Annotated in this window: 49 protein-coding genes and 2 pseudogenes (2 of these 51 cut by a window edge); 11 read left to right on the top strand and 40 right to left on the bottom strand. The window is 40.6% G+C overall.

The genetic code is table 11. The features are described from left to right. The 15 genes and pseudogenes from C2M25_RS04180 to gyrA all read right to left on the bottom strand — a co-directional run. On the bottom strand, positions 1-445 hold the 5' portion of the coding sequence (locus C2M25_RS04180; RefSeq protein ID WP_105180474.1) for a hypothetical protein. 5 nt of this gene lie to the left of the window's left edge; the window shows 445 of its 450 coding nt (coding positions 1-445); the start codon lies at positions 443-445; the stop codon falls past the left edge of the window. 41 nt (positions 446-486) lie between these two features. Next, positions 487-831, bottom strand: a complete 345-nt coding sequence (locus C2M25_RS04175) for a hypothetical protein (RefSeq protein ID WP_062564451.1) — start codon at positions 829-831, stop codon at positions 487-489. A gap of 63 nt (positions 832-894) precedes the next feature. After that, positions 895-1,890 carry a hypothetical protein gene (locus C2M25_RS04170; RefSeq protein WP_105180473.1) on the bottom strand — a complete coding sequence of 332 codons (996 nt, stop codon included), beginning with the start codon at positions 1,888-1,890 and terminating at the stop codon, positions 895-897. A gap of 376 nt (positions 1,891-2,266) precedes the next feature. After that, positions 2,267-2,707: a hypothetical protein gene (locus C2M25_RS04165; protein ID WP_158679672.1), complete on the bottom strand. Its 441-nt coding sequence runs from the start codon at positions 2,705-2,707 to the stop codon at positions 2,267-2,269. Positions 2,708-3,121: 414 nt separating this feature from the next. Continuing rightward, positions 3,122-3,253 (bottom strand): hypothetical protein, encoded by a 132-nt coding sequence (locus C2M25_RS22165; RefSeq protein WP_267894684.1) that lies wholly within the window; start codon positions 3,251-3,253, stop codon positions 3,122-3,124. Between the two features lie 233 nt (positions 3,254-3,486). Further along, positions 3,487-3,735, bottom strand: coding sequence for a serine kinase (locus tag C2M25_RS04160; protein WP_105180471.1), 249 nt, complete (start codon positions 3,733-3,735; stop codon positions 3,487-3,489). 373 nt (positions 3,736-4,108) lie between these two features. Beyond that, positions 4,109-4,813: an orotidine-5'-phosphate decarboxylase gene (pyrF, locus tag C2M25_RS04155; protein WP_105180470.1), complete on the bottom strand. Its 705-nt coding sequence runs from the start codon at positions 4,811-4,813 to the stop codon at positions 4,109-4,111. Positions 4,814-4,845: 32 nt separating this feature from the next. Beyond that, positions 4,846-5,982 carry a lipopolysaccharide assembly protein LapB gene (gene lapB / locus C2M25_RS04150; protein ID WP_058585078.1) on the bottom strand — a complete coding sequence of 379 codons (1,137 nt, stop codon included), beginning with the start codon at positions 5,980-5,982 and terminating at the stop codon, positions 4,846-4,848. 2 nt (positions 5,983-5,984) lie between these two features. After that, positions 5,985-6,266: a lipopolysaccharide assembly protein LapA domain-containing protein gene (locus C2M25_RS04145; protein ID WP_105180469.1), complete on the bottom strand. Its 282-nt coding sequence runs from the start codon at positions 6,264-6,266 to the stop codon at positions 5,985-5,987. A 20-nt stretch (positions 6,267-6,286) separates the two neighbouring features. Beyond that, complete coding sequence (gene ihfB, locus C2M25_RS04140; protein ID WP_036968575.1) at positions 6,287-6,574, bottom strand: integration host factor subunit beta; 288 nt, start codon at positions 6,572-6,574, stop codon at positions 6,287-6,289. A gap of 65 nt (positions 6,575-6,639) precedes the next feature. Next, the gene (rpsA, locus tag C2M25_RS04135) at positions 6,640-8,307 is read right to left on the bottom strand and encodes a 30S ribosomal protein S1 (protein WP_063705479.1); all 1,668 of its coding nucleotides are present in this window, start codon (positions 8,305-8,307) and stop codon (positions 6,640-6,642) included. Between the two features lie 103 nt (positions 8,308-8,410). Beyond that, a pseudogene (gene cmk / locus C2M25_RS04130) lies at positions 8,411-9,112 on the bottom strand ((d)CMP kinase); the annotation flags it as partial. Between the two features lie 104 nt (positions 9,113-9,216). Next, positions 9,217-10,497 carry a 3-phosphoshikimate 1-carboxyvinyltransferase gene (aroA, locus tag C2M25_RS04125; RefSeq protein ID WP_105180467.1) on the bottom strand — a complete coding sequence of 427 codons (1,281 nt, stop codon included), beginning with the start codon at positions 10,495-10,497 and terminating at the stop codon, positions 9,217-9,219. 2 nt (positions 10,498-10,499) lie between these two features. Continuing rightward, a complete protein-coding gene (serC, locus tag C2M25_RS04120) occupies positions 10,500-11,588 on the bottom strand; it encodes a 3-phosphoserine/phosphohydroxythreonine transaminase (protein ID WP_105180466.1) in 1,089 nt (362 codons plus the stop codon). Between the two features lie 69 nt (positions 11,589-11,657). Then, a complete protein-coding gene (gene gyrA / locus C2M25_RS04115; protein WP_063705490.1) occupies positions 11,658-14,354 on the bottom strand; it encodes a DNA topoisomerase (ATP-hydrolyzing) subunit A in 2,697 nt (898 codons plus the stop codon). Between the two features lie 176 nt (positions 14,355-14,530). On the opposite strand from gyrA, the gene ubiG reads away from it, so the two are divergent. The 5 genes from ubiG (at position 14,531) to yfaE (ending at position 20,064) form a co-directional block, all read left to right on the top strand. Then, complete coding sequence (gene ubiG, locus C2M25_RS04110; RefSeq protein ID WP_105174078.1) at positions 14,531-15,241, top strand: bifunctional 2-polyprenyl-6-hydroxyphenol methylase/3-demethylubiquinol 3-O-methyltransferase UbiG; 711 nt, start codon at positions 14,531-14,533, stop codon at positions 15,239-15,241. Then, positions 15,241-15,915, top strand: a complete 675-nt coding sequence (locus tag C2M25_RS04105; RefSeq protein WP_105180465.1) for an HAD family hydrolase — start codon at positions 15,241-15,243, stop codon at positions 15,913-15,915. The genes ubiG and C2M25_RS04105 overlap by 1 nt, the downstream gene beginning before the upstream one ends. Positions 15,916-16,305: 390 nt before the next feature. Further along, positions 16,306-18,591 (top strand): class 1a ribonucleoside-diphosphate reductase subunit alpha, encoded by a 2,286-nt coding sequence (nrdA, locus tag C2M25_RS04100; protein WP_063705499.1) that lies wholly within the window; start codon positions 16,306-16,308, stop codon positions 18,589-18,591. A gap of 70 nt (positions 18,592-18,661) precedes the next feature. Further along, positions 18,662-19,792 (top strand): class Ia ribonucleoside-diphosphate reductase subunit beta, encoded by a 1,131-nt coding sequence (gene nrdB / locus C2M25_RS04095; protein ID WP_063705502.1) that lies wholly within the window; start codon positions 18,662-18,664, stop codon positions 19,790-19,792. After that, positions 19,792-20,064: a class I ribonucleotide reductase maintenance protein YfaE gene (gene yfaE, locus C2M25_RS04090; RefSeq protein WP_063705504.1), complete on the top strand. Its 273-nt coding sequence runs from the start codon at positions 19,792-19,794 to the stop codon at positions 20,062-20,064. The genes nrdB and yfaE overlap by 1 nt, the downstream gene beginning before the upstream one ends. Here yfaE and C2M25_RS04085 read toward each other — a convergent pair. After that, positions 20,061-20,588: a YaeQ family protein gene (locus C2M25_RS04085; protein ID WP_105180464.1), complete on the bottom strand. Its 528-nt coding sequence runs from the start codon at positions 20,586-20,588 to the stop codon at positions 20,061-20,063. The genes yfaE and C2M25_RS04085 overlap by 4 nt on opposite strands. A gap of 154 nt (positions 20,589-20,742) precedes the next feature. Between C2M25_RS04085 and C2M25_RS04080 the strand changes: the two genes are divergently transcribed. After that, positions 20,743-23,127 carry a TonB-dependent receptor gene (locus tag C2M25_RS04080; RefSeq protein WP_105180536.1) on the top strand — a complete coding sequence of 795 codons (2,385 nt, stop codon included), beginning with the start codon at positions 20,743-20,745 and terminating at the stop codon, positions 23,125-23,127. A gap of 247 nt (positions 23,128-23,374) precedes the next feature. Here C2M25_RS04080 and glnS read toward each other — a convergent pair whose 3' ends face one another. Continuing rightward, positions 23,375-25,042 (bottom strand): glutamine--tRNA ligase, encoded by a 1,668-nt coding sequence (gene glnS, locus C2M25_RS04075; RefSeq protein WP_105180463.1) that lies wholly within the window; start codon positions 25,040-25,042, stop codon positions 23,375-23,377. A gap of 228 nt (positions 25,043-25,270) precedes the next feature. Here glnS and C2M25_RS04070 point away from each other — a divergent pair, with 228 nt between their 5' ends. Continuing rightward, on the top strand, positions 25,271-26,341 hold the full coding sequence (locus tag C2M25_RS04070) for a DUF3083 family protein (protein ID WP_105180462.1): 1,071 nt from the start codon (positions 25,271-25,273) through the stop codon (positions 26,339-26,341). 41 nt (positions 26,342-26,382) lie between these two features. Here C2M25_RS04070 and argA read toward each other — a convergent pair whose 3' ends face one another. From argA to sdhC, 9 genes are all read right to left on the bottom strand, one after another. Further along, positions 26,383-27,723, bottom strand: a complete 1,341-nt coding sequence (gene argA / locus C2M25_RS04065) for an amino-acid N-acetyltransferase (protein WP_105174075.1) — start codon at positions 27,721-27,723, stop codon at positions 26,383-26,385. 194 nt (positions 27,724-27,917) lie between these two features. Continuing rightward, complete coding sequence (gene sucD / locus C2M25_RS04060) at positions 27,918-28,790, bottom strand: succinate--CoA ligase subunit alpha (RefSeq protein ID WP_063705515.1); 873 nt, start codon at positions 28,788-28,790, stop codon at positions 27,918-27,920. After that, on the bottom strand, positions 28,790-29,956 hold the full coding sequence (gene sucC, locus C2M25_RS04055) for an ADP-forming succinate--CoA ligase subunit beta (RefSeq protein ID WP_063705517.1): 1,167 nt from the start codon (positions 29,954-29,956) through the stop codon (positions 28,790-28,792). The genes sucD and sucC overlap by 1 nt, the downstream gene beginning before the upstream one ends. A gap of 176 nt (positions 29,957-30,132) precedes the next feature. Then, complete coding sequence (gene odhB, locus C2M25_RS04050; RefSeq protein WP_063705521.1) at positions 30,133-31,629, bottom strand: 2-oxoglutarate dehydrogenase complex dihydrolipoyllysine-residue succinyltransferase; 1,497 nt, start codon at positions 31,627-31,629, stop codon at positions 30,133-30,135. A gap of 3 nt (positions 31,630-31,632) precedes the next feature. After that, positions 31,633-34,452 carry a 2-oxoglutarate dehydrogenase E1 component gene (locus C2M25_RS04045; RefSeq protein WP_063705523.1) on the bottom strand — a complete coding sequence of 940 codons (2,820 nt, stop codon included), beginning with the start codon at positions 34,450-34,452 and terminating at the stop codon, positions 31,633-31,635. An 84-nt stretch (positions 34,453-34,536) separates the two neighbouring features. Continuing rightward, positions 34,537-35,253 carry a succinate dehydrogenase iron-sulfur subunit gene (locus tag C2M25_RS04040; protein WP_054551369.1) on the bottom strand — a complete coding sequence of 239 codons (717 nt, stop codon included), beginning with the start codon at positions 35,251-35,253 and terminating at the stop codon, positions 34,537-34,539. Between the two features lie 10 nt (positions 35,254-35,263). After that, positions 35,264-37,036, bottom strand: coding sequence for a succinate dehydrogenase flavoprotein subunit (sdhA, locus tag C2M25_RS04035; RefSeq protein WP_063705526.1), 1,773 nt, complete (start codon positions 37,034-37,036; stop codon positions 35,264-35,266). Beyond that, on the bottom strand, positions 37,037-37,384 hold the full coding sequence (gene sdhD, locus C2M25_RS04030) for a succinate dehydrogenase, hydrophobic membrane anchor protein (RefSeq protein ID WP_063705528.1): 348 nt from the start codon (positions 37,382-37,384) through the stop codon (positions 37,037-37,039). Further along, positions 37,375-37,752: a succinate dehydrogenase, cytochrome b556 subunit gene (gene sdhC, locus C2M25_RS04025; protein ID WP_082401567.1), complete on the bottom strand. Its 378-nt coding sequence runs from the start codon at positions 37,750-37,752 to the stop codon at positions 37,375-37,377. Before sdhC ends, sdhD begins: the two co-directional genes overlap by 10 nt. 409 nt (positions 37,753-38,161) lie before the next feature. Between sdhC and C2M25_RS04020 the strand changes: the two genes are divergently transcribed. The 3 genes and pseudogenes from C2M25_RS04020 (at position 38,162) to C2M25_RS21925 (ending at position 41,200) form a co-directional block, all read left to right on the top strand. Continuing rightward, positions 38,162-39,448: a citrate synthase gene (locus tag C2M25_RS04020; RefSeq protein ID WP_063705530.1), complete on the top strand. Its 1,287-nt coding sequence runs from the start codon at positions 38,162-38,164 to the stop codon at positions 39,446-39,448. A gap of 111 nt (positions 39,449-39,559) precedes the next feature. Beyond that, on the top strand, positions 39,560-40,774 hold the full coding sequence (locus C2M25_RS04015; protein ID WP_105180461.1) for an aminotransferase class V-fold PLP-dependent enzyme: 1,215 nt from the start codon (positions 39,560-39,562) through the stop codon (positions 40,772-40,774). 13 nt (positions 40,775-40,787) lie between these two features. Beyond that, positions 40,788-41,200 (top strand): annotated as a pseudogene (locus C2M25_RS21925) (SufE family protein). Between the two features lies 1 nt (position 41,201). Here the strand turns inward: C2M25_RS21925 and tcdA are convergent. The 7 genes from tcdA to C2M25_RS03975 are packed head-to-tail and all read right to left on the bottom strand — an operon-like array spanning position 41,202 to position 48,654. Continuing rightward, the gene (gene tcdA / locus C2M25_RS04005; RefSeq protein ID WP_105180460.1) at positions 41,202-41,996 is read right to left on the bottom strand and encodes a tRNA cyclic N6-threonylcarbamoyladenosine(37) synthase TcdA; all 795 of its coding nucleotides are present in this window, start codon (positions 41,994-41,996) and stop codon (positions 41,202-41,204) included. Next, on the bottom strand, positions 41,997-42,671 hold the full coding sequence (locus C2M25_RS04000; RefSeq protein ID WP_105180459.1) for a TIGR01621 family pseudouridine synthase: 675 nt from the start codon (positions 42,669-42,671) through the stop codon (positions 41,997-41,999). A 3-nt stretch (positions 42,672-42,674) separates the two neighbouring features. Continuing rightward, positions 42,675-43,430 carry a 3-deoxy-manno-octulosonate cytidylyltransferase gene (gene kdsB, locus C2M25_RS03995; RefSeq protein WP_105180458.1) on the bottom strand — a complete coding sequence of 252 codons (756 nt, stop codon included), beginning with the start codon at positions 43,428-43,430 and terminating at the stop codon, positions 42,675-42,677. Next, positions 43,418-43,615 (bottom strand): Trm112 family protein, encoded by a 198-nt coding sequence (locus C2M25_RS03990; RefSeq protein WP_036968654.1) that lies wholly within the window; start codon positions 43,613-43,615, stop codon positions 43,418-43,420. The genes kdsB and C2M25_RS03990 overlap by 13 nt, the downstream gene beginning before the upstream one ends. Next, positions 43,605-44,582: a tetraacyldisaccharide 4'-kinase gene (gene lpxK, locus C2M25_RS03985; RefSeq protein ID WP_105180457.1), complete on the bottom strand. Its 978-nt coding sequence runs from the start codon at positions 44,580-44,582 to the stop codon at positions 43,605-43,607. Before lpxK ends, C2M25_RS03990 begins: the two co-directional genes overlap by 11 nt. Beyond that, on the bottom strand, positions 44,582-46,324 hold the full coding sequence (msbA, locus tag C2M25_RS03980; RefSeq protein ID WP_105180456.1) for a lipid A export permease/ATP-binding protein MsbA: 1,743 nt from the start codon (positions 46,322-46,324) through the stop codon (positions 44,582-44,584). The genes lpxK and msbA overlap by 1 nt, the downstream gene beginning before the upstream one ends. A 59-nt stretch (positions 46,325-46,383) precedes the next feature. Beyond that, complete coding sequence (locus tag C2M25_RS03975; RefSeq protein WP_158679670.1) at positions 46,384-48,654, bottom strand: DNA internalization-related competence protein ComEC/Rec2; 2,271 nt, start codon at positions 48,652-48,654, stop codon at positions 46,384-46,386. Here C2M25_RS03975 and C2M25_RS03970 point away from each other — a divergent pair. After that, positions 48,634-49,143 carry a DUF2062 domain-containing protein gene (locus C2M25_RS03970; RefSeq protein WP_063706174.1) on the top strand — a complete coding sequence of 170 codons (510 nt, stop codon included), beginning with the start codon at positions 48,634-48,636 and terminating at the stop codon, positions 49,141-49,143. The genes C2M25_RS03975 and C2M25_RS03970 overlap by 21 nt on opposite strands. 91 nt (positions 49,144-49,234) lie before the next feature. Here C2M25_RS03970 and C2M25_RS03965 read toward each other — a convergent pair whose 3' ends face one another. From C2M25_RS03965 to C2M25_RS03935, 7 genes are all read right to left on the bottom strand, one after another. Continuing rightward, positions 49,235-50,980: a DUF3466 family protein gene (locus C2M25_RS03965; protein WP_105180454.1), complete on the bottom strand. Its 1,746-nt coding sequence runs from the start codon at positions 50,978-50,980 to the stop codon at positions 49,235-49,237. A gap of 11 nt (positions 50,981-50,991) precedes the next feature. Continuing rightward, positions 50,992-52,902: an ATP-binding cassette ATPase Uup gene (gene uup, locus C2M25_RS03960; RefSeq protein WP_105180453.1), complete on the bottom strand. Its 1,911-nt coding sequence runs from the start codon at positions 52,900-52,902 to the stop codon at positions 50,992-50,994. Positions 52,903-52,916: 14 nt separating this feature from the next. Continuing rightward, on the bottom strand, positions 52,917-53,150 hold the full coding sequence (locus tag C2M25_RS03955; protein ID WP_105180452.1) for a glutaredoxin family protein: 234 nt from the start codon (positions 53,148-53,150) through the stop codon (positions 52,917-52,919). Beyond that, a complete protein-coding gene (gene rlmKL / locus C2M25_RS03950; RefSeq protein ID WP_105174068.1) occupies positions 53,143-55,260 on the bottom strand; it encodes a bifunctional 23S rRNA (guanine(2069)-N(7))-methyltransferase RlmK/23S rRNA (guanine(2445)-N(2))-methyltransferase RlmL in 2,118 nt (705 codons plus the stop codon). Before rlmKL ends, C2M25_RS03955 begins: the two co-directional genes overlap by 8 nt. A 344-nt stretch (positions 55,261-55,604) precedes the next feature. Beyond that, positions 55,605-56,135, bottom strand: coding sequence for a cell division protein ZapC domain-containing protein (locus C2M25_RS03945; protein ID WP_063705553.1), 531 nt, complete (start codon positions 56,133-56,135; stop codon positions 55,605-55,607). Between the two features lie 120 nt (positions 56,136-56,255). Next, a complete protein-coding gene (gene pyrD, locus C2M25_RS03940) occupies positions 56,256-57,266 on the bottom strand; it encodes a quinone-dependent dihydroorotate dehydrogenase (protein WP_105180451.1) in 1,011 nt (336 codons plus the stop codon). A gap of 115 nt (positions 57,267-57,381) precedes the next feature. Beyond that, positions 57,382-57,671 carry the 3' end of an NAD-glutamate dehydrogenase gene (locus C2M25_RS03935; RefSeq protein ID WP_105180450.1) on the bottom strand. Its footprint extends 4,549 nt past the window's final position, so 290 of the gene's 4,839 nt are visible here — the last part of the coding sequence; its start codon lies off the right edge, out of view — the gene reads right to left on this strand; its stop codon occupies positions 57,382-57,384.

Genomic DNA, 57,671 nt, shown 5'->3' with positions numbered 1-57,671 from the left:
TGCATTCTAGTGATGTTGTAGGCCATATAGGCTCATTGTTATCGCAATACAAAACACCAAAATTAATGTTTGTGAGGTTATTAAATTTAAATTGAAGTTCTAGCCATTCTTTTTCAAACGTTACAGATATAAACGAGCCATAATCATCAACAGAAGGTTCAGAGTCTAGTTCGGTCTTAATAATTGATAAAACTTCGGCCATTGGCTTACCTATAAGTTGATAACCAAACAAAGCTGCACTTTTATTGTAAACTTCGATCCAGCCAAGACGATTATCATTGTCAATTTCAAAAGTCAGCTCCATTAAAAGCTGGTTAAACTGCAATCGCTTATTTTCTGAATCGGTGAAAAATACTTTATCAGGTACACCTAACGCAGAAACAGCTTGCGTCTCTGTAAGACCAAATTGAATTGTGTCGATTCCATGACCTAGTTTGATTTCCATTAATTGAATCCTTTTAAGCGAAAACAGGGTTTTATATGCAATTAGATATTCGGCTCAACATATCTAAGCCTTGGTTTTGGTTCAAAATAAACCAAGAAGTTATTATCGTCGTTCGCTAAATAGACTCTTAAAACCAACTCACCGCCCCACGCTTGAAAGGCAATTCTTGTAATTTCTTCTTTATAAATATGAAAGACTAACTCCGTTCCGTAAAATAACTTTACACTCACTGAGTTATTCATAAATGGTGAATGAGTAAATATTAATTTTTCGTTGTTCTCATAGGTCTTAATGAATGAGAATAGCCCTTCATCATGATCATATTCGCAAGAATAACCAAATCCTTTTTCAAAAAACTCTACTTCATCAGGAAACTCGTATGTCAATTTTACACCTTGCTACAACTGCAATTAATGTACAGTAAAGAGTTTTTGATTACGGGTAATTCTCTAGCTTTCATTAGCAAACAACCTAGCGTCTTCAAGTTGCCCTTCTGTACAAACCCACCGCCAATGAATGTCTTCAATCTTATTGCCTAGTATTGATAACTCTTTTTTTAAGCGGCTTCTATCTCTGGTAAGCCAAAACCAACCACTTATATTATATCTCACAAAAATAGTTACTTTCGTTTCTTTAAAACTCTCATGATTTAACGAGTCGTTATATAAATCAACTATGTCTTTCTGAATATTTTTGTCCATAAGGAAGTCATTTGCTTCATCAATTTTATTCTCAAACAAATCTAAATACTTCCAATATTCGATATAAGCTTTAACTAAAATAAGCTTAAGATCACTACCTGTCGGGGCATTCCTAGAAGCTTTTCTTGCAAACTCAAGCATTTCTTCGTTATCACCGCCCCACTTTTCAGATAAAGCAATGATCATGTGCATGTGTGCAGCCCAGTTATAAGGATCTCTAGCTATTGCTTCCTCATAATATTTAAATTTAAGTTCATCGCTATCTGAGTACCATGTAGCTACCATAATCAAGTATGCCCATGGTGTAGGATCCTCTGGTGTTTTATCTGCACATTCTAATAATACTTGCCTAGTTTTATCCAATCGCCTGAAAAACTCTTTCCATTGAGCTTCTGATATTTCAGCTCCACGACCATAGCCCCTTGCAGACCAAGACCATTGTAGTAAACGAGCACCATAACAAAGTAGAGCATCCCCGGAGTCTGGATGCGAATTTGTCCACTTATCTAAAGCTTGAGGAAACATTATTCGAGACATACTTACAGAATAAAAATAACGCTCCTCATGGCTATCTAATGTTTCAAATAACTTTTTAAGGTCACTGTATTGGTCAGGTTTATCTAAAACGTTGTAAGCTTTTATACATCCGTAAGCACATTGTCTACGTTTATTATTCTTATGTTTTCTATGGAAATACATCAACATAGATAAAATTGATAAAGCACACAAAATCAAAAAAATCATTCAAAATCCAAATTTAATAAATAAAGTTTAATGTAGTTTGTAAGTATTCAATGCCTACCAACAAACGCTAAAATCCAACTATGTTCTTCATCAGTTGATGTTTCTTTATTAACGAACTCTGATATTTCAGCTTTCATTGCTTCAAATTCACTAATACCCTCTTTTATGTTTGATAAGTGAGTTGTATGAAAGAAGCATCCGTAAATCCCACTCGTTAGGGTGTAAGGTGCATTAACACTATCTTTTTCTAAAGTTAGGCGAGCACCTTTTAAGTGCTCCTCGTCTTTAATTATTTCACCACTTTAAGAGCCTATCGTTCCTATGGTTTCTCCGTTATCGATTCCACTCCACATATCATACCTTGTAGTTTAGAAAATCAGCTTCGGGTAATAACAATATCGCATTTATACCCACCCATTTCGCTTTCTAAATTATCACTATTATATAAAGTATATTTACCGGGAACTGTGAAAAGAATCTCATTAAAACCATTAGCTTCCCAGCGAAAACCCATGGTTTCGGGGGTTAAGCTGACTAAACTTGTAGCTTTAAGCTGAGAAGTAGACATTAAACTTTTCATTTCTTTTGGAGCACTATCAACAACCAAAAATAACCATGTGCTATCAGGTTCACGATAAATAGCTAACTCTTTAAATGAGTTCTCTCCAAACATAATAGAGACGCTACCGTTTACGCTAATTTCATTAGGGCTACAGTCAAAATGCTTTGGTGAATAAGCCCAAACAGTTTCAGGCGATTCATTTTCTTGTATAGCAAAACAAGTAAATGAAACTAATAAAAATAGATACTTACTCAAAATCATCCTTAGCATCTGTTAACTACCTTTAGCCAGAAATAAAATAGATAGCTCAAGGTAAAGCTAATACTTTGCACCAATCACAATCCTTATAATGTTTGTAGATTGAACCATAGCTTATTGCGAAAGAAAAAGTCGGTCTCCTTCTATACATAGCTCGTTCTACGATACTACGCTAACACCTCACATTCGTCTTTGTAAAATTAACCTGCTATCTAGCTTTTAAATACCTCTAAAAAATACAGATTGTAAGAAGCTTTCAAGATCAGTTTGATTTGAATAATAGTCATCAATCTCACCCCAAACTTCGAAATTACTTAAGTTGAACCCGTCTTCTATATCATTGTAATAAAGACATCGCTTACCAATTATTGCAACTACCCAAAAGCCATTGCCCGCTTCACCAAATGGATACTAATTCCATTTTTCAAGCTCGTTTAGTTTAATTTGATTCCACAGGTTTCTTTCAACCAAAGACATGTTGAACTCAGCAATTTCTATAATGCCTTCTAAATGAGGTTTTGTGATAGGTTTCCAGTTACTCATAAGTTTCTATTTTAGGCGATTTAATACATTCCTAACGAATCACATAACCTTTTGATATTTAGTAATGATGAACTCAAAAAAGAGACCCTCAATTTGTGTTTGCCGAAAATATTTTAACGGCTAACAGACATATCGAAATTAAACAGACTTCAAAGATTATAAAAGACAAATTAGCTGCTTAAAGTAGCTAAAAGAATCGTTAAGGTGACTTGATCCGAGAAAGTGGATATGTGTTAGGTGTCGATTATTACGAAACCTTCGGCCCAATAATCTTTACCAAGTGGGTAACACGATATATAGAAACCACTTTCGTCACAAGCAGCGGGGTTAATCTTTGGAAAATCAATAAACCCAGGTTGCTCTTTTAGCCTTCCAACAGCAGCAATTGCCTCTTGCTCAGAAGCATAAATTCCGATTGTCTTTACACATTCATTGTTTTCAGAAATTATGTGTAAATGCTCGAGCAGGTATACTTTATCCATAGACACCTAACATTTAAATGGTGCGTTCATCGCGCATACTTTGCAGACTTAACGCCAATTATCTGGTTTCTATATTTTTAACAAATTCCCTAAATGATTACTACCACGAAGTTTTTTAAGACATCAAAATAAAATTATAAAAGTAATCAGATCGCAACGTTCACTTTCATTGATATATATGAAAAGAGCAGTTTAGCAATTGATTAAATATGATATTTTACCAATCCTAACAAACACTTTTTGCTCGCTAGAGTTCTAGGGAATTCACCTGATTAAGTATTGTGAACTTGCCAAAAAAACAAAAAGAGCATTGTATATAGCGATATAAATCACGCTTACAATGCTCTTTAAGACTATTTAAAAATAACGAGGGTTATTTTAGTGAGTCGTTGATTTCTTTTAGTGTTGCAACTGGGTTTGCAGATTGGGTGATTGGGCGGCCTACAACTAAATAGTCGCTGCCATCTTCAACGGCTTGTTTTGGTGTCATGATGCGCTTTTGATCGCCTGCATCGCTGCCCGCTGGGCGAATACCAGGGGTAACTAGTTTAAAGTCTGCGCCAAGTTCTGCTTTTAGCTTTTTCGCTTCTTGTGCTGAGCACACTACCCCATCAAGGCCTGATTCTTTAGCAAGCTTTGCTAGGTAAATTACTTGCTCTTCTGGTGTTTTATCTACACCCAAACGAGTAAGCTCTGCGGCATCCATACTGGTTAGTACAGTTACTGCAATCAGTAACGGTGCGTCATCACCAAACTGCGCTAAAGCTTGTTTTGCTTTGGTCATCATTTCAACGCCGCCAGAGGCGTGTACGTTAACCATCCATACACCCATTTTTGCAGCTGCTGTTACAGCTTTAGCCACTGTGTTTGGAATATCGTGAAATTTTAGGTCTAAAAATACATCAAAACCTAAGTCGATTAGTTCCTTAACAAAGCTAGGACCAAAATACGTGAACATTTCTTTGCCTACTTTAAGGCGACACGTATCAGGCGATAATTGCTTTACAAACGCAAGAGCTGTTTGTTGATCATCATAATCAAGGGCAATTAATACTTTTTTTGAATCTTCGACAGACATAACTTTCCTAAAAACTAATGGACTAATATGAATTAAAAACCGTCTATGCCACGGCTTGGAACAATTGTTTCCCAGTGCTTACAAGATGGACATACCCAATAAATGGTATGACTGGTAAAGCCACAGTGTTGGCACTGAAAATCAGGTTTGGTTGCGATATAAGACGTAACTAGCTTATCAATTTGATCGAGTACATCTTTAATATCGTTGTTTTGTTTAGCAAGTAGCTGTAATAAAAAGCTAAAGCCACGAATAGTCGGATGACGCTTTAAACTATCCGTTAAAAATTTGATTGCTTGCTCGATATGGCCTTGCTCAAGTAAAGCTTGGCAGTGTTTTATTTTTATTAATACACCACCTTTATCGAGCAGTTCATTCAGTAATTCGTAAAACTGATGCGTTAAATTAAGCTTTTGATAACTGAGCGCTAATTCTTCAATAAATACCGGCGCAAAAAACGTGAATTGGCTAATCAGCTCACGCCAATAGTAAATTGCTTTTACATAATCTTCTTTAGTGAAAGCACTGTGGCCAAGCTCATACAACGGGCGAATAGCTTTGTGGTTTAAGCTAATGGCTTTACGCATAATTTGCGTATCGTTATCTTGTAAGGCTGCTTCACAGTAAAAATTGGCAATCGCTTTTACATGCTGAGGTTTAGTGAACAACTCACTGTGGGCCTCGTACATGTTAATGCCCTTTTCCCATTCACGGGTTTGTGAATAAAGATTAATAATAGGCTCTAACGCTTCTTTATAGCCTGCCTTAACAAGCCATACTAAATGCTCTTCTGCACCATCTAACAAGCCTGCCATAATGTAATCTTCAGCAAGTTCTAAGCGGCTGGTTGCAGCTTGTTGCTCATCAAGACTTGGGTGCTTTAATAGCAGCTCATGAATTTTAATGGCGCGGTCAAGTTCGCCACGGCGGCGGAACATAGTTGCAAGCGTTGAATAGTGTTCAACTGAATCAGCGGCAACTTCGAGTAGATTAATAAGGTGCTCTAAGCCTTGGTCTTCTTCTCTGTCTAAGAGAAATTTAAGGCCTTTAGAATATTCAGAGGTAATTTGGCGATTAAGCTGATGAGCTTGGTTTTTAGCGCTGTTTTTACCCATTATCCAACCGTAACCGGCTGCAACGGGTAAAAGTAAAAACAGAAGCTCAATCATGATTAGGTGTCTTTATTAGCAACAAGCTTTTTATTGTTTTTTTCAGGCGCTAATTTCTTTTTTAAACGATAATTTTGCCACTTTAACTGAGAAAACAGTGTAAAGCTTATAAAACAACCAATTGCGACACCTAAAATAAAGCAGATACTTATTACAACAGCTAGGGGCAATGTATTACTCGCGATTAAATAATTGATTTGCACCAATTGTGGATTCTGTGAACCAAGTACAAACGCAATTAATAAACACAGCGCAATCAATACGATTTTTAATACCCTAAACAAGTAACTACTCCTGTATAAAACTAGGCAATACTCGCATTTACGCGGTCACGTAATTCTTTACCTGGTTTAAAATGTGGTACGTGCTTACCGTCTAACTCAACTGTTTCGCCAGTCTTTGGATTACGACCTGTGCGAGGAGAACGATAATGCAATGAGAAACTTCCAAAGCCACGGATCTCGATGCGATCTGAGCTAGATAATGAGCCGGCCATTTGTTCAAGAATTTCTTTAACGGCATTTTCAACATCTTTCACAGGGATGTGTGCGTGTTGCTCGGCAAGTTGTTCTATCAATTCTGACTTAGTCATAGCGTTTCCTTAAAGAGTGGTAAAGGAAGGGCAAAACTGCCCTTCCAATTTTAAAAGACTAGATATTAGTCTTTTTGAGCATTTTTGAATGCTGCAGCCATAGCGTTTTCGAACGCTGGCTCTTCTTTCTTAAGCTTCTCTAGTACTTCTTTCTCTTCTGCTTCGAAAAGAGCTTTAACAGATAAGCTTAAAGTGCGGTTCTTACGATCAACACCAACGTATTTCGCTTCGATTTCGTCGCCTACAGAAACTACAGTAGTAGCATCTTCAACGCGCTCTTGAGCGATATCAGCTACACGGATGTAACCTTCAACGCCTTCGATTAGCTCAACAGTTGCGCCTTTCGCATCAACTTCAGTCACTTTACCTTTAACAATAGCACCTTTTTTGTTTGCGTCCAGGTAGTTATTGAATGGGTCAGCTTCGATTTGTTTAACGCCTAGAGAGATACGCTCACGCTCTGGGTCAACTTGTAATACGATAGCAGTGATTTCGTCGCCTTTCTTGAATTCACGTACAGCTTCTTCGCCTGGCGTGTTCCAAGAAATGTCTGAAAGGTGAACAAGACCGTCAATACCGCCTTCAAGACCGATGAAGATACCGAAGTCAGTGATTGATTTGATCTTACCAGTAACTTGGTCGCCTTTGTTTTGTAGACGAGCAAATTCTTGCCATGGGTTAGCAATACATTGCTTAAGACCAAGAGAAATACGACGACGCTCTTCGTCGATTTCAAGAACCATAACTTCAACAGTGTCACCTAGTGAAACAACTTTTGAAGGGTGGATGTTCTTGTTAGTCCAATCCATTTCAGAAACGTGTACTAGACCTTCTACGCCTTCTTCGATTTCAACGAAACAACCGTAGTCAGTAAGGTTAGTTACACGACCAGAAAGCTTAGAACCTTCTGGGTAACGACCAGCGATAGCTGCCCATGGATCTTCGCCAAGTTGTTTAAGACCTAGAGATACACGAGTTTTATCTTTGTCGAATTTAAGAACTTTAACTGCGATTTCGTCGCCAACATTAACGATTTCTGAAGGGTGCTTAACACGCTTCCACGCCATGTCTGTGATGTGTAGTAGACCGTCAACACCACCAAGGTCAACGAACGCACCGTAGTCAGTAAGGTTCTTAACGATACCTTTAACTTCTTGACCTTCAACAAGGTTAGCAAGAAGCTCTTCACGCTCTTGTGAGTTTTCTGATTCGATAACTGCACGGCGAGAAACAACAACGTTGTTACGTTTTTGGTCAAGCTTGATTACTTTGAACTCAAGCTCTTTACCTTCAAGGTGAGTTGTGTCACGTACTGGACGAACATCAACAAGTGAACCAGGTAAGAATGCACGGATTGAATCAACTTCAACAGTGAAACCGCCTTTAACTTTACCGTTGATAACACCAGTAACAGTCTCTTGCTCTTCACATGCTTTTTCTAAGCGGATCCACGCTTCATGACGCTTCGCTTTCTCACGAGAAAGGATAGTTTCACCGAAACCGTCTTCGATTGCGTCTAAAGCTACATCTACTTCGTCGCCAACAGCAACTTCTAGTTCACCAGCAGCATTTTTGAATTGCTCAGCAGGGATTGCACTCTCAGATTTAAGACCAGCATCAACAAGTACGATGTTGTTCTCGATTGAGATAACTGTACCTTTAACGATAGAGCCTTGCTCTGCTTCAAAACCCTTTAGGCTTTCTTCAAATAACTGCGCAAAATTTTCTGACATTATACGTCTCTAAATAATTAAATAACCAATTAGCAACCATGCTGCATGGGGTTGTTAAAATAGCACTGGCTTCCTGCCGGCACCTTAATAAATTACTTTTAGCTTTTGGAAGCTTACCTGCAAGTACGGCTTCGTCGATTAAAGTTACAACTTTATCAAACACTTGCAATGCATTGAACTCGCTAGTATCGATTTCAATGGCGTCTTCTGCAGGAACAAGCGGCGCAACTTCACGTGTCATATCACGGTGATCGCGAGCTTTTATGTCCTCTAGTAGACCACTTAGTGTAACATCAAGACCGCGTTCGTTCAACTCAGCAAAGCGACGACGAGCACGCTCTTCAGCCGTTGCGGTTAAATAAATCTTTAATGGTGCATCTGGGAACACAACCGTGCCCATATCACGACCATCGGCAATTAGGCCGCTCTCAGTACGAAACGCACGTTGACGACGTAATAATGCTTCTCTCACCCGTGGTAATGCAGCAATTTTAGATGCCGCAGCACCGACTTCTTCATTACGAATTGTGGTTGTGACGTCTTCGCCTTCCAAGACAATTTTAGATGTGTGTGTTTGGCTATCGACCAAAAACTGTACATCTAAGTTTGCAGCTAGCGGCACTAGCGCATCTTCATTATCTAATTCAATTTGATGATGAAGCGCTGCAAGTGACAGCACACGATAAATCGCACCGCTGTCTAATACATCCCAACCTAATTTCTCGGCTAACAAGCGACAAACAGTTCCTTTACCTGAACCACTTGGGCCATCGATGGTGATTACGGGCATTGATAACGCCTGCATTTATAACCTCCTGCAATGCACACCAAAATAAAACCGCGACATTATACGCCAGTTCTTGAAATAGATCCGCATTTAGAATGTAACTTTTTATATTTTCTTCTGTTTTATTGACTTGAGACAGACTCTAGTACTTTGAAAAACGTTGGAAAAGTTTTGTATGTACACTTAGGATCGTTAATGGTTATTGGCTTTCCGCCAACGGCAACCATTGCAAAACACATGGCAATGCGGTGATCGTTATAGGTGTCAATCGCGACATCGTTGAATGTCTCAGGTGGTGTAATTTCGATGAAATCTTCCCCTTCAACAACCTCTGCACCGACTTTGCGAAGCTCAGTCGCCATGGCATACAAGCGATCTGTTTCTTTTACGCGCCAGTTATAAATGTTACGAATTGCTGTTTTACCTTTTGCGAATAACGCAACAGTGGCCAGCGTCATTGCCGCATCAGGAATTGCATTAGCATCAATATCCACTGCGTTCAGCTCGCCTTTACGAACCACCAGCTTTTCATCGTACCAATCAATTTTAGCGCCAACTTGCTCCATCACTTTGGCAAAACCAATGTCACCTTGAACTGATGCCGCACCTACTCCATTAATTTCTATTTCGCCGCCCGCTATTGCAGCCGCCGCAACAAAATAAGAGGCACTTGAAGCATCGCCTTCAACCATAATACGCTCAAGTGCTTGGTACTGCTGACAGCCTTTAACGTAAAATGTTTGGTAGTTATCATGGCTTACTGTCACACCAAAACGCTGCATTACATCAAGGGTAATATCAATGTAAGGCTTTGATACCAGCGTGCCTTTAATGGTAATTTCTGTGTCACCATTAAATAATGGCGCTGCCATTAATAGTGCAGTTAAGAACTGACTTGAAATACTGCCATCAATTTCAACTTGTCCACCATTGATTTTGCCGCCTTTAATGGCCAGTGGTGGATAGTCTTTATGTTTAAGGTATTCAACATCACCGCCAAGTGCTTGCAGAGCATCAACCAAATGGCCGATTGGGCGCTCTTCCATACGTGGCTCACCCACTAGCTGGTATTCGCCTTCTACCGCCGCTAACACCGCTGTAAGAGGACGATAAGCCGTACCAGCATTACCTAAGAACAGTGGCTCACTTGGCGTTTTGAATTGACCAGCAACACCTTCTACAGTTGCCACTGTTTTGTCTTCATTTAGCGTAACATTCACACCTAGCAGTTTTAACGCACCTAGCATGTGGCGAATATCATCACTGTCTAGTAGGTTTTCAACAACCGTTGTACCCTCTGCCAGTGCGGCTAGTAACAAGATACGGTTTGATAAGCTTTTTGAGCCAGGTAGTGTCACACTGCCATTTACTTTAGAGATAGGTTCAAGACGAAGCTGTTCCATAATTAGCTGTTCTCCTTGGCGAATTTATCCATAAAATCAACCAACGCTTGAACACCTTCAAGCGGCATCGCATTGTAGATACTCGCGCGCATGCCACCCACAATGCGGTGGCCTTCAAGGGCTAATAGGCCAGCTTCTTTTGATTCACTAATGAATTTATCATTCAGTGATTCATCATTTAGCCAAAACGGCACGTTCATACGTGAACGGCAATGTTTAGCAACTTTATTGCTATAAAACGCTGAACTATCAATAAAGTTATAAAGTAGTTCTGCTTTTGCGATGTTTTGCTCTTCCATCGCTTTAACGCCACCGTTTGCTTCAAGCCATTCGAACACTTCAGCAGCTAAGTACCACGCAAATGTCGGTGGTGTGTTATACATGCTGCCTTGTTTTGCTTCTAAGGCGTAATCAAGAATGCCCGGCTTTGCAAGACCTTCACGCTCAAGGAGCGTTTTACGAACAATAACAATCGATAAACCAGACGGGCCGATATTCTTTTGTGCACCCGCGTAAATTAAGTCGAACTGATTTACGTCAAACTCGCGCGATAAAATAGTCGATGACATATCAGCCACAATCGGTGCAGATGGGTGTTTAGGTACTTCAAAAATTTCTATGCCGTCGACAGTTTCATTCGGGCAATAGTGAATGTATGACGCATCCGCAGGTAATTCCCAGCTACTCGCTGGTTTTATAGAAAACTGGCCATTTTGCTGTTCATCATCACGTACATTAATGCTTTGAACAGTCGTGAATTTTGCAGCTTCTTCAGTGGCACCTTTAGACCATACACCGTTTTCACAGTACACAGCAGGCTTACCATCAAGATGAAGGTTCAAAGGAACCGCACTAAATTGACCACGGCCACCACCGTGCATAAATAACACTTCAAACTCATCGCTAATATTCATTAAGCGGCGTAAGCTTGCTTCACATTTGGCGGTTAGTGCTAAAAAGTCACTGCTGCGATGGCTGATTTCCATCACAGAAACACCTAAACCTTGCCAATCAATAAACTCTTTTTGTGCTTTTTGCATAACTGCCGGCGGTAACATTGCCGGTCCTGCACAAAAATTATATTTAGTCATTACTTTGCCTCATTCCAGTAATTATAGTGCGGATAAAAAAAGCGGCCGAAGCCGCTTTTTAAATCAATGTTATTCTGAAGGTGGGTTATCACCCGTTTCTTCAGTATTTGTATCGACTACTTCAACGGCCTCGCCTTCGATGGCTTCTAGCTCATCAACTTCGATTTCTTCGATACGTTGTAAACCAACTACTTGCTCTTCGTCAATAGTTCGTATCAAAATAACGCCCTGAGTATTACGACCAACCGTAGAAACCTCGTTTACACGCGTACGAACAAGTGTACCGCGATTAGAGATGATCATGATTTCGTCGTTTTCGTCAACTTGTACTGCACCAACCACAGCGCCATTACGCTCGCTTACTTTGATTGATACAACACCTTGTGTTGCACGGCTCTTCGATGGGTAATCTTCAAGTGCAGTACGCTTACCATAACCGTTTTCTGTCACAGTTAAGATTGCGCCATCTGACTTAGGTACGATTAACGACACAACGCGTTGGTCGTCAGCCATCTTAATACCACGAACACCTGTTGCTGTACGGCCCATTGGACGTACACCTTTGAAGCGGATTTCTGGGTTACCATTTTCATCTAGAACTGGGTTACCGTTTTCATCAACAACTTCTGATTCTTCTGCTTCTTTAAAGCGAACAACTTTACCAGCATCAGTGAATAGCATGATTTCATTCGTGCCATCAGTGATATCAACACCAATTAGGCTATCGCCTTCATTTAGGTTAACAGCGATGATACCGCTCGCACGTTGACGGCTGTATGCTGTAAGCGGTGTTTTCTTAACTGTACCAAATGCCGTTGCCATGAAGATGTATTTATCTTCTTCGTACTCGCGTACTGGTAAGATAGCAGTGATACGCTCATCAGCTTCAAGTGGTAATAAGTTAACAATTGGCTTACCACGCGCTGCACGGCTTGCTAATGGTAATTGATATACTTTCAACCAATATAAACGACCTGCCGTTGAGAAGCACAGAATTGTATCGTGAGTATTGGCAACTAATAGACGTTCGATGAAGTCTTCATCTTTCATCTTCGTTGCTGATTTACCTTTACCACCACGACGCTGTGCTTCGTAGTCAGTTAATGGTTGATACTTAACGTAACCTTCGTGAGAAAGCGTTACAACAACGTCTTCTTCATTGATTAGGTCTTCAAGGCTAATATCGTGAGCAGCTGCACTGATTTCAGTACGACGTTCGTCACCATATTGCTCTTTGATTTCTACTAGCTCGTCGCGGATAACTTCCATTAGACGCTCTGGGCTTGAAAGAATGTGTAAAAGCTCAGCAATTAGATCTAGAAGTGTTTGGTACTCGTCTAAGATCTTCTCGTGCTCAAGACCCGTTAATTTGTGTAAACGTAGGTCTAGAATAGCTTGTGCTTGTTGCTCAGATAAATAGTACTGACCGTCACGGATACCTAAATCAGCGGCTAACCAATCAGGACGTGCTACGTTATCTTCACCTGCTTTTTCAAGCATTGCTTTAACAGTACCTAGTTCCCAAGAACGTGCTGTTAATGCAGCTTTTGCTTCTGCTGGTGTTGGTGACTTACGAATAAGTTCGATAATTGGGTCGATATTCGCAAGGGCAATTGCTAAACCTTCAAGCGTATGAGCGCGGTCACGGGCTTTACGTAAATCAAATACTGTACGACGTGTTACCACTTCGCGGCGGTGAATGATAAACGCTTCAAGCATTTCTTTTAAGTTGAAACACTTAGGTTGGTTATTATCAAGTGCAACCATGTTCATACCAAACACAGTTTGTAACTGAGTTTGTGCATATAGGTTGTTTAAGATTACTTCACCAACATCACCACGTTTGATTTCGATAACGATACGCATACCGTCTTTATCTGATTCGTCACGTAGTGCGCTAATACCTTCAATCTTCTTATCTTTAACAAGCTCTGCGATCTTTTCGATAAGGCGTGCTTTGTTAACTTGATAAGGGATTTCGTGAACGATGATTGTTTCACGACCGGTTTTTTCGTCAACTTCGATTTCAGCACGAGCACGGATATATACCTTACCACGACCTGTAAGGTACGCTTGCTCAATGCCTTTTTTACCATTGATAATCGCCGCAGTCGGGAAATCCGGACCTGGGATATATTCAATAAGGTCAGCAATTGACATATCAGGGTTTTGAATAAGCGCTAAACAGCCATTGATAACTTCTGTTAAGTTATGAGGCGGAATGTTTGTTGCCATACCAACCGCGATACCTGAAGAACCGTTCACTAATAAGTTAGGTACTTTTGTAGGTAATACGTCAGGAATTTGCTCAGTACCATCGTAGTTAGGTACGTAATCAACCGTTTCTTTTTCTAAGTCAGCTAATAATTCATGTGACATTTTCGCCATACGGACTTCCGTATAACGCATTGCTGCCGCAGAGTCACCGTCAACAGAACCAAAGTTACCTTGGCCGTCAACAAGCATATAGCGTAATGAGAAAGGCTGCGCCATACGAACGATGGTGTCATATACCGCGCTGTCGCCATGTGGGTGGTATTTACCGATTACATCACCAACAACACGTGCTGATTTCTTGTAAGGTTTATTCCAATCATTATTGAGTTCGTTCATTGCGAATAAAACGCGGCGGTGAACTGGCTTTAAGCCGTCACGTACGTCTGGCAATGCACGTCCTACGATTACACTCATTGCATAATCTAAGTAGGAATTTTTTAATTCATCTTCAATATTGACTGGCAGAATTTCATTGGCGAGATCAGTCATTTGATTTCACATTCCTTCAGTATTGACTCATTAAGAGGCAAACCGCCGTCTTAAGAGCTTTAGTTATTATTTCCAGACCATGCTATCACAATTTATTTAGATTTACAGGCGCTAAATCTTTGCGATTTATTAATTTCCCCCTATATAATGGCCTCAGATTAACGAGGAAGTTTTTTATGACCGAGCATCAAAATGTAGATAATGCAGAAATTGCAAAGTTTGAAGCCATCGCTGAACGTTGGTGGGACCGCGACGGAGAGTTCAAACCCCTTCATGAAATAAATCCTCTGCGTTTGGATTTTGTCGCTGATAAAGTGGGCGGCTTATTTGATAAGGAAACTTTAGATGTTGGCTGTGGTGGCGGCATTTTAAGTGAAAGTATGGCGCGTATGGGCGCAAAAGTAACCGGCATCGATATGGGCCAAGAGCCTTTAACCGTTGCTAAATTACATAGTTTAGAAACAGGCGTGCCTGTTGACTATATAAAGGTACCTGCAGAACAGTTTGCTGCTGAGCACCCTGCTCGCTTTGATGTTGTGACCTGTATGGAAATGCTTGAGCATGTTCCAGATCCAGCTTCTATTATCCGCGCTGTCGCTGAGCTTGCTAAACCGGGCGCCGATGTGTTTTTCTCAACACTAAATAAAACACCAAAAGCTTATTTGTTTGCCATCGTAGGTGCTGAAAAGCTATTAAAAATGGTGCCTGAAGGTACCCATGACCACAAAAAGTTTATCAAACCTGCACAACTTATTGCGTGGGCTGAAGAAGCGGGTCTAAAAGTAAGAGCCAGTACTGGCCTTAACTACAACCCATTTTCAAAGCAATACAGCTTAAATGATGATGTAAGTGTTAATTACATCCTCCACTTTGAGAAACTAGCCTGATGAGTGGTGTGCAAGCACCCTCTATCGATTTTGATGCTTTTATCTTTGATTTGGATGGCACACTACTCGATACCGCGGATGACTTAGGTGGTGCATTAAACCGAGTGTTAGCAGACGCCAATGTGGCGCCTGTTGCTGAGCATGTTTATCGCCCTGCTGCTTCTAACGGTGCAAATGCATTATTAGAAGTGGGCTTTGGTGATAAATGGCCTGAACTTGAACAGCTCGCCTTGCGCCAGCAGCTTCTTGACTACTACGCCGAAGATATTGCTGTACACAGTAAATGTTTCAATGGCATAGAACAGCTTTTAATTGCACTTGAGCAAAACAATATTAAGTGGGGCATTATGACCAATAAGCCCGGCTTTTTAACTGAACCTTTAGTGCAAGCAATCCCGTCATTAAGTAATGCCCAGGCTGTTGTCAGTGGTGATACATTAGCTGTGGCAAAACCATCGCCGGATCCACTTCTCCATACCGCTGAAATCTTAGAGGTTGATCCGAGCCGTTGTTTATATATCGGTGATGCTGAGCGTGATATTCAAGCGGCAAAGGCTGCGAATATGTACAGCGCCACGGCGTTATGGGGTTACATACCCAGTGTCGACGCTGCGCTTGGCTGGCAAGCGGATTTTAATTGGCACTCGCCAATTGATGGCTTTAACCATATATAGTGTTATTTAATATCTAAAACACCATATATTGTGATCTGATTTACTTTTGAACATTCTTTGATGATAAAAAAAACAGTCAAAATTTATTTTTAATTACGGTAAATTTTCTGGATCTTTTGTTGATTTCTACAAATTTCGTCGTCTATGAATGTTCAAAGGTTAATGGTTACTAACACAAAGCGTTTATCCAATAGTTATCCACAAAATGGGGCAATTCTATCCCTTGCAAAACAGCGCAGACCACACTATCTTGTGATCTGCAATTTAAACAACACCAGATATTGTGGCTAAATGTTATTCAATTAGTTCTCTGGTGTTTAATAATAATAATTACATAAAGAATACCTTTGTCTTTACAACTATAATTTCCCAAGGAATACAGGCAAAACTATGAACCAACAGCTATCTGTAAGCAAACGTGACGGCCGTAAAGAGTCACTTGATCTAGATAAGATCCATCGCGTGATCGCTTGGGCCGCAGAAGGTCTTGATAATGTGTCTGTCTCACAAGTTGAATTAAAATCTCATATTCAATTTTATGACGGCATTCGCACCGACGACATTCATGAAACTATCATCAAAGCTGCAGCTGATCAGATCTCTAAAGATACGCCTGATTACCAGTACCTTGCTGCTCGCTTAGCTGTATTCCATTTACGTAAAAAAGCATATGGCCAATTTGAGCCACCACGCTTATACGATCACATCACGAAATTAGTTGAAGACAAGCGTTATGATCAACACCTATTAGTTGATTATACCGAGCAAGAAATTGACGAGTTAGATGCTTACATCGATCACAACCGTGACTTAAACTTCAGCTACGCTGCTGTTAAGCAACTTGAAGGTAAGTATTTAGTTCAAAACCGTGTTACTGGCGAAATTTACGAAAGTGCACAGTTTTTATATATCTTAGTGGCTGCAAGCTTATTCTCTGATTATCCAAAAGAGACACGTCTTGATTACATCAAGCGTTTTTACGATGCAGTATCGACATTCAAGATTTCATTACCAACACCAATTATGGCAGGTGTACGTACGCCAACACGTCAGTTCAGTTCATGTGTATTAATTGAATGTGGTGATAGCCTAGATTCTATCAATGCAACATCGTCTGCGATTGTTAAGTATGTTTCACAACGTGCAGGTATTGGTATTAATGCCGGTCGCATTCGTGCGCTAGGTAGCCCAATTCGTAACGGCGAAGCGTACCACACTGGCTGTATCCCGTTTTATAAACACTTCCAAACAGCAGTTAAAAGCTGTTCTCAAGGTGGTGTACGTGGCGGCGCAGCAACCCTATTCTACCCACTATGGCACTTAGAAGTTGAAAACTTACTTGTGCTTAAGAATAACCGTGGTGTTGAAGACAACCGTGTTCGTCACCTTGACTACGGTGTACAGTTCAACAAATTAATGTATAGCCGTTTAATCAAAGACGATTACATCACATTATTTAGCCCGTCAGATGTACCGGGGTTATACGATGCGTTCTTTGAAGATCAAGCCAAATTTGATGAGCTATATGTTAAGTACGAACAAGATGAGTCTATTCGTAAAAAGCGTATTAAAGCGATTGAGTTATTCTCAATGTTCGCACAAGAGCGTGCGAGCACAGGTCGTATCTACTTACAAAACGTTGACCACTGTAATACGCACAGCCCGTTCATCTCGACTGTGGCGCCAATTCGTCAATCTAACTTATGTTTAGAGATTGCATTACCGACTAAGCCGCTAAGCAATGTAATGGATGAAGAAGGTGAAATTGCACTATGTACGCTTTCAGCGTTTAACTTAGGTGCTATTGAGTCATTAGATGAATTAGAAGAGCTTGCTGAACTTGCTGTTCGTGCCCTTGATAACTTACTTGATTTCCAAGATTACCCTGTTCCTGCAGCTAAAAACGCAACAATGGGTCGTCGTACGCTAGGTATCGGTGTAATCAACTTTGCTTACTACTTAGCGAAGAATGGTAAGCGTTACTCAGATGGCAGCGCAAACGCACTAACTCACAAAACATTTGAAGCAATTCAATATTATCTAATGAAAGCATCAAATGAGTTAGCAAAAGAGCGCGGTGCGTGTCCTAAATTTAACGAGACAACGTATTCTCAAGGCATTATGCCAACAGATACTTACAAACGTGACCTAGATCAGTTCTGTAATGAACCACTTCACTTAGATTGGGATTCATTACGTGCAAGCATTCAAGAGCACGGTATGCGTAACTCAACGCTATCTGCCCTTATGCCTTCAGAGACATCATCACAAATCTCTAACGCAACAAATGGTATTGAGCCACCACGTGGTCATATCAGCGTTAAAGCAAGTAAAGATGGTATCTTAAAGCAAGTAGTGCCAGATTATGAAAATCTGAAAGATAACTACGAGCTACTGTGGGATATTCCTTCAAACGATGGTTACCTACAACTTGTTGGTATTATGCAAAAGTTCGTTGACCAAACGATTTCTGCTAACACGAACTATGATCCATCTAAGTACGAAGGCGGTAAAGTACCTATGAAGGTGCTATTAAAAGACCTACTGACTGCTTACAAACTTGGTGTTAAAACCCTGTACTATCACAACACGCGTGACGGTGCATCGGATGCTCAAGATGAGCTAACACCAGAGGTGGAAGATGATGGTTGTGCAGGCGGCGCTTGTAAAATCTAATTAAATTAATAACATAACAAAAGCGGGCTCATTAGCCCGCTTTGTCCTGACTGTTTTTTGAGTAATCACTATGTCATATACAACTTTTAGCCGAAATCATAATAACCAATTACAAGAACCGATGTTTTTCGGCCAAACGGTAAACGTGTCACGTTACGACCAACAAAAGTACCCTATCTTCGAGAAGCTAATTGAAAAACAATTATCGTTCTTTTGGCGCCCTGAAGAGGTTGACGTAAGTAAAGACCGTCTTGACTTCCAAGCGTTACCAGAGCACGAAAAACACATCTTTTTAAGTAACTTAAAATATCAAACATTACTTGATAGTGTACAAGGTCGCTCGCCTAACGTTGCGTTACTACCAATTGTGTCTATTCCTGAACTTGAAACATGGATAGAAACATGGGCATTCAGTGAAACCATTCACAGCCGTTCATACACGCACATTATTCGTAACGTGACGCAATCGCCAGAGCTTATCTTTGATGACATCGTAAGTAACGAGAAAATCAGTGAGCGTGCGGATGCCGTGACTAAATACTACGATGACTTAATCAACATGATTTCTGTTTACAACCTGTACGGTGAAGGTAAACATGTGATCAACGGTGAAGAAGTTAAGGTCAACCTTTTTGATCTTAAAAAGCAACTTTACCTTGCGATGATGTCGGTTAACATTCTTGAAGCGATTCGCTTCTACGTTAGTTTTGCTTGTTCATTTGCGTTCGCAGAACGTGAATTAATGGAAGGTAATGCAAAAATCATCAAGCTAATCGCGCGTGATGAAGCATTGCACTTATCTGGTACGCAACACATCTTAAACATCATGCAAGAAGGTAAAGACGACCCAGAAATGGCAATCGTTGCTGCACAATGCCGTGAAGAAGCGATCCAGATGTTTAAAGAGGCCGCTGAACAAGAAAAAGATTGGGCTGAGTATCTATTTAAAGATGGTTCAATGATCGGTCTTAACAAAGATATCCTATGTCAATACGTTGAATACATTACAAATGCACGTATGACTGCGGTAGGTTTGCCAGCTCAATTTGAAAGTAAGAGTAACCCTATTCCTTGGATCAACTCATGGTTAGTATCTGACAATGTTCAGGTTGCGCCGCAAGAAGCTGAAATCAGCTCTTACCTAGTTGGCCAAATTGATTCACAAGTTGATGCATCAGATTTTGGTGACTTCGACCTGTAATGAGCGCGAATACCACTGCACAGGTTATCCTTGCAGGAACAGACAGCCAGGATCTTGATTTTGATTCTGGCTGTTCATCTCTCCTTGAATGCCTAGAACAACACAAAATAGATGTCCCCTACCAATGCCGTGAAGGTTATTGTGGCGCATGCCGTGCAAAATTAGTTGAAGGTGATGTAAGCTACAATCAAGAGCCACTTGCGTTTGTTCGAACAGGCGAAGTGTTACTGTGCTGTAGTAAACCCAATGGTAAGGTGAAAATAGAACTTTAATGCCACACAAGTTGATTTGTTTGGTAGAAGTTTTCTTTGTCTGACACACTCACTGTTTGTTGATCTATGGTTACATCCCACTGTAAGTTCTTCGTTAAATGACTCGCCAATTGCTCAATAAAGTTGTCATCAAAAGCAATTAAATGGCTATTATTTATTAGCTCTAGTTGATGCTCATACTCTTGTAACCATTCATGGTTTAGCGTCGTAACAACCCATAATTCATCCACGCGTTTCGCTATTTTATTGAGCTGCACAATATCTGGTTGGTCAACAGCTAGCCAGGTTTGATAATGATCATCCAACGCTTTTATTGACACATCAGGCTCAGAATGGCTATGGCTTGTATTCAAAATGGCCGATTCATTATGAGAAAATAAGCAATAACTTAATAGTTTAAGTACAAAATGCTGATAGCTTTCACGACGACCACAGGCCGTAGTAAACACTTCTTTGTGATTACGATGTGCTCTTAAATCAGCAATCGTAAAATTTGCTTTAAACACCCTATTTTTATCAGACATAAGAGTTGGCCATCTCACTGTAACAGTCTAAGTATAGTGTATGGTGTTAAAATCGCGACATAAGGTAAAGTTATAGTATAACGTTATTGCAGTTAAAAAATTGCGGTGTTATATTATATCACAACACTCAACAACAAACTTAGAAGTAGTAATGATGAAGCAACTTTCAATTCTTTCTAGTGCTGTTGCCGCTGCGCTGTTTTCCCAATCAACAATGGCTGCTGTGATCACAGGTCAAGTATTAGATAAAAACCAACAACCTATCAGTAATGCCGAAATACACGTACATGGTAAATCGCAATCTGTTGTCACCGATACACAAGGTCAATTTAAAATTGATGTAGACAACAAAGGCCAGCTGCACATTAGTAAAGACAATTACATTGATAAACGCGTTGCTATCAACGGTGAAAATCAAAACCTGGTTGTTACACTTACCCCAACCTCAGTTGAGACTGTGGTTGTTTATGCCTCTGCACTTCATAAAAATAGCCTTGAAATGATTTCACCAGTGAATGTTTTAGCCGGTGATGAACTAAAAGATAAGGCAAAACCAACTCTAGGCGAAACACTTAAAGGATTACCAGGCGTTAATGCCAGTTACTTTGGCCCAGTATCTTCGAGCCCGATTATTCGTGGCTTAGATGGTCCACGTGTTAAAATTACGCAAAATGGTCTTGATAGCAGCGATGCATCTCGTATTGGTCCAGATCACGCAACATCGAACGACAGCTTAGCAGCTGAGCAAATCGAAGTACTTCGCGGCCCAGCTACCCTACTTTATGGCTCTGGCGCAATTGGTGGTGTGGTTAACGTAGTTGATAACCGTATTCCTACCGATAACATTGACACTTTAACCGGTGCTGCTCAGTACACTCACGATACAGTATCAAATACCAACACCTATGCTGCAAAACTTGAAACCGGTAACGATGGCTTCAACTTCCATTTTGATGGTACTAAGCGTAAAGGCCATGACTACAAAACACCAACATTCGAGCTTCCTGAGGAGCACGATGAACATGAAGGTGAAGATCATGAAGAGCACGAAACAGCTAACAGTGTTGAAAACACCTTTATCGATAGCCAAAATGTAAACTTCGGTACCAGCTATGTGGGTGAACACCTGACCTTAGGTGTATCTTATGGTCGTATCGAAACTGACTATGGTATTCCAGCACATGAACACCACCATCATGAAGAAGAAGCGGCTGATCATGATGAAGAAGAACATGAAGAGTCTGTTTTTGCACAATTAGAGCAAGATCGTTGGCAAGGTTACATGAGCTATGCGCTGCATGATAATTGGATTGAAAATATCTCATTACGTGTTGGTTACACTGACTATAAACATGCTGAAATTGAAGATGGTGCTGTTGGTACTGTGTTTTCAAACAAAACCACAGAAGCACGTGCCACTGTTGAGCATAAATTAGGTCTTTGGCACGGTATGGCGGGTTATCACTACACTGAATCTGACTATGATGCAGATGGTGAAGAAGCCTTTACACCTGCAAGTGTGACAAAATCAAATGCATTATTCATGCTTGAAGAGCGTCAATTTGGTGATGTTACCGTTGAATTAGGTGCACGTCTTGAAGATTACCAAATCGACTCTGCTGTTAGCATGGCTGAACATCATCATGATCATGAAGAAGAAGATCACGATGAAGAAGAAGCAGAAATCATTAACTACAGTGAAGATTTCACTAACCTTAGCTTATCTGCAGGCGCAATTTGGCAGTATCAAGAAGGCCAAAGTGTTGCTTTAAGTGTATCTCGTTCTGAGCGTGCGCCGCTAAGTGCTGAATTACTATCAAATGGTGTTCATATTGCAACAGGCACTTATGAACTGGGTCTTGGCTATCATATCGAAGACGGTGAAATTCATTTCGAACCTGAAGATATCAAACAAGAAACATCAACCAACTTTGATTTAAGTTTCCGTCGTTTTATTGGTGACTTTGGTTATACCGTTAACTTTTTCTATAACGATATTGAAAACTACTATTACCAGCAGAATACGGGCTTAGCCTTTGATGAAGATAATGGCTTAACCAGTCAAGCTGATGCTGAAGAAGATGCGATGGCGGTTTATCAGTTTACTAGTAAAGACGCAAAACTATACGGTATTGAATTTGATGTGCACTATCAAGTCACACCAAGTGCCTTAGTAAAAGTATTTGGCGATTCAACAACCGCTAAGCTAAAAGATGATGAAGGTTACTTACCGCGTATTCCAGCTAATAAACTAGGCTCAGAATTACAGTACACAGTAGCGGATTGGCAATTTAGCCTAACAGGCACTCATTACTTTGAGCAATCTGACATCACTGCGTATGAAACAAAAACAGATGGTTACACATTGTTTGATGCATCAGCTAACTACCAACTTGATTTAGGCCCTGTTGATACACAGCTTTATATTAATGTTGACAACTTAACCGATGAATTAGGTTTCGTACACAGTTCATTTATTAAAGAAAAAGCACCATTACCTGGTCGTAACTTCAGCTTGGGTATTCGCGGTTATTTCTAATCGCTTTTAATGGTTATAAAAAAACCCTTTCACTTTAAAAGTGAAAGGGTTTTTTATTAAGCTTAGAAACTTAATAGATTGCTATTATACCAATTCGCTTAATTAAGTAGTCTATTTTGAGGCAATGAAACCTCGTTGATAACAAGGCAAAAATTTCGTTATTTAGTTGTTCTAAATCAGAAATTTTTAACGCCGTTAGCGACAGGTTTAATCCCTCAAAATGATTAAGTATTATTGCGGATTGGTATTAGCCCTTTTGTTCAATCTTCGCCCATGAATCACGAAGACCCACAGTTTGATTGAATACTAATGAGTCGGCTTTGTTATCACGACAGAAGTAACCCATACGTTCAAACTGGAAGCCCTGCTCTGCTTGTGCATTAACAAGTGACGGTTCAAGTTTCGCGTTAGCAAGAACCACAAGTGATTCAGGGTTTAACGTTGCATTGAAGTCTTCAGCAGCAGCTGGGTTTGGTACGTTGAATAAGCGGTCGTATAAACGAACTTCTGCAGTAATTGACTCACTCGCTGAAACCCAGTGAATAACACCTTTAACTTTACGACCATCGCTCGGGTTTTTACCCAGTGTTTCTGGATCGTATGAGCAGAAAATAGTCGTGATTTCACCGTTTTCGTCTTTTTCAACGCGCTCAGCTTTAATTACATAAGCACCACGTAAACGTACTTCTTTATCAAGTACTAAACGTTTGAACTTGTTGTTTGCTTCTTCACGGAAATCTTCACGCTCGATATACAGTTCACGAGTGAAAGGCACATCACGGCGACCCATTTCTTCTTTATTCGGGTGGTTTGCTACAGATAAAATTTCTACTTTATCTGCATCATAGTTTTCGATAACAATCTTCACCGGATCAAGAACAGCCATTGCACGCGGTGCATGCTCATTAAGATCTTCACGGATACACGCTTCAAGCATACCCATTTCAACCATGTTTTCTTGCTTGGTTATACCGATGCGAGAACAGAATTCACGTACTGATGCAGGTGTATAACCGCGACGACGCAGACCAGCAATCGTTGGCATACGCGGATCGTCCCAGCCTTCAACATGACCATTAACCACTAAGTCGTTTAATTTACGCTTAGACATAATCGTGTATTCAAGGTTTAAACGTGAAAACTCGATTTGTTGAGGATGACATTCAAGGCTGATGTTATCTAATACCCAATCGTATAAACGACGGTTATCTTGGAACTCAAGAGTACATAATGAATGTGTGATACCTTCTAACGCATCAGAGATACAGTGCGTGAAGTCATACATTGGGTAGATGCACCACTTGTCACCCGTTTGGTGATGATGTGCAAAACGTACACGGTATAAAATCGGGTCACGTAAAACGATAAACGAGCTAGCCATATCGATTTTTGCACGCAGTACACACTCGCCTTCTTTGAATTCACCATTACGCATTTTTTCAAAAAGCGCTAAGTTTTCTTCAATCGGTGTATCACGGTAAGGGCTGTTTTTACCTGGCTCTTTTAATGTTCCACGATATTCACGTGCTTGCTCTGGTGACAAGAAACACACATACGCAAGGCCTTTTTCGATTAGCTCAACAGCATAGCCGTATAACGCATCGAAATAGTTAGATGAATATTTGATTTCACCATCCCACTGGAAACCTAACCACTGCACATCTTCTTTAATTGAGTTTACGTAATTGATGTCTTCTTTTTCTGGGTTAGTATCATCAAAACGTAAATTACAAAGACCTTGATAATCTTTGGCAATACCAAAGTTTAAGCAAATCGACTTTGCATGACCAATGTGTAAGAAACCGTTTGGTTCTGGTGGAAAACGCGTGTGCGTAGTCGCATGCTTACCGCTTGCGAGATCTTCATCGATACGCGTTCTAATAAAGTTACTTGGGCGATTCTCAATTTCCGCCATAGGAGCATAATCCTCTGAATATTGCATGGTGACAAAACTACTGCATTATTACAAAAACAAACCCTAACATACAGTAGTTGAACCATGTTTATTGAAGATAATAAGTCGATTCTTGAATACATAGTTCACAGACTCGACAAAATCGGTAAAAAAATTGTTCTAACGCAATAAAATGATCATTGACTAGCGATATAGTGCCGTCAGTTTCATTACCAATAAGGAAAAAAGATGGCTTCGCTCAATCAACACCGAGTCTATATTCCAAGCTCAGCACGTGCAAACCAGTATGTGTTAGTTGAATTTAAACCTACTGATGAGTTTTTTGCCCAGTTTACTAATGTAAGCTGCGCTTATAAGCGTCTTGCAAGGGAATTATTTGCGCTATGTGATGAGTATGAATTGCATAACGTACATTTAATCGCAAACGATAAACTACCTGTGGTTCGTTACCATGATGAAGCATACAGTTTAGAAACCGCTAAGCAGATTTTATTTTTCTACAATCCGCAATACCATGAAGCACATAACGTATTTGCCGATGGTGAAGTTAGATGCAAAAAAATACGTTTATTATTCTTAGCAACCGGTGAAGATATTCGTGCACATGCAGCAAGTTTTCATCATAATGTGCAAAGAGTGATTAACTCATTACAAGAAAAACTATTAAGCGGCCAACCACCGCTTAAAATTCGCGATCATCAACATCTAACTTATGATTTATTTGCCAAAGCAAAAGGTCACAAAGAAAGCTATGGCTATAAATTACGTAGCTTATACCCACGCTACCAGTCTCGCCAATGTCATTTACCTACACAGCACAGCGAAATGACCTATGCAGGTTTTTCAATTCCTGTTACACGTGCCATTAAAACGCAATTTCAACATATGTTGAATGAAGAGAATTACACGCTGTTTTATCAATACATCTTTGATGCATTTAAACGAGCTTGCGAAAAACGAGCGCTAACCCTTGGTGCTTTTATCGCTAATGGTACCCGCCCTATTGTTCGTAATAGCAATATTGATAACGCACAAAGTAACAGTGAACTGCAAAAGCTAACCTTTGATTGCAGCTCAGAGCAAGTGCAATTACAACATTATTGGGATGCAAATCAACTTGTTGATTCTCTACATTTTGTGATTGCCGCAGCCGATAAAGACAAGCATGACATTGGTTATGGTAAGTTTATGAATCAAGTGCAAAGTGCCATAAATGAAGTAACCGATGAACTGGCGTTTAATCCGACTCGCCAAGATTTACGTGTGCGTTTTTATCAGCACATAAATTATCAATATTAATGAATTACGATGAGAGGTGACGCGCTTGCGTCACCTTTTTATTAACGGTTTTTACTTAACTTAGTAAGGTCTAAACGCAGTACCTTAGAACGCCGCTCATAGTTATAAAGCGCTTTTTTCTTAGCTGGCAACTCATCGACTGTTACCAATTCAAAACTCTGCTCTAAAAACCAGTGGATGCTACGTGTCGTTAAGGCAAATAAATGTGAGTAACCCGCACGTTTAGCCTTGTTGATGATAAATCGCAGAAGAAAACTGCCACGATCGGCATCTCGATATTGTGGATGCACAGCCAAACTCGCAAATTCTCCCACTTGTTCATCAGCAAACGGATATAGCGCAGCACAGGCAATGATAACGCCATCACGCTCAATTACAGTAAATTGCTCAATTTCAATTTCAAGTTGCTCACGCGAACGACGCACTAAATAGCCCTGCTCTTCAAGTGGTCTGATAAGGTTAATAATCCCCGTGATATCAGAGATACTTGCACTTCGTAATTGCTCAGAGCTTTGCGGAGCGATTTGCGTACCAATGCCATCTAATGAGAAAAGCTCTTGTAACAAAGCACCGTCTTCTTTGTAACTCACTAAGTGACAGCGATGTACACCACCACGACACGCATCAATCGCCGCTTGTAAGAATACGGTTGCACTTAAACATGAATCTGGTTGATTGCGATAATTTGCTAATACATGCTCTGCTTCATTTGGCATAAGCTCAGCGATTGCTTCGCCGTTTTCATCCAAAATACCGGCTTCTTGACAAAAGCCTAGCATCTTATCGGCACGCAGTTTTAACGCTACTTGCGTGGCAATTTCTTCTGCTGTTAAGTTAAAGCTTTCACCGGTCACTGATGCTGCAATCGGACCGAGTAACACGATACCGTTGTTATTTAGCTGATGGCGAATACCTGCAACGTCAATGCGTCTGACTCTTCCTGAGTGATGGTAATCGACACCTTCATCAACACCTAAGGGTTGGGCAATAACAAAATTACCGCTGACAACATTTAAGAATGAACCTGACATTGGTGTACTACTCAAAGATGTCGATAAGCGTGCTGTGATGTCAAATTGCATTGCACCGGCAACTTTTTTTATTACATCAAACGTTTCGTTATCGGTCACTCGTATCTCATTGTGAAACTGACTAGTTATGCCAACTTGCTCAAGCGCGGCATTAAACTGTGGGCGAGCACCAAACACTAAAACAATCTTAATACCAAGACTCGTTAAAAGCGCAATATCATTGATGATACTGCGACAACCAGACTGGTCAATCGCCTCACCACCAAGCATGACAACGAATGTTTTGCCTCTGTGAGCATTTACATAAGGGGTTGACTGGCGAAATCCATCTACCAATTCTGTGGTACGCACGTAATATTTACCTTATTAAAGTCGAATGTTTTAATAAAAACAACTATACAAGCCACAAGTGTAGAGAATTTATATTCACAAATAAAGCATTATTATTCTTAATTTGTAGGCGGATTTTTCGTGCGGGTTATAAGAAAGTGATAGATACAAAAAAGGCCCGCATAAGCGAGCCTTTTTTAAGAGTTCAGAACTGATTACCAGCCTGTTTTCTCTTTAAGTGCAGCACCGATATCAGCTAGTGAACGTACAGTTTTTACGCCAGCAGCTTCTAATGCAGCAAATTTCTCATCAGCAGTACCTTTACCGCCTGCGATGATTGCACCTGCGTGACCCATACGCTTACCTGGAGGTGCAGTAACACCCGCAATGTAAGAAACAACAGGTTTAGTCACGTTGTGCTTGATGTATTCTGCAGCTTCTTCTTCTGCAGTACCACCGATTTCACCGATCATAACGATAGCTTCAGTTTGCTCGTCTTTTTCGAACATTTCTAAAACGTCGATGAAGTTAGTACCAGGGATTGGGTCACCACCGATACCAACACATGTTGATTGGCCGAAACCAGCGTCAGTAGTTTGCTTAACCGCTTCGTAAGTTAAAGTACCAGAACGTGATACGATACCTACTTTACCAGGCTTGTGGATGTGACCAGGCATGATACCGATCTTAGTTTCACCCGGAGTGATAACACCTGGGCAGTTAGGACCGATCATACGAACACCAGTTTCTTCAAGCTTAACTTTAACGTCAACCATGTCTAGTGTTGGGATACCTTCAGTGATACAAACGATTAGCTCGATGCCAGCATCGATAGCTTCTAAGATTGCATCTTTACAGAAAGGAGCTGGTACGTAGATAACTGATGCAGTTGCGCCAGTTGCTTCAACAGCGTCACGTACTGTGTTGAATACTGGAAGACCAAGGTGCGTTTGACCGCCTTTACCTGGGCTTACACCACCAACCATTTGTGTACCGTACTCAAGCGCTTGCTCAGAGTGGAAAGTACCTTGACCACCTGTGAAACCTTGACAGATAACCTTTGTATCTTTATTGATTAATACAGACATTATTTGCCCTCCGCAGCAGCAACAACTTTCTCAGCTGCGTCTGTTAGTGATTCAGCAGCGATGATGTTAAGGTCAGACTTAGCAAGTACTTCACGACCTAGTTCAGCGTTAGTACCTTCTAAACGTACTACTACAGGAACGTTTACGCCTACTTCTTTAACTGCGCCAATGATACCTTCAGCGATCATGTCACAACGTACGATACCACCAAAGATGTTAACTAAAACAGCTTTAACGTTGTCGTCAGATAGGATGATCTTGAATGCTTCAGATACACGCTCTTTAGTAGCACCACCACCAACATCTAGGAAGTTAGCTGGCTTACCACCGTGTAGGTTTACGATGTCCATTGTACCCATCGCTAGGCCTGCACCGTTAACCATACAACCAACGTTACCGTCTAGTGCAACGTAGTTAAGCTCGAAGCTTGCAGCGTGAGCTTCACGCGCGTCTTCTTGTGAAGGATCGTGCATTTCACGGATTTTAGGTTGACGGTAAAGCGCGTTACCATCTACACCGATTTTACCGTCTAGACAGTGAAGGTTACCTTCGTCTGTGATTACTAGCGGGTTGATTTCTAATAATGCGAAATCGAAATCGTTGAACATGTTTGCAAGACCCATGAAGATCTTAACGAACTGTTTCATTTGAGTAGGGTTTAAACCTAGTTTGAAACCTAATTCACGAGCTTGGTAAGCTTGAGGACCAACTAGTGGATCGATCTCAGCTTTGTGAATTAATTCTGGAGTTTCTTCTGCAACTTGCTCGATTTCAACACCACCTTCAGTAGATGCCATGAAAACAACTTTACGAGAAGCACGATCTACTACAGCGCCAAGGTATAATTCGTTAGCGATGTCAGTGCAGCTTTCAACAAGGATTTTAGCTACTGGCTGACCATTTTCGTCTGTTTGGTAAGTAACTAAGTTTTTACCTAACCAGTTCGCAGCGAACTCTTTAACTTCGTCGATTGTTTTAACTAGCTTAACACCGCCAGCTTTACCACGGCCACCTGCGTGAACCTGTGTTTTAACAACCCACATATCACCGCCGATTTTCTCAGCAGCTGCTGCAGCTTCTTCAGGTGTATCGCAAGCGAAACCTTGAGAAACTGGTAAACCATATTCGGCAAAAAGTTGTTTTGCCTGATACTCATGCAAATTCATGATGCTTTATCCAATTTTTTATACTAAAAGAGCTGAATATTTATGCAAATAGCCAGCTATCCCAAATTGCGCACTTAGTATAAATCCCAAGGCTCCACATGAAAACCCCAGTTAGACCAAAGGCGCAAAAAAAAAGCTGTGAACGAGGTTCACAGCTTAGTTTTTATACAACCAGATTAAACATCTAGTAGTAAACGAGTTGGATCTTCAAGTAACTCTTTAATTGTTACTAGGAAGCCTACTGATTCTTTACCATCGATTTGGCGGTGATCGTAAGATAACGCTAAATACATCATTGGTAAGATTTCAACTTTACCATTTACAGCCATTGGACGATCTTGGATTTTATGCATACCTAAGATTGAAGACTGTGGTAAGTTGATGATTGGTGTAGATAGTAATGAACCGAACACACCACCGTTAGTAATTGTGAAGTTACCACCTGTCATATCTTCGATAGATAATTTACCGTCACGACCTTTAATCGCAAGCTCACGGATACCTTTTTCGATTTCAGCAACTGAAAGTTTGTCACAATCTTTAAGAACTGGTGTCACAAGACCACGTGGTGTAGAAACCGCGATGCTGATGTCGAAGTAGTTGTGATAAACAATATCATCACCGTCAATAGACGCATTAACTTCAGGGAAACGCTTAAGTGCTTCAGTTACAGCTTTCACATAGAAAGACATGAAACCTAAACGGATACCGTGACGCTTTTCAAATACTTCTTGGTACTGCTTACGAAGATCCATGATTGGCTTCATATTAACTTCGTTGAACGTCGTTAACATTGCAGTTGAGTTTTTCGCTTCAAGAAGACGATTAGCAATTGTTTTACGTAAACGCGTCATAGGAACACGTTTTTGCGTACGGTCACCCATAGGTGCTGCTGGCGCTGCTGCTTCAGCTTTTGGTGCTGCTGCAGGTGCTTTTAAGAATGTATCAACATCTTCTTTAGTTACACGACCGTTTTTGCCTGTACCTTTGATTTTAGATGCATCAAGACCTTTCTCAGCAATTAAACGGCGTACTGACGGTGTTAAAACGTCAGAGCTGTCGCTTGAATCGCTTGCTGGTGCAGCTTCAGCTTTAGGAGCTGCTGCTGCCGGTGCTGCACCCGCTTTAACTGTACCAATTACTTGCTCACCAAGTACTGTTTCGCCTTCAGCGTGAATGTGCTCACCCATGATACCGTCTTCTTGAGCAACAACTTCAAGAACAACTTTATCAGTTTCGATGTCAACTAGGTTTTGATCGCGAGTTACCGCTTCACCTGGTTGAACGTGCCAAGTAGCAATTGTCGCGTCTGCGACTGATTCTGGAAGTACAGGTACTTTAATGTCCACTTCTTTACCTTCTGATGCTGGTGCTGATTGCGCCGCTGGCGCGTCTTCTGATTTAGCTGGTGCACTATCACTTGCTGGTGCAGCATCTGCATCACCAAGTAATGCAATTACTTGTTCGCCAAGTACCGTTGCACCTTCTTCTTGTGAAATTTCAGTGATCACACCGTCATTTGGTGCAACAACTTCTAAAACAACTTTATCTGTTTCGATATCTACTAAGTTTTGGTCGCGGCTTACTTTGTCGCCAACACTTACGTGCCATGTTGCAACTGTAGCATCAGCAACCGACTCAGGAAGTACAGGAACTTTAATTTCTGTGCTCATTGCTTATCCTTTCTTTTCAATAGTAAGCGCATCAGCAACGAGCGCTTGTTGTTCTTTATTATGCACTGACATGTAACCACACGCTGGTGATGCTGATGCTTTACGACCTGCGTAAGTTAATTTAGCACCCGCTGGGATTGCATCAACAAAATGATGTTGAGAGCAATACCATGCACCTTGGTTTTGTGGCTCTTCTTGACACCAAACAAAATCTTTAACGTGTTGGTAACGTTGCATGATTGTATCCATTTCAGCATGTGGGAATGGATATAATTGTTCTACACGAACAATAGCAATGTTATTTAATTCAAGCTTGCGACGCTCTTGTAGTAGCTCGTAATAAACTTTACCGCTACAGAATACAACGCGCTCTACTTTGTCTGCTGCAATATCATCGATTTCGTCGATCATGTTGTGGAACACACCTTCCGATAACTCTTCAAGTGTTGATGTTGCCAGCGGATGACGAAGTAATGACTTTGGTGTCATAACAATCAATGGACGACGAAGTGGACGTACAGATTGGCGACGTAGCATTGCATAAACTTGCGCAGGTGTTGAAGGCACACAAACTTGCATGTTGTGATCAGCACACAATTGTAAGAAACGCTCAAGACGTGCTGAGCTATGTTCAGGACCTTGACCTTCATAACCATGTGGAAGTAAACATGTAAGACCACATAAACGGCCCCACTTCTGCTCACCTGAGCTTAAGAATTGGTCGAATACAACTTGTGCACCGTTAGCGAAGTCACCAAACTGCGCTTCCCACATAACAAGTGAAGTCGGCTCAGCTGTTGCGTAACCGTATTCAAATGCAAGTACCGCTTCTTCTGAAAGTACAGAGTCGAATACTTCAAACGCACCTTGCTTTTCGCTGATATTTTGCAGCGGCAAGTAAGTTGAAGCGTCTTTTTGGTTATGGATTACAGCATGACGGTGGAAGAATGTACCACGGCCTGAGTCTTGACCTGTTAAGCGAATATCAGTACCTGCATCAACAAGTGTTGCATAAGCAAGTGTTTCGGCCATACCCCAATCAAGCGCTTTTTCGCCTGTTGCCATTAGCTTACGGTCATCGTAGATTTTCTTAACACGAGACTGAGCTTTGTGGCTTTCTGGGTAGTTTGCGACCTTTTCACCAAGTTCTTTTAACTTTTCAACAGACACTGTTGCATCGTACTCAACATCCCAATCGTGGCCAACAAATTTTGCCCAATCAGAAGAGTGTGATGTTTCTAGCTGAATTTCTTCAACAACACAGTTGCCTTTGTCTAAGCCATTACGGTAATCATCTGCTAGTGCTTTAATTTCATCTTCAGAGAATGAACCTTCAGCAACAAGTTGATCTGCGTAAATTAAACGAGGAACTGGGTGTTTTTTGATTTTTTGGTACATAAGTGGTTGAGTCGCATTCGGCTCATCCGCTTCGTTATGACCATGACGGCGATAACATACTAAATCAATCACTACATCACGTTTAAACTGATTTCTGAAATCAAGGGCGATTTGAGTTACAAATGCAACCGCTTCTGGGTCATCAGAGTTAACGTGGAAAATTGGTGCCTGAACCATTTTCGCAATATCAGTACAGTATGGTGTAGAACGTACATCAGACTGCTTAGACGTTGTGAAACCAACTTGGTTATTAACAACGATACGGATACTACCACCACAACTAAATGCATTAGTTTGCGATAAGTTAAATGTTTCTTGTACAACACCTTGACCTGCGATTGCAGAGTCACCGTGAATAGTAATTGGTAAAGCTTTAATACCTGACTTGTCACCTAGACGGTCTAAACGCGCACGTACCGAACCCATAACTACTGGGTTAACGATTTCTAAGTGAGAAGGGTTAAATGCAAGTGCCATGTGCACGTTGCCGCCCTTAGTTGCAAAGTCAGATGAATAACCCATGTGATATTTAACATCACCTGAGCCTAATGTGTCTTTGTGTTTACCAGCGAACTCATCGAATAATTCTGATGGGTTTTTACCTAATACGTTCACTAGTACGTTCAAGCGACCGCGGTGAGCCATACCAATAACAGCTTCTTTTTGTCCGCTTTCACCTGCACGATGAATAAGTTCTTTAAGCATTGGTACTAACGCATCACCACCTTCAAGTGAGAAACGTTTTGCACCTGGGAACTTAGCCCCTAGGTATTTTTCAAGGCCATCTGCAGCTGTTAATCCTTTAAGGATTCGTAGCTTTTCTTCTTTTGAGAAGGTTGGACGTGATTGCACTGATTCTAAACGTTGTTGTAACCAACGCTTTTCTTCAGTTGAAGTGATGTGCATATATTCAGCACCAACCGACCCACAATAAGTCGTTTTAAGCGCTTGATATAGCTCACCTAATGGCATGGTTTCGCGACCGACAGCAAACGAACCCACATTGAATTCACGGTCAAAATCAGCTTCAGATAATTCGTGGTACTCTAATTCAAGATCACGAACACGTTCGCGTTGCCAAATACCTAATGGATCTAGGTTGGCATTTTGGTGACCACGGAAACGGAAAGCATTAATAAGTTGTAGCACTTTGACCTGTTTAGGATCACCAGAGCCACCCTCTGCTACCACTACTTCTCTATGCTTGTTTTTAGCAAGCTGTGCAAATTGTGAACGAACTTCTGAATGTTTAACGTCAACATCCACACCATCAACTTTTGGTAATTGTTCGAACACTTCTCGCCATTCTTCTGGCACAGAAGTCGCATCATCTAAGTACGCTTCATAAAGCTCTTCTACGTAAGCAACGTTACCGCCGTTTAAGTGAGAAGATTCTAGCCATGCCTTCATCACACCTTCGTGCATTTATAAGCCCTTTTCTTTAGCGCAGAAATTAATTGTTGTAAAAACAAGGTGGTTAATCACTTAACCACCTTACATATTCAAGCTTTAAACAGCGCGGTTTAAAAGCATTGATTTGATTTGTCCAATTGCTTTGGTCGGGTTAAGACCTTTTGGACACACGCTAACACAGTTCATGATACTGTGACAACGGAACACGCTGAACGCATCGTCAAGGTCAGCAAGACGCTCTTCAGTTGCTGTATCGCGGCTATCAGCCAAGAAACGATACGCATGAAGAAGACCCGCAGGACCGATGAACTTGTCTGGATTCCACCAGAACGAAGGACACGATGTTGAACAACATGCACATAAGATACACTCATATAAGCCATCTAACTTATCACGTTCTTCGATTGACTGAAGACGCTCACCCGCCGCTGGCGTGTCGTTGATTAGGTAAGGCTTAACTTTTTCGTATTGAGTGTAGAACTGACTCATGTCAATAACAAGGTCACGTACCACAGGTAAACCTGGTAATGGGCGAATTACGATTTTACCTTTGCCACCTTTAAGTAGCGTTGATAAAGGCGTGATACACGCTAAACCATTTTTACCATTCATGTTGATACCGTCTGAACCACACACACCTTCACGGCATGAACGACGGAATGATAATGTTGGATCTTGCTCTTTTAATTGCATAAGCGCATCCAATACCATCATATCTTGGCCTTCTTGCGTTTCTAGCGAGAAGTCTTGCATACGTGGTGCATTATCAACATCTGGATTGTAACGATAAACCGAAAATTGTACTTGTGCCATCGTCTCGCTCCTAGTATGTACGTGCTTTAGGTGGGAAAGCTTCACGCAGTTTCGGCGCGTAGTTTACATCACGTTTGCTCATTTCTTCGGTCGTAGGATCGTAGATTGAGTGACATAACCAGTTTTCGTCATCACGATCTGGGTAGTCAAAACGAGAGTGAGCACCACGGCTTTCTGTACGGAAGTTAGCAGCTACTGCTGTTGAGTAAGCTGTTTCCATCAAGTTATCTAGCTCTAGACATTCGATACGTGCAGTGTTGAACTCAGTTGACTTGTCGTCAAGACGAGCGTACTGAAGACGTTCACGAATTTCTTTAAGCTCTTTAAGACCTGTTGCCATTGCATCACCTTCACGGAATACCGAGAAGTTAAGTTGCATACACATTTGTAAGTCTTTCTTGATTTGAACTGGGTCTTCACCTTGGCCAGCTTTAGAGCTTTCCCAACGGTTAAAGCGTGCAAGTGATGCTTCAAGGTCTGATTCAGACGCATCTTTACCTGCTTCAACACCGTTTAGGTATTTACCTAGGAAGTTACCAGCCGCACGGCCGAATACAACTAAGTCAAGTAGCGAGTTACCACCTAGGCGGTTCGCACCGTGTACAGATACACACGCAATCTCACCAACAGCGAATAAACCTTCAACTACTTTTTCTTGACCATTTGCATCAACTTGTAATGCTTGACCATTCACGTTAGTTGGAACACCACCCATCATGTAGTGACATGTTGGGATAACTGGGATTGGCTCTTTTGCCGGATCAACGTGTGCGAATGTTTTCGCAAGGTCACATACGCCAGGTAGACGTAGGTTAAGTGTTTCTTCACCTAAGTGGTCAAGCTTAAGCTTGATGTGTGGACCGTAAGGACCATCGCAACCACGACCTTCACGGATCTCAGTCATCATTGAACGAGCAACAACGTCACGAGATGCTAAGTCTTTCGCGTTTGGTGCATAACGTTCCATGAAGCGTTCGCCGTCTTTATTTAGAAGGTAACCACCTTCACCACGACAACCTTCAGTTACAAGTACACCAGCGCCAGCGATACCTGTTGGGTGGAACTGCCACATTTCCATATCTTGCATTGCAACACCAGCACGTGTTGCCATACCAACGCCGTCACCTGTATTGATGTGAGCATTTGTTGTAGATGCGAAGATACGACCTGCACCACCTGTTGCTAGTACAACAGCTTTAGATTTGAAATAAACAACTTCGCCAGACTCGATGTCGATTGCTGTACAACCTACAACGTGACCGTCGCTATTCTTAACTAAATCTAGTGCATACCACTCAGAGAATACGTTTGTTTTGTTTTTAACGTTTTGCTGGTAAAGACAGTGTAATAGCGCGTGACCTGTACGGTCAGCTGCTGCTGCAGTACGTGCAGCTTGTTCACCACCAAAGTTTTTCGACTGACCGCCGAAAGGACGTTGATAAACACGGCCATTTTCAAAACGAGAAAATGGTAAACCCATGTTTTCTAATTCAGTAATAGCTTCTGGACCTGTTTTACACATATATTCGATAGCATCTTGGTCACCGATGAAATCGGAACCTTTAACAGTATCGTACATGTGCCATTCCCAGTTATCTTCATGTGAGTTACCCAGCGCAACCGTAATACCACCCTGTGCAGACACAGTGTGAGAACGTGTAGGGAAAACTTTTGAGATAAGTGCACAGGTTTTGCCTGATTCAGTGATAGCTAGTGCAGCACGCATACCCGCACCACCGGCACCAATCACTACAGCGTCAAATTCACGAACAGAATAATTCACTTAAACACCCCATAAAACGATTAGACCAATTGCTACGTAAGCAACAGCCATAAGGTTTAATACAAAGCCTAAAACAGCACGTAATTTCGCGTTTTTAACATAGTCCGTAAGAACTTGCCAAAGACCGATACGGGTGTGAACCATGATGCAAACTAGGGTAATTAGTGTAAACCCTTTCATTGCTAGGTTAGAGAATAGGCCTTGCCAGGCTTCAAAAGTGACTTCTGGTGTACATAAAAAATAGCCAACAATAAAAATCGCGTAAGCGCTGATGATTAATGCTGTTGTACGTAGTGATACGAAATCTTGTACACCATCACGTTTAAGAGTTGCTTGATTTAAAACCATATCCACACTCCTGCTAGAATTGCAGCTACAACACCTAAAGCTAATGCAACTTTAGCGCTGAAGTTACCTGATTCAAGTTCTTCCCAGTGACCCATGTCCATAATGATGTGACGGATACCACCGATTAAGTGATACGCCAATACAGAAATGGTGCCCCATGCTATGAATTTGGCAATGAATCCGCTGAACAGACCCTTGACGAATTCAAAACCTTCCGCAGAAGAAAGAGACTCAGACCAAGCCCAAATGACAAACGTTAAAGCAAAAAATAATGCAACACCGGTGACGCGGTGAAAAATTGATGCTTTAGCCGTTGCCGGCATAGATATAGTTGTTAGATCTAGATTTACAGGTCTTTGCTTTTTCACAGTTACTTGCCCATCTTGCCCACTAAGGAGCTCATCTACTTGTTTTTCTAAAACCCATCAAAATGAATTTCGATGGAACTATCTAAGTAAACCGTGTTGATACACAAAAAGTTCACACTTATGCAAAACTCAAATGTAAAAATAAAGTTTACCTACAGACAATACGGTATAAAACCTTGGATAGTATATATAGCCCAAGGTCTTTTTACAATTCTTGTTTAGTAAGAGACGTTTGCGAATTAGCCAATGGTATAATATTTAATCCTGCTAGAATATTTATTATCCATTTGTGCATAATGTTTATAAAAATTGACTTTACACCCCTCTTTCACGTTAAAATGAAAAGAATGTGCTTAAACAGATTCAGAACATAACAATCAGAGTTGTTATCTTAATAGGAGATAAATAGATGGCGGATAAGAAAGCCACGGTCCATATTGATGGTCTTGATCCAATCGAACTTCCAATTTACCAAGGCACTGCTGGCCAAGACGTAATCGACGTACGTACGTTAGGTTCTCATGGCTATTTCACTTATGACCCAGGTTTCATGTCGACCGGTTCTTGTGAATCTTCAATCACTTACATCGATGGCGGCAAAGGTGTTTTATTACACCGTGGTTACCCAATCGAGCAATTAGCTGATGATTCAAACTACATCGAGCTTTGCTACTTACTATTAAACGGCGAATTACCGACTAAAGAACAATACGATGCGTTTGCACAAGAAATCACGCACAACACAATGCTTGATACTAAAATCGCAAACTTCTTCCAAGGTTTCCGCTTTGACGCTCACCCAATGGCAATGCTATGTGGTGTTGTAGGTGCTCTTTCTTCTTTCTACCACGAAGATTTAGACATCACTGATGCTACACAACGTAAAACAAGCGCAATCAAGCTAGTTGCTAAATTACCAACTATCGCTGCGATGGCTTACAAATACAACGTTGGTCAACCATTCGTATACCCACGTAACGATTTAAGCTTTGCTGAAAACTTCTTACACATGATGTTCTCAGTACCTGCTGAAGAATATAAAGTAAGCCCTGTTCTTGCTAAAGCAATGGACAAAATCTTCATGCTTCACGCTGACCACGAGCAAAACGCATCAACGTCAACAGTTCGTTTAGCAGGTTCTTCAGGTGCTAACCCTTACGCGTGTATCGCGGCGGGTATCGCATCTCTATGGGGTCCTGCACACGGTGGTGCTAACGAAGCATGTCTTAACATGTTAGAAGAAATCGGTTCTGTTGACCGCATCGATGAGTACGTTGCGAAAGCGAAAGACAAGTCTGATCCTTTCCGTCTTATGGGCTTCGGTCACCGTGTATACAAAAACTTCGACCCACGTGCGACAGTAATGCGTCAAACGTGTCACGAAGTACTTGCTGAGCTAAACATTCAAGATCCACTTCTTGATATCGCAATGAAGCTTGAGCAAATTGCACTTGAAGACCCATACTTCGTAGAGAAGAAACTTTACCCTAACGTAGATTTCTACTCAGGTATCATCTTAAAAGCAATCGGTATTCCAACAAGCATGTTCACTGTAATCTTTGCAATGTCACGTACTGTTGGTTGGATCTCTCACTGGGATGAGATGCTTTCTCAACCTGGTCACAAGATCAGCCGTCCTCGTCAGTTATACACTGGTGAAACTTCACGCGATTACGTTCCAGCTGACAAACGCTAGACTGTATTTGTGTTTAAAAAAGGCCGCTATGCGGCCTTTTTTGTTGCCCTGCACTTGTCTATTTGTGCAAAGTAATTAAAATCGTCGCATTCTCGCTGTTAAGGGCCTTCCATGTTCGACATTGCTAAAATACGTGCTGACTTTCCACTGCTGAATGAAACGGTTAATGAGCAGCCTCTGGTATATTTAGACTCAGCGGCGACCTCTCAAAAGCCACAAGCGGTTATTGATGCCCTTGCACGCTTTTATAGCCATGAGAATGCAAATGTCCACCGTGGTCGTCATACTCTCAGTGAAAACGCCACACGCAACTATGAACATACCCGAACGCTACTTGCTGATTATTTTTCTGTAAAAAGTAATGAGATAGTGTGGACCAAAGGCGCAACTGAATCGATTAATTTAATCGCAAATGGTCTGGCTTCTCAGCTTAATCCTGGCGATAAGATTGCCCTATCTGCCATTGAGCATCACGCCAATATCGTCCCTTGGCAACAACTCGCTCAACGTACCGGTGCACAAGTCATTATTTTGCCGATAGAAAGTGATTTAAGTATTAATAGCGAACACTGTAGTGAATTTATCACACAACAAAGGCCGAAAATTGTCGCCATTACCCATGCATCAAATACTTTAGGTAATATTACTGACTTAGCGCCTATCATTAGCGCATGTAAAGCCATTAATGCTATTTCGGTTGTAGATGGTGCGCAGGCGGCGATGCATTTGCGCCCTCATTTACCAGAAATTTCGTGTGACTTTTACGTATTTTCTGCCCATAAAATGCTCGGCCCAACAGGTTTAGGTGGCTTATATGGACGTTATGAGCTGTTAAAATCGCTCGATGTTTATCAAACCGGTGGCGAAATGATAGAAACAGTTTCCTTAACTCAGAGCACTTTTCGTGATGCACCGGGTAAATTCGAAGCAGGAACACCTAATATTGCGGGTGTCATTGCCTTTGCAGAGGCAATTAATTATTTAACGTCTTTAGATTTTCAGCAAATGCGTCAACATGAGCATACAGTTTTCGCTTATGCGATAAACCAGTTAGCAGCAATTGACGGTATTCGAATATATTCAAATCAAGAATGTAACATTGGTAACATCAGTTTTAATTATAAAGATGAACACCCTTTTGATCTTGCCACCTTACTTGATGGATTTGGTGTTGCGGTACGTAGTGGTCACCACTGTACCCAGCCAATCATGAGCCAACTAGGTATTCCTGGAACAGTACGTGCTAGTTTTGCCTTATATAACAATAAAGACGATGTTGACGCCTTTATAAATGCACTTAAAAACAGTATCGAATTATTAGATTAATTTTGGATAAGATATGAATTCAACGTTTAAAGCCGTAACTAAAGACATTGAAATAGCGGCAGGTTGGCAACAAAAATACCGCCAAATTATGCTACTGGGTAAACAATTACCAGCAATGCCTGATGCATTAAAGGTCGATGATGCGCTTGTAAAAGGCTGCGAGAGTAAAGTGTGGCTTTATATTGAGTTTGATCACTCGGAAAATAGCCTTGTTTTAGCAGGCGATTCAGATACGCGTATAGTCAAAGGGTTACTGGCTTTGATTTTAGCCTTATACAATGGTCTAACACCGGAGCAAGCAGCGCAAATAAATGCCTATGATGAATTTGAACGACTTGGTCTAATTAACCATTTAAGCCCTTCTCGCGGCAATGGCATCAAAGCCATGGTCATAAAATTCAAACCATGGCTGAACAAAAGCGCTAAGTTAAGCACTACGCTGTTTTTTATCCAGGTATTTTCTAATCGCTTTGGCTGCAACAAAAAAGCCAAAGCTGCCTGTCACCATGGTTGCAGAGCCAAAACCATTATTACAGTCCATATTCATTGAACCATCTGCACCTTGTTTTGCTTGGCAAACCTCACCTTCAGAGGTTGGATATACAAGCTGCTCAGTTGAATAAACACAATCAACGTTAAATTTTCGCTTTGGATTGCTACTAAAGTTGTACTGTTTTCGCAAAATATAACGTACTTTTGCAAGTAATGGGTCATGAGTTGTCTTTGCAACATCACCAAAACTGATTTGACTAGGGTCAGTTTGCCCGCCTGCGCCACCGGTTGTAATTACCGGTAGTTTTATACGTTTACAATGTGCGATTAGCGCTGCTTTTTCTTTTACAGCATCGATACAATCAATTACATAGTCAAAGCCTTGAATATGTTCACGAATGTTATCAAGGGTAATAAAATCATCAATAACATTAATTTTGATATCTGGGTTTATCAACTCACAACGTGTTTTCATGGCTTCAACTTTTGCTTCACCAACAGTGCCCGTTAAAGCATGAATTTGACGATTTACATTGGTTGCACAAATATCATCAAGATCAATAAGCGTTAGTTGCCCTACACCAGTTCGAGCCAATGCTTCAGCAGCCCAACTACCTACGCCACCAATACCAATGACACAAAAATGGGCTTGTTGTAACCAATCAAATTGTTGATGACCATATAAACGTTTAATGCCACCAAAGCGGATGTCTTGTGTTGTTTCTTTCATTTACCAATCCAACGTCCAAGGAGTGAACCACTCTTGGAATTCGTCTGCGTTAAATACTTCGTTAAGATGCGAGCCAAAAGTGTAACCACATCGATATTCTTTAAGCTGCCCTTTATAGCTAAATTGTAGTGCATAGGCATGCAAATTAGTGCGCTCGTCTTTACTTCCTGCATAAGTGGAATCACCAAGAATTGGGGCGCCTAAGCTTTTCATCGCGACTCTAAGCTGATGTGTCTTACCTGAATAAGGTTTTAACAAATAAGCACGAAGCCCCGGGCGAATACTTGTGGAATAAAAACGAGTAATCGCTGGGTTTGTTTGCGTCTTTAAAAGCTTAAATGCACCACGACGACTTTTTTGCATATCCCCTTTTATCCAACCTTGTTTTTTCTTCGGTTTGGCATCACTGACGGCTAGATAAAATTTATTTATTTTATGATCAGAAAATAGCGTGGTGAATTCGGCTGCGGCTTCTTTATTGCGGGCTAAAATAATTAAACCAGAAGTCACTTTATCTAGCCTATGAACCGGATAGAGCTTCTCGTTTACGAGCTTTTCAGCAAGTACGACAAAACCAGCACACTGTTCACTATGAAAGCTTACACCTGCTGGTTTATAAAAAACAAGAAAGTCATCTTCACTAGCATGAAGATGAACAGTGTTTACATCGAACATGCGCTATTTGCCAAGTACAGCAATGACTCGCGCTAAATCTTCAGGTGTATCAACACCCGCCTGTGGCGCGCACACTGCTTTTGCGATTTTAATCTTATAACCATGATAAAGGACACGAAGTTGCTCTAAAGACTCAAGTACTTCTAAACGAGACTCAGGTAACTCGATGTAGTCCTTTATAAAACCTGCTTTGTACGCATAAATACCAATATGGCGTGCAAAATCAGCAAGATTTAATTTTGCTTTATCATCATTCATCATCGCTTCACGATGATAAGGGATTGGCGCACGTGAAAAATACAACGCATTGTTATCTGCATCGTTAATAACTTTCACGCAATTAGGATTAAAGATATCGTCAATCTCATCAATGCTTGTACTCAAAGTCGCCATTGGCGCATCTGAGTCTGCAAGTAGCGTGGCAACTTGAGAAACATTTTCGCTCGCCAATAAAGGCTCATCGCCTTGCACATTCACAACAATGATGTCACTTTCAAGCTCTAATTGCTCAACAACTTCAGCTAAACGCTCTGTACCAGATTGATGATCTTCACGCGTCATAAGCACGTTATCAGTAAACAGTTTTACTGCATCAAACACAGCTTGATGATCAGTGGCAACGTAAACTTGTGATGCACCTGAGGCAACGGCTTTTTCATAAACATGTTGGATCATCGGTTTGCCACAGATATCAGCCAGTGGTTTACCCGGCAAACGTGTTGATGCGTAGCGTGCAGGAATAACGACTACGAATTCCACTTATCAACCTCTTCTTGGCTTAATTCACGGGCTTCATTTTCTAATAGCACCGGGATATCATCTTTGATTGGATACGCAAGTTTTGCAGCTGTGCTGATAAGCTCTTGATTTTCTTTATCAAGACGTAGTTTACCTTTGCAAACTGGGCAAGCGATAATTTCAAGTAATTTTGTATCAAAGGCCATTGAGGATCCCTTTTTGTTTTAATAATAAATTTAGTTTGTCGATAACTGCTGGTGTCGGCTTTGCATCAACAGGTAAATAATACCAATTAGGTTTAGCAAAACTAAAGCATTTAACTGCATCTTTTTCTGTCATAAACACTGCATCGTCGGCAAAATCGTTAAAATCATTTGCTTGGTAGGCATAATGGTCACGAAAATGATGAGTCGATAACAACTTAATGCCCTGCTGCTCAAGACTATTTTCAAAGCGTTTAGGATTACCTATTGCACTAACCGCATGACCTTTATCTTGAACTGAATTAGCAAGCTTTGAATCACTCACGGTTCGAAATGGACTCGATGCCAAATCATAGCGACTCTGTGCGTTGCCACCATTTTCAATCACTAAATCAACCGACTTTAAACGCGCTTTTGTTTCGCGAAGTGGACCTGCTGGCATTAATAGACCATTACCAAATTGTCGCTCACTATCAACAATACAGCACTCGATATCACGCGCCATTTTATAATGCTGCATGCCATCATCAGAAATGATCACATCAATACCATGCGGCTCTAATGCCTTAATACTTGCTTGTCTGTTAGGGCCAACCATAACAACACAGCCTAAACGACGTTGTATCAATACAGGTTCGTCGCCCGCTTGTGTTGTACTCGTTTGTTCTGTCACTAACAGTGGATACGAATCAGATTCACCACCGTAGCCACGGCTGATCACAGCCACTTTTAAACCTTGTTGCTGTAAGTACTCAGCAAGCCAAATAACAAATGGCGTTTTCCCGTTGCCACCTACACTGATATTACCAACTACAATAACTGGAACATGCGCTTTAAAAGCCTTAAGTATATTAAGCTTATAAAACAAAGCACGAAGTGTTGAGATAAACCAAAAAAGCACACTCAAAGGCAAGAGTAAAATGCTTAGTAAACCTGGCTTTTTATACCAGCTTTTTTCAATAACACTCACTATTGCTCACCAAATTGCATCTTACATAAGGCTGAATAGGTACCGTCTTTTTCAAGCAGTTCGCTATGTGTGCCCTTTTCGATAACCTGTCCATGATCAATGACATAAATACAATCACTGTTTTCGATAGTCGATAAACGGTGCGCAATGACTATTGAAGTTTTCTCTTTCATTAAACTATCAAGCGCTTGCTGGATCAGTTTTTCAGATTCAGTATCAAGTGCTGAGGTAGCTTCATCAAGGATCAAGATAGGTGCATCTTTTAATATTGCACGTGCAATAGCGATGCGTTGACGTTGGCCGCCTGATAACATCACGCCGTTTTCACCCACCATGGTATCTAACCCTTCTGGCAAGTCTTTTACAAACTCCCAAACATGGGCTTGCTTGGCAACGGCCATTAATTCTTCGTTCGTTAATTCACGGCTTAGACCGTAACAAATATTATTGGCAATGGTGTCGTTAAAGAGCACGACTTGCTGTGAAACCAGTGCAAATTGCTTCCGAAGGTCCGTTAGCTTGTAATCCGCGATATTTACACCATCAAGTAAAATTTCACTTTCACCTTCTAGCTCATAGTAACGCGGCAGTAAATTCGAGATGGTCGATTTACCTGACCCAGAGCGCCCTACTAATGCAATGCTTTCACCGGCATTGATCGTGAGCGACAAGTTTTTCAAAACAGGCTCATCTTTAGTTGGGTATTTGAAGGTCACATTATTCACCTCAATACGACCCGTCACTTTATCAATGCTGTATGTGCCTGTGTCTTTTTCAACCTCTTCATCAAGCACTAAAAAGATACTTTGCGCAGCAGAAATACCACGTTGTAAATCGCTATTTACATTTGAAAGTTGCTTAAGTGGACGCAACAACATCATCATTGATGAAATAAGCAATACGAAGTCGCCAGAGCTAATGGTGTCAATCATAGACGGCATCGACACAACCCATAAAATCACTGCCATAGCGCTTGCTGCCAATATTTGAATAACAGAAACACTTAACGCTTTGGTGGCATCCATTTTAATGCGCTGCTGGCGATTATGATTGTTAATTGCTGAAAACTGAGCAATTTCTTGTTGCTGACCGCCAAAACCATGAATCACTTTGTGACCAGAGAGCATTTGTTCTGAGCTACGCGTTACTTGCCCCATGGCTGACTGAATTTTTTTCGAAATCATACGAAAACGTTTTGAAACAAACGCGACAATCACAGCCACCAGCGGAATAATAACTAAAAATATTAAAGAAAGTTTCCAGCTGGTATAAAACATATTGAATAGCAAAAAGACTACAAAGGCCCCTTCTCTAACCACGATTAAAAGCGCTTTCGTGATAGCTTGCTGTACTTGCTCAGTATCGAAGGTGATTTTTGAAATTAAATCACCATTTGAGTTTTTGTCATGAAATGAAACAGGTAAATGTAAGATATGCTCAAACAATTGCTGACGTAAGCTTCTAACAACTTGCGAGCCAACATAACTTAAACAATACGACGACATATAGTTAAACATGCCTCGACCTAACACCAGCGCTATAACAACAAATGGGGCATAGGTTAAAACTTCAGTGTTACGGGCATTAAGACCTTCATCAATGAAGGGTTTCATTAAATTGATAAACAATGCATCCATAGCGGAATAACCAATCATGCCCACAATGGCGAAAAACGCGATTAACTTATAATCACCCACATAACTGATTAATCGCTTATAGATTTGGGATGTAGTTTGATCCATAACACTCTCTTATTCATAGACTTCGACTATTGTAGCCTCATGGGGTTAAAAACAAAACGTCAATCTTGTTCGAACCAATAACTTTCCTGCTCGCGGGCAAATTCCAAACGATAACTATCACGATAAAATAGGATACGAATGTGCCCCTGCTCGGCGGTGGAGAATTGAGGTATATGGCGTTGCTGATAGCGTTTTACAACCTCTGGGTGCGGAAAATGCCATTGGCCTTGATAAGCCGACGAATGAATCACCATTTCTGGGTTTACAGCATCAATAAAGCGAACACTCGATGATGTATTACTACCATGGTGAGGACTCAATAAAACAGTCGCATGCAGGTCAACGCCCTTTTCAATCAGGGTTGCTTCTGCAAAAGCGGAGATATCACCTGTTAACAACACTGAATAATTTCTAGAACTAATTTTTAGTAAGCATGAGTGATCATTTCGATTATCACCATTCACATCAGCATGAAAGCTATTTATGTTTAGCCCTTCAAATATCAAACGTTTACTATCACAAGGTTTTCTTAGCCCCTCAGGATGAAAGGTTGAGAATGTATCGCGGTACCCAGCTCGGTACCAAGAACTTAAACCACCCGCATGATCGTTATCTAAATGACTTATTAGTGTCGCCGAAACCGTTAATGCGTGTTTATTAATATTCCTAACTAACACCCTATTGATGTAATCATAGCGAGAAAAGTGCCTTGGCCCTAAATCATAAATTAGGGCATGCTCATGTGCACTTATCATCACCATAAGGCCATGGCCTACGTCAAAGATATCCACTTGGAATTGAACCTTTGGCTGTAGCTTGCAATCAATGATATAGATAAAAAGTGGAAGTACTGATAAGTACTTCTTTGGGCTAAACAGTAAGATGAGCAAACTAAGATAGCTGATGGTCAATAGCGAAAAATTAAACTCTGTGAAAGAAAACCAACGCCAATGCTTAGGAATACTAAGTAGTAATTGATAGCCAAAACTCAGAACACTATCGACAAGAGACAATAAACTAACCACATCGAGAAAACTTGAAATCAGACTATAAAATATCAACAAAGGGAGTAACACCAAGCCAACAAGTGGCACGGCGATTAAATTGACTATAAGACCAATTACACTGGTCCCGTCAAAATAAAATAATGACAATGGCAATAAGCCAAAGAACAAGGCCAACTGAACATACATAAGCTGGCTTATACGCTTTATTAAAGCGAGTTTTATATCTAACGTATGCTTGGTTAATAGAAAAATAATTGTCACCGCAGTAAAACTAAAATAAAGCCCCGGGTTTAAAAGCGCAAATGGGTCAATCAGCAGAACAAGTGTTAAAGCATACAGAATAGAGCGCCAGCGCAGCGGGTTTTTACCTAACTGATATATGACCAAATAGCAGCCGAGCATAACAAGAGCACGCGTTGCTGAGACAATAAAGTCGCTCAAGTAGACATAAATAAGTGCACAGCTAAAGCCAAATAAAACAAAACCGTTGTTCAACTGGTATGCTTGATTTATCCGCAGTTTACTTACTTTTACCAGCCATTTGCTCGTATAGAAACCTATTGCGTAGATAAGTCCGATATGAAGTCCAGAAATCGCGAGCAAATGCGTTAGGCCTAACTCTCTTAATTGAGTGTTATCTTCATAGGAAATTTTGCTTCTATCACCTGTAAGTAAAGCATAGTAAAGCCATTGCAGATGTGTATTCTCAGTGATGCTGGAAATGTACTGCCGATACCGTTCTCTAATATTATTTCCTTGTTGGTGACCATAGGAGCTAACTTCACCAACACTACGACCTTTGTAAAATATCCGTTCTTTAAGCGCATTTCTTTCACTATCAAAACTATCGAAATTTTTTACAGAACGATAACGCTTGAGCTTTACTTTGCCTTCTATTAAATCACCTGAGAGAAGTGGTTTATCTGATGTAATACTGAGCATGGCAAGTGGTGCAGGACGAATTATTCTTTCACAGGATTCTATATTTATTAATCGCGCTTTGATGTAAAAAGGACTCTTCGCACTAACGCTTTCAATTACCTCAAATTTGACAACTCTAGTGAGTTGGTAGTTTATTTTGCAATCACTCACGGAGTAAAAAATTAGGTAATGAAAAATCACTAAAAAAATTGCGCAAATAAACCCTGACAATAGAATCAAAAAAGGCTTAAAATAAGCACCTGCTAATAAAATAGCAAAACTCATTATATAGAACGCCGCAGTGCCAAATGTATATAGGGTGATAAAACAGCCTATGACAAAGCCGCTGCATAACCAAATTGATGTAAATGGTTGCTTTAAATGGCTAAAAAAACGATCCAACGGTTTTTACCTGATCATAACAAGGTAAGAGAACACAAGTATTTAAGAATTTTTGGTCGTTTATTGCATGATGCCAATTTGTGGCACTTAAATAGACGCTCTGCACGCGGTGCATTTGCGGTTGGTTTATTTTTCGCATTCATCCCTGTTCCTTTTCAAATGGTTCTTGCAGCCGCCCTGGCTATTCCATTTCGAGTGAATTTACCTATCTCTGTTGCGACAGTGTGGATCACAAACCCACTAACAATGCCTCCTATTTTCTATTGTTCATATATTGTTGGCACGATTGCCTTAGCCCAGCCACCACAACATTTCCAGTTTGAACCAAGCTGGCAATGGTTCATCGAAAGTCTTACAACTATCGGCCCTGCGTTTTTAGTTGGTTCACTTATTTGTGCAACGGCTGCAGCTATTATTGGTTATTTTGGTATCGACATGCTTTGGAAGCGCTCAGTGCGTAAAGCCTGGATACATCGCCATAAAAAATAATATTAGCAATTTATAATTTCAGTATAGACAAAAAACCCAGCTTGACGCTGGGTTTTTTAATATTGATTAGTAAGTCTCGATTACGAAACGATTACTTTTTAAAGAAGCGACGTGCAGCTGCAAATGGCACTAACAATAATGCATACCAAGGGAAACTTGCAGATTGACGCTCATATTGTTCAATTTCTTCCGCTGGACACTCTTCTACACTGCCATCAATAGGCGTTAATTTAACGGCAACTGCAATACTTTCATATTCGATATTACCATCAACATCGACAGTTACATTACCAAATGAGTCTGTTTTTTCTACCGTTTTAGTAGCAACACCAAATATCTCGTTATTATTATTAATCGCTTTAGCCTCGGCTAGAGTATATTTATAACGCGTCTCACCATCTTCTTCATAACACGGTAATAAATCATTGATATTAACAATTGAATCTTCACCAATGGTGTACATGAAACCTTCACGGCGACGTGACGATGAATTATAAATATCAGTTTCACCTTGGCCAACCACAATACCATTGTCATTAATATCATTCGCTACAGAGCTAGAGCTTGTAAAGAAGTCAGTTGGAAAAACCACACTCCCACTTTTTTTGTCATAGTAAAAAAACTTTGTTCTGTAGCCACCTTCAATAATCTTATTAGCATAGCCCACAATCACATCGTCATTATTAAGAGCAAATGCTTGTCCAGAGTCCCAACCATCTTCTTGGTCTAAAAATTGTTTAATTTCGCCATTTTCAAAAACCACTGGCATTGTGACTACTGTATCAGTATCTTTGTAGCGTACATCCGACGTTCCGGCAATTAAACCATTTTCGTTGATAAGATACGCACTACTTCTAAATGCAATACCTTCATCATCTTCAGGCGTTAATCCAATACCATAAAGCTCTGTATTAGTTACGTTTAAATTACTATCTAATGACCACTTAACAGCTCGTTTGTTATAAATACCACTGGTGTAACTTCTGTTATAAACCTCAACACAATCCGAAACTGGTTCATCTTCACCATCACATTTCTCTTCAATATCCTCTAAAGGGTCTGCTGCGATGTCTATTGAAACAGTACCAACGACATCATAGCCACTATTCGTTTGAATTATGTCGTATGCAGCACTGAAACCACCATAGTCATCAAATTCTGGTGCTAGTGGAACTTTATCCCCTGATCCTGAGATCACCATTGCTCGGCTGATGAAATCTCTTAGAAAGTGAGTCTCTTCTTCATCTTCGTCCGTTTGAGTAAAAGAAGTCTTCTCATAAGGGTCACTTCCCCAACCGACCATAACACCATCTTCTGAAACGGCTGTAAGAAGGTTTGTAGTTGAGCGTGTTAATCCATCATAATCAAGTGACTGCTCATCAAAAATTACTTGTTCTTTGACGCCTTCACTGGTGTAAACAGATGCAACACCGTTTGAAATTTTTTGATATTCTGAATTTGTTAGACGACCTGAATTAGCATTAGTCAGGTAACTAATCATAAATGCATGGGCATCAGCATTCGTATTCACTGCATCGTTATTTGCAATATCATCGAGTGTAAAAGTAATTTCTTTACCTATATCTTCATAAGCTTCTTTAGTTGCATCATAATATGATTCAAAAGATGAATCGGTGAAATCTAAATAAGAAATATCAATGGGATAATGATATAAACCGTTAGCTACACCTATAATGTGACCACTTTCACTAACGTCTGTCACGTAATTATGCTTTACGTTGTCTAAACCACCTAATTCTTCTAATTTATAGGTTGCGCTCATCGCTGAGGTACTTAGGGTGGCTAAAATACTGGCAGCGAGTAATTTGTATTTCATTTTAATCCTTACTACTTATTCTTTAAATCTTCGAGTTCTTCCCAGCGCTCAAAAGCGGCTTCAAGCTCAGACTCTAACTCGGCTAAATGGTTCAATGCTTCTGTTGTAATTGCAGCATCTTGCTTAAAAAAGTCAGGGTCATTAACCACAACTAGCTGAGCGTCTAACGCTTTTTCAAGTTGTTCCACTTTACTGGGTAATTCTTCTAATTCAAGTTTTAATTTGTAAGAGAGTTTATTACTTTTCTTTGGTGTTTTATCTTGGCTAACAACAGACGGCTTTTCTTGCTTAATTTGTTGCTGTTGTTGTTTTTCTTGCTCAGCTAAATGAGCAGCATATGCTTCATAGTCGCTATAGCCTCCGACAATGTCAGTGATCTTGCCGTTACCTTCAAATGCCCATACAGAATTACAAGTATTATCAATAAATTCACGGTCATGGCTTACAATCAGTACAGTGCCCTGATATTGGTTAATGATCTCTTCTAAAAGCTCTAAAGTTTCAATATCGAGGTCATTGGTAGGCTCATCGAGAACAATAATGTTAGATGGCTTTAAAAATAACTTTGCTAATAATAAGCGGTTTTTCTCACCACCTGAAAGCGCTTTTACTGGCGTACGCGCTCTTGCCGGTGGAAATAAGAAGTCTTGTAAGTAACCAAGCACATGACGTGAGCGCCCGCCCATCATCACTTCTTGCTTACCTTCAGCTACGTTATCTTGTACTGTGGCTTCTTCATCAAGCTTTTGACGATACTGGTCAAAATAAGCAAACTCTAAGTTAACACCTTGCTTAACAGTGCCGCTATCAGGTGTTAGGTCACCAAATAAAATTTTAAGCAGTGTTGTTTTACCAATACCATTTGGCCCAACAAGGCCAACACGATCGCCACGCATAACAAGGGTTGAAAAGTCTTTTACGATGACTTTATCTTTAAATGCATGACAGATGTTTTTCGCTTCGAATACTAATTTACCCGAACGATCCGCTATTTCAATATTGAAATCAGTTTTACCAACTTGATCAACACGCTGCTTACGCTCTTTACGTAACTCTTTTAAAGCACGTACACGGCCTTCATTGCGCGTTCTACGTGCTTTAATACCTTGGCGGATCCATGCTTCTTCTTCTGCTAAGCGTTTATCAAATAGTGCGTTTTGAGTTTCTTCTACTTTTAAATCATGCGCTTTTTGTTCAAGGTACGTCGCATAATCACCAGGATACGAAACCAGCTTACCACGGTCTAAATCAAGAATACGGGTTGCAACTGCTCGAATGAATGCACGGTCGTGAGAAATAAAAACGATGCCGCCTTTAAACTCTTTTAAAAATTGTTCAAGCCAAATAACACTACTCATGTCTAAGTGGTTGGTAGGCTCATCAAGTAACAGTAAATCGGGTTCACTGACCAAGGCTCTCGCTAACGCAACTTTACGTAACCAACCACCCGATAATGATTCAAGCTTGGCTTCTGGGTCTAGCTCTAAACGAGATAAAACAAGCTGTATACGGGTATCAAATCGCCAGCCATCAACGGTTTCTAATTGATTAGATAAGCGTTCTAATTTGTTTAGCAATTTATCGTTATAATCTGTCTGCATTTGATTACTAACTTGGTGATATTCTATCAGTAAGTTAGCAATGTCAGGCATGCCCTGCGCGACATAATCAAATACTGAGCCTGCGGCCCCTTTTGGTGGATCTTGCTCTAAACGAGAAATACGAATGCCACCTAATTGGTTGATTTCACCATCATCTAATGTCACTTGGCCATCAAGCACTTTTAATAGTGTTGATTTACCTGCACCGTTTCGACCAACGATACATACGCGCTCACCTGACTCAATAACGGCATCGGCATCATCTAGTAGCGGATGCGTACCATAAGCGAGTTGAGCTTTGGCTATTCTGATTAAATCCATCGTGATTACTACTCTTATTCTTTATTATCAGCAATAAATTGCGCTAATTGCTCTGCATCAAAAGGCCAAAATAATTTCTCGCCTTGATGAGATTCCACAACCGGAATACTAGTTTGGTAAAGGTCAATCAGCTGCTCACTGTCCATAATGTCTTTTGCTACAAACGAAGCGTTTGCAGCAATTAATAATTCATCGGCCATGTCACACAGATGACAGCCATCAGTGTGATACAGGGTAAAATTAGCCATGGGTAATAAGCCAGCTATTATGAATTTGCTTATTACGCTTAAAATCTGGTGATAAGGTCTTGTCAGAAATGTTTTCTGCTTTCAATCCAAGACCCATTAACCCGACTTCATCCATGCTAAAGCCTCGCTTATTGTTTGAGAATATAAGCGTACCATTCGGGCTTAAGATTTTCTTAACCCAAGTAAGTAGTTTGATATGGTCACGTTGTACATCAAATGCATCTTTCATACGTTTTGAATTTGAGAACGTCGGTGGATCTAAGAAGATTAAATCGTATTGACCTTGAGCATACTCAAGCCATTTCAAGCAATCAGCTTGTTCAAAACGATAACGTGTATTACTTATGTCATTAAGCGCAAAGTTTTCTTGTGCCCACTTTAAATAAGTTTTCGACATATCAACCGTGGTAATCGCTTTAGCGCCACCAACAGCAGCATGTACAGATGCGCTGCCAGTATAGGCAAACAAGTTTAAGAAACGTTTACCTTGTGCGTTTTGTTGAATATAACGACGTGCCAAGCGGTGATCTAAAAATAAACCCGTATCTAGGTAATCAAATAGGTTCACTTTAAATTTCGCACCAAATTCTTCTACCACTTGTGTGCGATTTTGCTTTGATACCTTCGTATATTGCTCTTCACCTTTTTGCTTTTTACGCACTTTAACCGCAATATTTTCAGGGGCAATTTCTAACTGCTCAGCGGTCAGACTAATCACATCTTGTAGACGTTTTTGTGCTGTATTGTCATCAATTTCTTTTGGCGCAGCGTATTCAAAAATAACCGCTGAATCATCGTATACATCAACAGCTACGTTATATTCTGGAATATCCGCATCATAAACACGATAACAGCTTACTTCATTTTGCTTTAACCAGTTCTTTAAGTTTTGCTTGTTTTTCTTTAAACGATTTGCAAACGCTGTTGAACCTTCAAAATTAAGAGCAGGTTTATCTTCTTTACTAAGTTCTACTTGTTTATCGTCTAATTGGTATAGATTTAATACCACATCTAACGGGCCATTTTTAAACTTATAGCGTTTTAACTTAACTAACTTTAATAACTTAAATAAGCTTTCATCGGTGCCAAGCAGAGCAAGTTTCCAATGATTAAAGTGCTTTTTAAAGCCTACACCTAAGCTACGGTGTAAGTTCACCAGCTCCGCCATTGAACCTAATCGTTCACCATAAGGTAAGTTCGAAATCACTACACCAGGAAGTTTTGCAACAGACGTTAGTTTAGTCGCATCGCTTTGTTTAAATTTAATCACACTACCAAGGTCTGCGCGCTCTGCGTTTTCTTGCGCTTTTGCAATAACACTACCGTCAATATCATGACCAATAAGCCAAAGTTTAGGATCAGTAATTTGTGCCGTTAATTCAGCTTTTAATTCTTTGTACTTTTGAATACGGAAACTTGGTAGACGCTCAAAAGCAAAACCTTCGCGGAATAACCCCGGCGCTTCATTGCGCGCCATGCTTGCAGCTTCAATTAAAATAGTACCTGAACCACAACATGGATCGAACAAAGGTTGTTGTACGTTTTCAAGCCAGCCACTTCGTTTCACTAGTGCTGCTGCTAAGTGCTCTTTAATTGGCGCTTTACCTTGATCTTGACGATAACCACGCTCAGATAAACGCGGGCCAGAATAATCGATATAAAGCGCAACACCTTGACGGTTCAACCTTGCTACAACACGAACATTGGCATTGTATTTATCAACATCTGGGCGTTGTTCGAATAAATCCGCAAAATAATCAACAATCGCATCTTTTACAACAAGACCTGAAAATTGCGTATTTTTTAAATCGTTATTAGTACCGCTAAAATCAACAGCGAAAGTTTGTTTAGGACCAAACCACTCTTGCCAAGGCTGCAGTCGCGCAAATTGATAAAGGCTGTCTTTGTCTTTTACGCCTTCCTTTTCTTCTATCAGCATCATGATACGAGTCGCAAAACGGCTCGATAAACAAATCTTCTGTGCTAATAAGCTATCTGCTTCAAAACGTACAGAGCCCACGGTTTGTTTAGAGACTTCTGCACCGAGTGTAGTAAGCTCATCAACAAGTAAATTTTCTATTCCGATAGAAGTAAGTGCGATAAATTGCAAAGTAAAAACCCTTAAATGCTAATTGCGCAGGATTATAGCATAGCTTGGCGAACAAAAACGCCAACATTTGCAGGGATAGTAGGGCGTGTTGACTTTTTTTGATTAATTTTGCAGCAGTGTGTTTGGTATTTTGGCAAGGCAGAGCCTATGTAGTGTGATTGTTTCCCATAAATAGGCGATAACGCAGCATAAATGCCAAACACGCGCTGCCCTTCGGGTTCTTCCTAGGGGCGATTAACTCTTTGTTGCTCGATTTTTACTTAGCCCACTAGGTTACAAATCTCGCGCCGCGATTAAATCGCCCCTAGAGTGAACAAATTTTAATTCACAAAGGTCAACACGCCCTAGGCTGATTTGAACTGTTTTTGTTGAATATAAACAGGATGGATACGGTTATTTAAAACCTTAATAGCCTCAAACTGTTCAAGAGAAAGGTTTTCGTCTAGTTGAAAGTGTTGGCTTAGGTTAATACATACCGACGCTTCACTTGAATGGTCAACAATTAAAAACTCCCCTTCTTGTGCCTGTGAGCACAATTTCACTACAGCTTCGACACTTGGCTGGCTGCCATGATACTCATGAAAGAACCAACTTTTTGCAAGTACTGGTTTTAAATGAAATTTAACCGCTGTAGCGTTAAGGGCAATTTGACAAAGCTGTGCTGGGTTCCACAGTGAGAATGTTTCGAGGTATTGATAAACTTGCTGATAGAAAGCCGCATCTTCAAGGCTGAAGTTTGGTTGTTCTAATACTGCATCAGTGAGTTGGCGAAGTTTATAAGGCGTGCACAGTTGCATATCTTGGTCAAGGTCAACCAAAAGACGATTATTTTTCGCACAAGCAAGCCATTTCCATTGCTTAGATGCTTGTAACATGTCTCCTCCCTAACGAATAAATACTGTGCGCTTAATCGTAAATTATAACTAAAGCAGACCATTAATAAAATGATTTCTTAGAACATTTTATTAATGATCAATTGCTTAGATAACTGATCCTTATAAGCTGTTTAGGATCGTTTTTACCAATTCTGGGCCTTTATAAATGAATCCAGTGTAAACTTGAACAAGGTCTGCACCCGCTGCAAATTTCTCTTTTGCAGAATCCGCATCATCAATACCACCAACACCAATGATAGGTAACTTACCATCAGTTAAACGCTTAAGCTCACTAACCACGTGGGTTGAACGCTGACGTACTGGTTGGCCAGATAAACCTCCCGCTTCGTTTGCGTGTTGTTGGCCTTGTACTGCCGCACGCTCAAGCGTCGTATTTGTTGCAATAACACCATCGATCTTATTAGTGATCAATGACTCACTTACCTGGGCAATTTGCACTTCATCAAGATCAGGAGCGATCTTAACCAGCATTGGCACTTGTTTGTTGTGTTTAGCAATTAGATCAAGTTGCTCGTTCTTTAAGCTTTGTAATAAGTCATCCAGCGCCTCACCATATTGTAAGTCACGAAGGCCTGGCGTATTCGGTGAAGAAATATTTACTGTGATGTATGATGCATGCTCAAATACTTTGCGCATACAGTGGATGTAGTCATCTTTACCCTGCTCGTTTGGAGTATCTTTATTTTTACCAATATTAATACCTAGAATACCGTCGTATTTAGCCGCTTTAACATTGTTAACTAAGTTATCAACGCCCTTATTATTAAAGCCCATACGGTTAATAATCGCATTTGATTCAGGTAAGCGGAAAATACGTGGTTTATCGTTACCCGCTTGCGGACGTGGCGTCACAGTACCTACTTCTACAAAACCAAAACCCATTTGCGAAAATGCATCAATACATTCAGCATTTTTATCTAAACCTGCCGCTAAACCGACTGGATTTTTAAATTCTAAACCTAAAAAATTAACAGGTTTATTAGGGACAGTTTGTGACCATGCTGCACTCAATGGAGTATGAGCAAATCGGCGTAAATTATTAAGTGCAAATTCATGAGCCCACTCCGCATCACGGGTAAACATAAAACGGCGAGCTAGATCATAAAACATGGTTTGTTCCTTAGGTAAAAATAAACAAGGTAGCCGTTTATGAAACGGACCATTGCAAATTTAGGGCAAAAAAATACCCCAGCGAGCTGGGGTATGTATTTTAACGACTTTTCACTTATTTGGAAGTGTCACAGTTGTGGCTTAACAACATTAGTTCACGTAGTGCTACTGAGAACTTCGCGAAATCGTGACTTTGCGATGTTTTGAACTCAGATAACATTTGTTTCCAACGTTGTAGAAGTAGATCTTGGTTATCCATCCACTCATCAATTTGTGCATCAATGTCTTTGCTATCTGCTGCAAAGCTATTAAGTACCACAGCTGATAATGTACGTTGTTGCCAATCAAGCTCTTCACGGTATGAAGCACGAGCAAGTGCTTGCCAGTGGTTTGCTACTGGTTGGT

This window comes from Pseudoalteromonas sp. T1lg21 (assembly GCF_002964625.1).
In the GTDB taxonomy this organism is placed as follows: Bacteria; Pseudomonadota; Gammaproteobacteria; order Enterobacterales; family Alteromonadaceae; genus Pseudoalteromonas; species Pseudoalteromonas gelatinilytica.
Note: the sequence above shows the minus strand (reverse complement) of the source record. Positions and strands in the feature narration are given on the sequence as shown.

What these genes read in the sequence shown, in the direction of transcription:
- C2M25_RS04170 (WP_105180473.1), bottom strand. Translation starts at nt 1,890, where the DNA reads ATGATTTTTTTGATTTTGTGTGCTTTATCAATTTTATCTATGTTGATG.
- C2M25_RS22165 (WP_267894684.1), bottom strand. Translation starts at nt 3,253, where the DNA reads ATGAGTAACTGGAAACCTATCACAAAACCTCATTTAGAAGGCATTATA.
- C2M25_RS04160 (WP_105180471.1), bottom strand. Translation starts at nt 3,735, where the DNA reads ATGGATAAAGTATACCTGCTCGAGCATTTACACATAATTTCTGAAAAC.
- pyrF (WP_105180470.1), bottom strand. Translation starts at nt 4,813, where the DNA reads ATGTCTGTCGAAGATTCAAAAAAAGTATTAATTGCCCTTGATTATGAT.
- lapB (WP_058585078.1), bottom strand. Translation starts at nt 5,982, where the DNA reads ATGATTGAGCTTCTGTTTTTACTTTTACCCGTTGCAGCCGGTTACGGT.
- ihfB (WP_036968575.1), bottom strand. Translation starts at nt 6,574, where the DNA reads ATGACTAAGTCAGAATTGATAGAACAACTTGCCGAGCAACACGCACAC.
- rpsA (WP_063705479.1), bottom strand. Translation starts at nt 8,307, where the DNA reads ATGTCAGAAAATTTTGCGCAGTTATTTGAAGAAAGCCTAAAGGGTTTT.
- aroA (WP_105180467.1), bottom strand. Translation starts at nt 10,497, where the DNA reads ATGGAACAGCTTCGTCTTGAACCTATCTCTAAAGTAAATGGCAGTGTG.
- serC (WP_105180466.1), bottom strand. Translation starts at nt 11,588, where the DNA reads ATGACTAAATATAATTTTTGTGCAGGACCGGCAATGTTACCGCCGGCA.
- gyrA (WP_063705490.1), bottom strand. Translation starts at nt 14,354, where the DNA reads ATGACTGATCTCGCCAATGAAATTCTGCCAGTCAATATTGAAGATGAA.
- ubiG (WP_105174078.1), top strand. Translation starts at nt 14,531, where the DNA reads ATGACCGAGCATCAAAATGTAGATAATGCAGAAATTGCAAAGTTTGAA.
- C2M25_RS04105 (WP_105180465.1), top strand. Translation starts at nt 15,241, where the DNA reads ATGAGTGGTGTGCAAGCACCCTCTATCGATTTTGATGCTTTTATCTTT.
- nrdA (WP_063705499.1), top strand. Translation starts at nt 16,306, where the DNA reads ATGAACCAACAGCTATCTGTAAGCAAACGTGACGGCCGTAAAGAGTCA.
- nrdB (WP_063705502.1), top strand. Translation starts at nt 18,662, where the DNA reads ATGTCATATACAACTTTTAGCCGAAATCATAATAACCAATTACAAGAA.
- yfaE (WP_063705504.1), top strand. Translation starts at nt 19,792, where the DNA reads ATGAGCGCGAATACCACTGCACAGGTTATCCTTGCAGGAACAGACAGC.
- C2M25_RS04085 (WP_105180464.1), bottom strand. Translation starts at nt 20,588, where the DNA reads ATGTCTGATAAAAATAGGGTGTTTAAAGCAAATTTTACGATTGCTGAT.
- C2M25_RS04080 (WP_105180536.1), top strand. Translation starts at nt 20,743, where the DNA reads ATGAAGCAACTTTCAATTCTTTCTAGTGCTGTTGCCGCTGCGCTGTTT.
- glnS (WP_105180463.1), bottom strand. Translation starts at nt 25,042, where the DNA reads ATGGCGGAAATTGAGAATCGCCCAAGTAACTTTATTAGAACGCGTATC.
- C2M25_RS04070 (WP_105180462.1), top strand. Translation starts at nt 25,271, where the DNA reads ATGGCTTCGCTCAATCAACACCGAGTCTATATTCCAAGCTCAGCACGT.
- sucD (WP_063705515.1), bottom strand. Translation starts at nt 28,790, where the DNA reads ATGTCTGTATTAATCAATAAAGATACAAAGGTTATCTGTCAAGGTTTC.
- sucC (WP_063705517.1), bottom strand. Translation starts at nt 29,956, where the DNA reads ATGAATTTGCATGAGTATCAGGCAAAACAACTTTTTGCCGAATATGGT.
- odhB (WP_063705521.1), bottom strand. Translation starts at nt 31,629, where the DNA reads ATGAGCACAGAAATTAAAGTTCCTGTACTTCCTGAGTCGGTTGCTGAT.
- C2M25_RS04045 (WP_063705523.1), bottom strand. Translation starts at nt 34,452, where the DNA reads ATGCACGAAGGTGTGATGAAGGCATGGCTAGAATCTTCTCACTTAAAC.
- C2M25_RS04040 (WP_054551369.1), bottom strand. Translation starts at nt 35,253, where the DNA reads ATGGCACAAGTACAATTTTCGGTTTATCGTTACAATCCAGATGTTGAT.
- sdhD (WP_063705528.1), bottom strand. Translation starts at nt 37,384, where the DNA reads ATGGTTTTAAATCAAGCAACTCTTAAACGTGATGGTGTACAAGATTTC.
- C2M25_RS04020 (WP_063705530.1), top strand. Translation starts at nt 38,162, where the DNA reads ATGGCGGATAAGAAAGCCACGGTCCATATTGATGGTCTTGATCCAATC.
- C2M25_RS04015 (WP_105180461.1), top strand. Translation starts at nt 39,560, where the DNA reads ATGTTCGACATTGCTAAAATACGTGCTGACTTTCCACTGCTGAATGAA.
- tcdA (WP_105180460.1), bottom strand. Translation starts at nt 41,996, where the DNA reads ATGAAAGAAACAACACAAGACATCCGCTTTGGTGGCATTAAACGTTTA.
- C2M25_RS04000 (WP_105180459.1), bottom strand. Translation starts at nt 42,671, where the DNA reads ATGTTCGATGTAAACACTGTTCATCTTCATGCTAGTGAAGATGACTTT.
- C2M25_RS03990 (WP_036968654.1), bottom strand. Translation starts at nt 43,615, where the DNA reads ATGGCCTTTGATACAAAATTACTTGAAATTATCGCTTGCCCAGTTTGC.
- msbA (WP_105180456.1), bottom strand. Translation starts at nt 46,324, where the DNA reads ATGGATCAAACTACATCCCAAATCTATAAGCGATTAATCAGTTATGTG.
- C2M25_RS03970 (WP_063706174.1), top strand. Translation starts at nt 48,634, where the DNA reads ATGGCTAAAAAAACGATCCAACGGTTTTTACCTGATCATAACAAGGTA.
- C2M25_RS03965 (WP_105180454.1), bottom strand. Translation starts at nt 50,980, where the DNA reads ATGAAATACAAATTACTCGCTGCCAGTATTTTAGCCACCCTAAGTACC.
- uup (WP_105180453.1), bottom strand. Translation starts at nt 52,902, where the DNA reads ATGGATTTAATCAGAATAGCCAAAGCTCAACTCGCTTATGGTACGCAT.
- C2M25_RS03955 (WP_105180452.1), bottom strand. Translation starts at nt 53,150, where the DNA reads ATGGCTAATTTTACCCTGTATCACACTGATGGCTGTCATCTGTGTGAC.
- C2M25_RS03945 (WP_063705553.1), bottom strand. Translation starts at nt 56,135, where the DNA reads ATGTTACAAGCATCTAAGCAATGGAAATGGCTTGCTTGTGCGAAAAAT.
- pyrD (WP_105180451.1), bottom strand. Translation starts at nt 57,266, where the DNA reads ATGTTTTATGATCTAGCTCGCCGTTTTATGTTTACCCGTGATGCGGAG.